Here is a 57,671-nt window from a genome sequence, read left to right as displayed (position 1 = left end):
GACCGTGTTAAGGTGCTCATAGGAAAATGGGGGTTTCCAACAAGGCAATATGAGCAGATTGGAGAATATTATACAGATTCTTCAGGAGTAGTAAAACTTAATCTCAGTAAAGATGAGAGATACAGTTTTATGACTTTCGGAGCCAATCATGCATTTGGTTCAGATGAGTATAAAAAAGGAGAATTAAAAAATAACCAGCAGGTTGTCATAGAAGTTGTCCCTCCGGACAAGAAACAATTTAAAATTGAAGAATAATTAAATTCTGAAAACATTCTTATGATCAGATAAATAGTGATCCGCCTCAAATTTTTGAGGCGGATTTTTTTGACTTATCCCATGAATAGCAATAGTAGTCAATAAATAGGGTGAGATTTTTTTGCTGATGATAAAATACGCTTCAGAATCATTTTATATTACAACATGCTATTGATGACAAGGTTTTAAGTGTTAATTTTATAGCTTGAAAATGCATATATGTATTCCATATAGTGATGGTTTTATTTCTTTACTAATGGAATAAGCTTGATACGCTTTATGACCGTATTTAAAAACAATGCGATTACTTGAAGTATTCCGAAGTACTAATTAAAATATTCTGAATATGTTATTGTGATTTATAAAAATAATATTTGGAGGATCAGGCTGGTGAGGTTGGAATATTCATGCCTATATCATTTAAATATAACGCAAAGGTTTCACTATTCTTTCTAATTATGTTAGGGAAGCAAAGGGTGGAACCAACTTCATTGATTCTTTCTAAGCGCATGCAGATCCATAAAGCTTCATCAGCGACTTTGTCGCTTTCTTAGCTCCCTCATCAATAAACACTCGCATCCTGCCTTTGCGTTTTGTAAAACTTTAGAATACAGCTTAGAGATTTAAAAGACAAAACGCTTTTTCTCTTCAGATTGACCAACTTTCTTTTTATCAAAATGTTAATAAAATAAGATTTCAGAATGAAAAAACATTCAATTAAAAAACAAAAAACCATCCTTGAAAAAGGATGGTTTTTGTAGACTCACAGGGATTCGAACCCCAGATGACTGAACCAAAATCAGTAGTGTTACCGCTACACCATGAGTCTCTGTTTGTTTTAGTGGTGCAAATTTACAGCTTTTTTCTTTACATACAAGAACTTTTTGATTTTTTTTTTAAATTTACTGTAGAATTTATTTACCGAAAACATGCTGATAGACTTCAATAATCTCAATATTAATACATTATATTTCAATACGGAATTTGAAAAAAAAGTTGAATCTTTTTTAAAAGAATGGCTTACTGATGGGGAAACGGTTAAAGTTCAGACTTCCGGTTCTACCGGTATCCCTAAAATCTTTGACATTGAGAAAAGCAAAATGCTCAATTCTGCAGTAATGACCTGCAATTTTTTAGGATTAAAAGAAGGAGATACAGCCTTGCTATGCCTGCCAGTAGAATATATCTCCGGAAAAATGATGGTAGTACGTTCAATAGAAAGAAAATTAAGATTAATAATCACAGCTCCCTCTTTGAATCCTGTTAAAAATCTGGAAGATGAGATCGATTTTTGTGCCATGACTCCACTCCAGGTCGAAAACTCATTAGATAAACTTCACCTCATTAAAAATCTTATTATTGGAGGAGCTGCTGTTTCGGAAAGCCTTAAAGACAAAATTATCCATAGGAACCTTGCCCCTTCAAACCGTATCTTTGAAACCTACGGCATGTCAGAAACACTTTCTCATATTGCCTTAAGACAGCTCATGCCGGAACCGGAAGATTATTTCACCGCTTTTCAAAATGTTTCGGTTTCATTAGATGAAAGGGAATGTCTTACTATATTTGCTCCCAAAGTTAATGACGAGGTTTTACAAACTAATGATTTAGTTGAAATTAAAAATAATAATCAATTCAGGTTTTTAGGGAGGATTGATAATGTGATCAACTCAGGTGGTGCGAAAATTTTTCCCGAAACACTGGAAGCCTTAGTTAAAAAAGAAATTCCAAATGAAGCCGTATTTATTGGGATAAAAGACGAAAGTTTGGGTCAGAAATTGATGTTGATCATAGAAGGAGAGGAATCAGAATATCTTATGAAGAAAATTTCAGAAATTCCTTTTGAAAAAAGTTTCCATAAACCCAAAGAAATTATTTTTACCAGTGAGATTCCAAGAACTCCCAACGGAAAAGTGAACAGAATAGAACTCCATAAAATGATAAATAGGAATTAATAGGTAAACACCGGCTATTTGATTTCTGTGATCACAATTTTATAGTATGAAAAATTTTTCAAAAGAACTCAGTTTTAAAACTTCCAGAAGCAGCGGAGCTGGTGGGCAGAATGTCAATAAAGTAGAAACTGCTGTTACTGTACTTTGGAATGTTCAGGCATCAGAATTTTTTAATGAAGATGAAAAGGTATTGATTCAAAATAAATTAAAAAACAGAATCAATGCTGACGGATTCCTGTTTCTGACGGTTTCTGAAAGCAGAACCCAGCTGATGAATAAAAATAAAGCCATTGAAAAAATAACAGAGATCGTACAAAAAGCATTGATTGTTCCTAAAAAGAGAACCGCAACAAAACCTTCCAGGGCACAAAAGCAAAAAAGACTAGATAGTAAAAAGAAACTTTCCGATAAAAAGGAAAACAGAAGATTTAAATTTTAATGGTCTGTTTTCATGAAAAGTCTTATCTTTTCGCAAAAATTCAAAATGATGAAAAAACTAATGCTATTGGGAGCTATTTCGACTTCCTTACTTTCTTTTGCCCAACGAAAATTTTCATTTATCCCATCGGTAGGATACGGATGGAGAGTCGCTGAAACACCTTCTGGTTTTTCAAAACAAGAAAAAGATTATATCAAAGGCTTAAAAAGCGGCCTTCACTTTGATCTTTCTGCTTACTATCACATCAACAATATCGGAATCGGATTAAAGTTTTCCAATTACAGTGCTTCAAGTAACGGAATATTATCAACCCGTGATTCTCAAGGAAATTATTTTTCTTTTCCCGTAAGTACACATGATAATATTACTTTCATTGGACCTTCCATCATGTATTCCAACTACAATGAGCCCACCAACCACAAATTGTTTCTTGATGCGGCAATAGGTGTTATTTCCTATACAACCAAAACAGGAAATGTCAAAGGTACCGGTTCCAATCTGGGGCTGGATGCTGGCTTCGGATATCAATATGCTTTGTCTGATAATATTTTTATCGGACCAAAACTGAGTATAACCGCAGGAACATTAAGTAAAATGAAGATTAACGGACAAACTTTAGACCTGCCGGATAACCAAAAAGAAGGTCTGACAAGAGTTTCGTTAAGCGGAGTCGTTACATTCCGTTTTTAAGTTCTATCTTTGTTACAATTAAAAAATAACACTATAATGACAGCAACAATCTTTTTATCAGCAGAGCGCCGACGATCATTGTTGCTGTCATTACTTTATCTGCATACAGATTCTTTTCTGAAAAGTTCAAAGGACTTTATCAATTAAGCCCTGTCAGGATCCAAGACAGGGGAATACTCCGGATTTTATTTATTGTTTTTGCGGTTTTCCATAGAAGAAGGCATAGCTGTGCCTGCGTTCTCATTGGATCTTCGGAAAATAACTGCACGTTAATCCTAAAAAATTGAAAAATGTCCGAACAAATTATCGTAACTACAGGAATTTACGATGCTATAAAAGATACACTCAGAAGAAAGAAAGTAAGTATACCTGAAGAAAAAAGGCTTGCTGAAGAATTAAGAAAAGCTAAACAGGTGTTGAGAAGAGATTTACCTAAAGATGTAGTAACAGTCGAGAGAAAGGTAACTTTAAAGGATCACACCCTTGATGTTGAACATGAATATATTTTTGTACCCTCTACCAGAGAAAAACTAAAAAAGAATAAGCACTCTATACTTTCTGAAATTGCTCTTGCTGTAGTCGGCTATAAAGTTGGTGATATCATCGACTGGCCTTTTAAAGACGGAAACAGAACCATTGAAATCATGAAAGTAGAAACCTGGGAAGGATAAAACTTTTTCGTATAGGGTCGATTTACAAAGAAAGCGTAGTCCATATTGGGCTGCGTTTTCTGTTTTTATCTGTCATACTTTTCATAGCGGCGAACAGTTGTTATCAATATAGTAATAAAAATTATATATTTCTATGTTCCTATGTCGTTCGAAATTTTAAAGCCACATAGGACCATGGAGCTTCGGGAAAACATTTTTTTTCTGGTACAATTACGTATTAATAAAAGAAATTCAGACATCCGTCCGAAACAGCTATCGTGTACATAATAAAGAAAAAAAACTTTGCGTCCTTCCGTTTATCCAACAAAAAGTAAATCAATTAAACATATTCAAACCTGTGTATTTAACAAATGATAAAAAAGCACCCCTTTACAATACTTTCTTCAAGTGCTTGGGTTGCATTCCGTTTTTAAGTTTTATCTTTGCAAAAATTTAAAAAATGAGCAAACCGATAACTGAATTCATAGAAAAGTACTACCTGCACTTCAACGCAGCTGCATTGGTGGATGCTTCTAAAGGATATGTTGCCCATCTTAAAGATGGCGGAAAAATGATGATTACTTTGGCTGGAGCAATGTCTACTGCTGAATTAGGGAAGATTCTTGCTGAAATGATCCGTCAGGGTAAAGTAGATTTTATCTCTTGTACAGGGGCTAACCTTGAAGAGGATTTGATGAACCTTGTAGCACACTCTCACTATGAAAGAGTTCCTCATTACAGAGATTTGACTGCTCAGGATGAGTGGGATCTTTTAGAAAGAGGTCTAAACAGAGTTACAGATACATGTATTCCTGAGGAAGAAGCTTTCAGAAGATTACAGAAGCATATTGTAGAAATCTGGAAAGATGCAGAAGCTAAAGGAGAAAGATATTTCCCACACGAATATATGTACAAAATGATCCTTTCTGGAGTATTGGAGCAGTATTATGAAATTCCTAGAGAGAACTCATGGATGATCGCTGCTGCTGAAGCAAACTTGCCAATCGTAGTTCCGGGATGGGAAGACTCTACAATGGGTAACATCTTTGCTTCTTACTGTATCAAAGGAGAGCTAAAAGCAACTACAATGAAATCAGGGATTGAATATATGACTTATCTTGCTGACTGGTATACTAAAAATTCAGGAGGAAAAGGAGTCGGATTCTTCCAGATTGGTGGAGGTATCGCAGGAGATTTCCCAATTTGTGTAGTACCTATGTTGTATCAGGATATGGAAATGCATGACATTCCTTTCTGGTCTTATTTCTGCCAGATTTCTGACTCTACAACATCTTATGGTTCATACTCCGGAGCAGTTCCCAATGAAAAAATCACCTGGGGTAAACTGGATATCACTACACCGAAGTTTATCGTTGAAAGTGATGCAACGATCTGTGCACCATTAATGTTCTCTTATATCTTAGAAAATTAAGAATACCATTCTCCACAGAGATTAAAATAACAGCGCTTCAAATTTTTGGAGCGTTTTTTTTGTAATACGCAGGGTCCACAGATAATAATTACTTGCTGGAAATCATAAAGACGATGACTTTTCAGTTCTCATCTGCATAAGCTGCTTCATCTGAGAGAATACAAAATCAATCCAATGAATTGACTAACACAAAATAGCGGTAAGCTAAAATACCTTTTTCAATTTTCGATAATTGATTAGGATCCTTATTACTCAACTTCGGAAGGATCTTTTTATTGATCACATTCAGCAATCTGAAAAACGATTTTTTCATATCTTTATCTTTTAATGCAGTATTAATTGTGATAGTTCAAAAATGATGCAAACATTAAAAATGATTTTCCAAAAAGGGAGGATGCAAAAACAATAATTATGGACGAAATTTTCAAACAACAGGTATACGAGGTGACCAGACTTATTCCAAAAGGAAGAGTTTCCACATATGGTGCCATAGCCAAGGCTGTAGGCTATCCTAATCATTCCCGTCATGTAGGAAAGGCTATGGGAGGTTGCCCTGAAGATGTTCCTGCCCATCGTGTCATTTCCAGTTCAGGGACATTATCTGTTCCGGAGTTCCAGAAGAGATTGGAAGCGGAAGGAATTACTGTGGAAAATCTGAGGATAAAAGGTTTCAAGAAATTGTTTTGGGACCCGATAGATGAGCTGTAATTAATTTTTCTTTCGGAGACAGAATCATTCTTATTATAAAATAAAATATTCGGATTTCATTGTTCTTCAAGAGAATCTCGGAATCAGACAAAAAAATATCACCCATACCATTGATATGAGCGATATAAATATTGTTACAGTCCGACACTCTATTTTTATTTTTTTACTCGTGTCGAAGGGCTTTGAGAACCTTTTGATTCCTCTTTCAGTCTTTCGTTTTCTTCTTTTAACAAGGCAATATATCCTTGTAAATTTTCAATGATAGCTCCTGGAATATTATCATAATTATTCTGATTAGTGATTGCACCTGCAGATCGGTCATTAAATACAGGATGATCATTATTAACAACTACTGCTGCGATCTCTTCTTCGTAAATATCTTCTAAGGGAACATCTAAAAAACGGGCTATTTTGTTCCACTCATCAGGAATAATTTTTACATCACCACTTTCTTTCCTGCTGTAATTAGATACATCTGTAGCGATAAAATCTGCTACCTGCTGTTGGGTATAGCCTTTTTGCTTTCTAATAAGTCGTAATTTTTCTTTTTGCATGACCTACATTTTATACAAAAATGGCAAAAAAGCTCAATGTATACAATAGAAAACCGGAAAAATGTAGGGTAAACTAATGAAGGCGAATAGAAATTATAGAAAAGCTTTATAATATGAATCTAAATTAGATCAATTGTTAATGATTTTTAGATTGTTTTGTTGGAGATAATGCAATGACACAAAGAATTTTTATGAGACTTGCGTCTTCCAACATTTTCAAAAAAAAGACTGTTTCAGATGGAAACAGTCTTTTGTATATTACTTTTCAAGTTGCTTATAGCTTCTCTGGATAAAATCTGTCAGGTCTTTTCCTTTTAGTAGATTTTGGGATAACTTAGCAAGATCCAAAGCGTATTTGATTACATTTTGCTTCTCTTCGGTATTCTCCGTTTTTAAGATCTGTTGAGAAAGTTCACTGTTAGAATTCACAACAAGATTATACATTTCCGGGAAACCTCCCATTCCGAACATACCGCCTCCACCGGTTGCCTGCATCTCCTTCATTCTTCTCATAAACTCAGGCTGGGTAATCGTAAACGGAGCATCGCTGCTGTCAAGATCTTCAAGCTGAACCGTAAATTTAGAATCCTGAATAGCTTCCTCTACATTTTTCTTTAAAGATTCTTTTTCTGTTTCATTTAACTTTGAAATTACAGGTTCATCCTTTTTGATCAGATTATTGATATGATCAGCATCAACTCTTGCAAATGAAGTATTTTCTTTCGAAGTTTCCAGTTTCTGGATCACATGTGGAGTGATAGGAGTATCCAGTAAAAGGACTTCATATCCTTTATCCTTTGCAGCCTGAATATAACTGTGTTGTTCATCAGCATTAGTTGCGTAAAGAATTACCAATTTATTGTCTTTATCAGTTTGCAGCGGTTTGATTTTTTCAGTCAGCTCATCCCAAAGGAAATATTTTCCGTCTGTTGTAGGGTATAAGGTGAATTTATCTGCTTTTTCTGCAAATTTATCTTCTGTAACGATTCCGTATTCAATGACTACTTTAATGTCATTCCATTTTTGCTCGTAATCTTCACGGTTTTCATTGATCAGAGAAGCCATTTTATCAGCTACTTTCTTCGTGATGTAAGAAGAAATTTTCTTTACAGCTCCGTCTGCCTGAAGATAAGAACGGGATACATTCAACGGAATATCCGGAGAATCAATCACTCCTCTCAGCAACATAAGGAAATCCGGAACAATACCTTTTACTTCGTCTGTTACGAATACCTGATTTTGATATAATTGAATTTTATCCTTTTCAATATTTAAGTTGTTGCTTAATTTCGGGAAGAAAAGGACTCCGGTAAGGTTGAAAGGATAGTCAACATTCAGGTGAATATGGAATAAAGGCTCTTCAAACTGCATAGGATACAACTCGTGGTAGAACTTCATATAATCTTCATTATTCAGTTCACTTGGAGCAATAGTCCATGCCGGTGCAGGATTATTGATGATGTTGTCTATTTCCTCAGTCTCAGCTACAGCATCCTCAGGAGCATCTTCCGGTAATGGTAAAGTATGTGTTTTCGTTCCGAATTTAATAGGAACAGGCATGAATTTGTTATACTTTAATAACAACTCACGAATTTTTGTTTCCTCCAAAAACTCTACAGAATCTTCAGCAATGTGAAGAATAATTTCTGTACCTCTGTCTGTTTTATCTGTTGTTTCTTCCAAAGTGAATTCAGGACTTCCGTCACAGATCCATCGTACAGCAGGCTCGCCCTTATAAGACTTGGTAAGGATTTCCACCTTTTCTGCCACCATAAATGCAGAATAGAATCCTAATCCGAAGTGGCCGATAATTCCTGAATCTTTTGCAGAATCTTTATATTTTTCCAGAAACTCCTCAGCTCCGGAAAATGCCACCTGGTTGATATATTTTTCAACTTCTTCACCTGTCATCCCGATACCCTGGTCGATGATACGTAAAGTCTTCTGTTCCTTATCAATTTTAATCTCAAGCTTCGGATTTCCGTATTCGACTTTTGCTTCACCAATGCCTGTTAAATGTTTCAACTTTAACGTAGCGTCAGTTGCATTCGAGATTAATTCTCTTAAGAATATTTCATGGTCACTGTAAAGAAATTTTTTAATAAGTGGAAAAATGTTTTCCACGGATACATTAATATTTCCTTTAGTCATAATATTTTAGATTTTAATTTTCAAATCTTTCTCAAAAAAAATACCATGACACAGAAAGTGACAGAATGGCATTTTTTCACTGATCAAAATCCTGGAATTATGTGAATTTGTCAAAGAAATATCATACTTTTAATCCTTAAAAATTATTAAAAATGAAGTTGAAATGTACCGTTTTTATTCTGCTCATCATGACCTGTTTTATGTATGGACAGAAAAAACCTTTAGATCATTCTGTCTATGATAGCTGGCAGAATATCGGTTCGAGAAAAATAACAAATGATGGAAAGTGGATTGCCTATTCCGTAGATGTTCAGGAAGGAAATTCTAATCTTTTTTTATACTCAGTTAAAAATAAAACTTCCAGAAAGTTTGAAAGGGCAACAAAAGTAAATTTAACAGGTGATTCAAGATTTGCCGTTTTTCAGATCCGTCCTTTGTATAAAGATATAAAAGCGGTAAAAGATAAAAAGCTTAAAAAAAACAAACTCACAAAAGACAGTCTCGCCATAGTAGATTTTTTAAATGGTCAGACGGAGAAGATTCCCAATGTGAAAACATTTAAAATTCCTGAAAAATCCGGCTCCTACGTTGCGTATCTTCTGGAAAATACAAAAGATAAATCTTCAGATGATACCTCAGATAAAGAAGATGGCGATGACAAACAAGATGATAAAAACGAGAAACCCCTTCAGCTGGTAGTACGAAATCTTTTGAATGGAAAAAATACAACGTATGATAATGTAATCCGCTACGAGTTCAGCAAAAATGGAAAGCAGCTTGCTTTTGTAACCAAGAAGCCGGACGAAAAAAAGGATAAAAAGCAAGGAAAGGAGTCAACAGAGGATAAATCTGCTGATAAAAAAGAGACTGACAAATCAAAGCCGAAAAAATATGCGCTTCAGACGGTGCAGGTAATTGATCTGCAGAGGGGAACAGTCATGAAGGCTTCTGAAATGGAAGGCGATTTTTCACAATTGTCTTTTGATGAAGAAGGAAATCAGCTGGCATTTGTAGGAACTTCTTCTGCACAGAATGATTTGGTGAAGCTGTATCAATTGTATTATTTTAATTTTAAAGGAAATAAAAAAGAAATTGTTACCAATGACAATACACAAATGAAAAAAAATTGGGTGATTTCTGAAAACCGTTTGCCTTTATTCAGCAAAAACGGAAAACAGCTGTATTTTGGTGTAGCTCCGAAACCCATAGCAAAAGATACTGCCATGATTGCCAATGATCATGCTGTTGTAGATATCTGGAATTATAAAGATGACTACCTGCAAACGATACAATTAAAAGAATTGAAAAACGATCTGAAAAAATCATACGCAGCTGTAATGCAGACGGAAAAACCGGATTCTTTTAAAAATATTGACGGTGAGGATCTGGATACTTTACGATGGGTGAATGAAGGGAACGCTGAATTTGCCCTTGGTATCACAAGTTTAAACAACCGTATTCCTTCGCAATGGGAAGGTGCAACGAAGAAAACCTATTTTCTGATTAACAATAAAACCGGAGAACGAATGGAAGTTGTTAAAAACCTGAACGGATCAGTGGAGGTCTCTCCGCTAGGAAATTATGTGGTGATTTTTGACAAAGAAAAAGGGAAGTGGCTGAGCTATAATGTTAAAACAAAACAAACACTCCCGCTCAATGATGGATTATCTGTTTCCTTTGTTGATGAAGAGTTTGATATGCCGGATTTCCCAAGCTCTTATGGCATTGCCTCCTGGACCAATAATGATGAATCTGTCATTATCAGGGACCGGTATGATCTTTGGGAGTTTTTCCTGAAAGGTTCAAAGAAACCAAGAAATATAACGAACGGATTCGGGCGAAAAAATAAAATAACATTTGATACCTATGACCTGGATGAAGATATCAAAAGCTTAAACCGAAAGTCTTCTATTTATTTATCAGCATTCGACAATACATCCAAGGCGAATGGAATTTTTAAAACGTCGATTCAATCAAATGTTGATCCTGTAAAAATTCAAATGGAAAATGTGTGGGGATATAGAAATCTTCAGAAGGCAAAGAATGCAGAAGAATACATTCTGGTAAAGGAATCGTATACAGATTCTCCGAATATTTTTGTAACCTCGGATTTTTCAGAACAACAAAAACTGAGTAAGACAAATCCTCAGCAAAATCTTTATAATTGGGGAACAGATGAATTGGTGCACTGGACGACGCCAAAAGGAAATACTTCTGCAGGAGTTTTGTATAAGCCTGAAGATTTCAATCCGAACAAAAAATATCCGATGATCGTTTATTTCTATGAAAAGCTTTCGGATAATCTGAACCGTTATGTAGCACCGGCTCCCACACCTTCAAGATTAAATATTTCTTATTTTGTGAGCAACGGATATTTGGTTTTTACTCCTGATATTTCTTATACTGACGGTTTTCCGGGAGAATCTGCGATGGAATATATTAATTCAGGAGTTGAAAAGCTAAAGCAAAATTCGTGGGTAGATGGTACTAAAATAGGAATTCAGGGACAAAGCTGGGGTGGTTACCAGGTAGCATATCTTATCGCCCATACCAATATGTACGCAGCAGCCTGGAGTGGTGCTCCTGTAGTCAACATGACTTCTGCGTACGGAGGAATTCGGTGGACTTCCGGAATGAACAGACAGTTTCAGTATGAAAAGTCTCAAAGCAGATTAGGTAAGAATTTGTGGGAAGCACCGGAACTTTATATTAAAAATTCACCGCTTTTTACCATTGATAAAGTGAAAACTCCCGTAGTTATTATGAGTAACGATCAGGATGGAGCTGTACCATGGTACCAGGGAATCGAGATGTTTACCGCATTGCGCCGTCTTGGAAAACCTGTATGGCTTCTGAATTACAACGGGGATGATCATAACCTTGTCAAACGTCAGAACAGGAAAGATATCCAAATCCGTGAGCAGCAGTTTTTTGACTATTATCTTAAAGGGGCTAAAGCTCCGGTCTGGATGACAAAAGGAGTTCCAGCTACCCAGAAAGGGAAAAACTGGGGATTTGAGTTAACAGATGAAAAACCTAATTGATAAAAGAATCGGCGGAGCCTTTGGCTCCGCCGATTCTTTTATCCCATTAAGTCTCAGATAAATGACTTTTCAAAAATAACATCCCATCAGAAAGTGACACAATGACATTTTGTAAATGATGCAGTAATTCGTCGCTTTTATTATATTTACCGCCAATTATAATAACAATATGGGAATCTTTGATTTTTTTAAGAAAAAGAATAGCGGACAGGAGAATAGCAGTATCCCGGTTCAACAGTTTGAAGCACCGAATGTAGAGGTAGCAGAACCAGAAACAGAGGTAGAGGAAATGACTGAAGAAATGGTAGAAACAATACCATCAATTTCTTTAGAACCTGTACAAGAGAAAAAAATAAATGAGGAGTTTGAAAAAATCAAAATTTATAATGAATACATTGTGCATGCTATCGCACTTCAGCTCAGAGGTGAATACACTCCGATTTCTGCCTTTGAGAAAGAAAATGGAGAGATAGAAGGCTTTGTATATGCAGTTACTGAAGATGCATATGCATTTTCTCCGGAACAGGCGATTGCAAAAATGGAGGAAAAATTTGAAAACGAACTTAATGAAGGGAAGATCAGGTCTTATATGATTTTATACCATTCTCAGTTTGAGGAAAATGGCCATCATACTCCGGCAATGAAACCGGGAGAATTTAAAGCCATTTCACTTTCATATCACTGTAAGGGTGAAGATAAGAAACAAGTTGGTCTGCCTTACGTTTTTGAAAATGAAAATATTACTTACAAAGGTTTTGCGGAGTTTTCCCATGAGGAAAATAATGAGATTATGAACACTCAGCTCGTTGATGGTAAAAATTATTTCCCGAATACAGAGGGAGTTCAGGCTCCTGAAACAACCAATGAAGCTGGAATTATCATTAGAAAATCCAATGTACACAATCTTTCGCATATGTGGGGCGGAATTTTTGGGCACGAAAATTTTCAGACCAAAGATTATTCAGGATATATGAGCCCTCTTACAATTCCTGATCCTTCAGGAGAACATAAGAACAAAGCGGAATTTAAGGATGTAAGGTTTAAAACAATTTTTGCTGATGAAGTGAGCACTATCATTCCTGAAGTAAAAACGGACTATACTTTAGATTTTGAAACAAGATCTATCAGAGAATGGGAGCATGCACAGGATCTGCATGCCATTGTAGCCGGTCCGGCCAGAGATTCTTTTGGAGTATGGTTTTTTGCAACGGATTATGCGGAGAACAAAAACACCTATTTAACGCAGCCTCATTTGAAAGTTAATATCAGTGGAATTGTTTTTGTCCTTGAAATTAATCAAAATACCGAATTACCGGATGGAACTAAAATGACCGAGGACTTTACGACCTATGCTCCAAGTCAGGACCTGCCTAATTATGCATGCTTTGATTTTATTGGTCAACTGATCGATTTCAGAGAAACCGAATTGCTTGAAGACGGAAGTGTAAAAGGATATATTCTGAAACTGAAATTACTCACAAACGGAGAGAATGAAGATTTCTTTACTATTGATGCTTTTGTAAATAAAGAGAATATGAGATTTGAGACTTTAACCAAAGGAATGAAACTTATCGGAGCTTTACAATTGCAGGGTAAAATTGCAGACTCATAACAGTATCATACTAAAAATAAAACGAGACGGTTCCAAAAGGATCGTCTCATTTTTATTCCTGAGTACATAATACAGCAACAAAAAAGACAATCCTGAGATTGCCTTTTTATTATTTTTTGAAAACCTATTTGTTTTTCAATTCTTCCTTAATTTTGTTTTCTAATTCCTCAGAAAGTTCAGGATTATCTTTTAAAACATCTTTTACGGCATCACGTCCCTGACCCAGTTTAGATTCTTCATAGCTGAACCATGAACCGCTTTTCTTTACAATTCCCATATCTACTGCGGTATCAAGAATTTCTCCTACTTTAGAAACCCCTTCTCCGTACATAATATCAAATTCAGCCATCTTGAATGGTGGAGCTACTTTGTTTTTCACAATTTTCACTTTTACACGACTTCCTATTGCTTCATCTCCATTTTTGATTGGAGCACTTGCTTTTCTGATATCAATTCTTACAGAAGCGTAGAATTTAAGAGCGTTACCTCCGGTAGTTGTCTCTGGGTTTCCGAACATTACACCGATTTTTTCTCTCAGCTGGTTGATAAAGATCACCGTACATTTCGTTCTTGAAATAGTTGCAGTAAGCTTTCTTAATGCCTGAGACATTAATCTTGCGTGAAGACCCATTTTAGAATCTCCCATTTCTCCTTCAATCTCTGCTTTTGGTGTAAGTGCTGCTACAGAGTCAATGACTACGATATCAATAGCTCCTGAACGGATCAGGTTATCGGCAATTTCCAAAGCCTGCTCTCCGTTATCCGGTTGAGAAATGATAAGGTTTTCCAAATCGATTCCTAATTTTGCAGCATATGTTCTGTCGAAAGCGTGCTCTGCATCAATGAATGCAGCAATACCACCTGCTTTCTGAGCTTCAGCAATCGCATGAAGTGTTAAAGTTGTTTTACCGGAAGATTCAGGACCATAGATTTCAATGATTCTCCCTTTCGGATATCCTCCTATACCTAATGCGATATCTAATCCTAAAGAACCCGAAGGAATTACTTCTACCGTATTGTCTATAGATTCATCACCTAAAGTCATTACCGTTCCCTTTCCGTATGTTTTATCTAACTTATCAAGCACCAATGCCAGTGCTTTTTTCTTATCATCAATGTTACTCATCTCTATTAATATAATTTCTCAAAAATACATAATTTAAAGATCAAATACTAATATTATTTGTCTTTGAAAGTTGTTTTTAGAGTTAAAAAATGATAAAATTTTACTAGTGATCTCATTCATAACGAAGCAGATGCGAGATGTGGTATTTAAAATTTATTGGAAATCGAAAAGGCACAAGTTTTTACTCTTATGATGTCCTTAAGGGCAAGGATTTTATCTGCGACACATACTGAAATAAATTTATCTATAAGATCTCTGTTCTTATATGTCTAAATTTAAACCTTCATATATAAACAGAATTTGGCCAAAGAAGCATGAAAAATTTTTCACCCTTAGATTTTTACAATCAGAAAATTAGTGGAAATTTGAATTTTTTGTAATGTTCAGATAGTCCTCCAATACTTTCATCTGATCTTTATTTCCTCGTTTTATTCTGGCTTCCCGACTGACAAGGCTGTCATAAGCTTTGTTGAAAAGTATTTTTGAATTGGGAAATAGTTTTCTATTGGGAACCTCGGGAATCTGTAGTCTTTTGCACACATCATCATCCAGTAGAAACCAGGTACAGCAAATATGAAGATATCTCAGGTTTTTCCTCTGAAATTTATATTTTAAAATCGGATTTTCTAGCGATTCATCTAATAGAGAATGAGCGAGGAGAACGGAATCTTTATCGGCAGGAGGCTGGACGGAAGTCCATAAATAAAAATATTCAGTAGCTTGTTTTTTATCATCAGGAAGCAGCAGCTCAGGAATTCCTAACAAATATCCCACATATTTCCATAGATGAAAAATTCCTTTTTCTTCATCCTTAGAGAACGTATTTCCCAATTTTTGTAAACTGTGAAGAAAAACCAGGCTAAATCCAATATACGTTGCCATCATATCCCAGGAATTGATAGGCTCTCCCCAATTTTCGGTATCCCATTCTTTATAATGTTTTTTGATAGAAAGTCTTGCATAGGAATGGATGAGACGGGTCTTAACAGCAAATTCATATCCTTTGGCATGAATTTCAAGTGCATTATAGCGGGTAACATTCACCCAGAAATCCAGTGTTTCCGAAAGTCGTTTTACAGCTCCTTTTTTTAATGCCTCTGTGACGATAAGGGGTTTATTCAGATAAGCATAATCGTAACCTCCTATCAGACAATAGTCTCTCAATGAAATAAGGGAATCAAGATTGCTTCGCATGCAGAGTTCAGCGCCGCTTTTTAATAATTTATAATCAAGCCATTCGGGTAGACTTTGGGTTTGGGTGAATAATTTTTTTACACTTTCAGGAACGTTATCTGTCTCAGAAACGCCGTTTCGTATATAACCTTCCATTTCCCTGGAGGCTTCGGAGAATTTTTTTGTGAAATAAATATCTTTTACCACCTGATCACCCATTTCATCAATGTGATAAAAGAAGGTAGCAAATTTTTCAAAGTCTTTAAAACTCACCTCTGCTCCGGAAAATAGGGTCAATTGTTTTCCGTTGCCTTTTTCCCAAAAGTCTTTGAAATGCACAGCATCTTTAAACCGCGGTTGTAATATTGTTCGTTCCATTGTATATAAAAATACAAGTTTTACACCGAAATGCACTGGTGAGATTTATCAGCATCACGAGGCATAAATAATTATAAATATCCGCACTCAAATGCTAATTTGATAAGCTCAGAACAATTTTTACAGTTTGATTTTTTTAAGATATTTTTTCTGTGGGTACGTACCGTTTCTTCAGAAATATTCAAAAGACTTGAAATTTCTCCTGCTACAAGACCTTTGGCGATATAGGTAATAATTTCCACTTCTCTTTTTGTAAACATTACCGGTTGGGGGTCTTGTTTTTTATTCTGTTTACTCCATTGCATCTGATGGAAATCTTCACGCCCGTTAATGCCGGAAACAATTACCGTGTAAGAATTTTGATGGGTAATATGTTCAATATTCGTATGAATATTAATTGCCTGCATTAGCTTGCCATTTTCATCCTTATATGTATGTAGTGCCTGATGATGAAAGAGCTCATAATTCCCTTTGGCAGTTCTCATCCTGAAACAATAACTGGTTTTAAGCTCCTGTTGGTAATCAAAGCCGTCAATTTCTTTCATTTTTTCTATGGACATTTTTTCTGCTTCCACCACAAACTCAAGATCCTCGGGATGTATGAGATCTATGATTTCTTTAAGATGGACAGGGTATTTCTTAAATCCATGCAATGTTAAAATACTATCATGAGGACAAAATAAAGTGCTGTCAGAAAAGTTAATGACATAATAGTAAAACCTGCCGGGGGAAAAAACTTCCCCAATGATTTCCTGGATAGAAGGAATTGGCAAAATCCTGTTGTCATTTTGTAATATTTCAGGATAGTTGTTCCATACCTTGATGAGGGGATGAGGCTTTTTAGCGTGAGTCAGATATTTTTTATTCATGGTTGATGTTTTCATAAAATTACTCAAAATATGTTAAAAATCACCCTATTGCGGTATTTTATCTGATAGAAAACTGTTGTAGATTTATTCGGAATTGGTAACCAGAAACATTTAATGTTACATCGCTCTATGAAGGATATGTGCTTATAAAAAACTTTAATCTTAAAAATAAATAATCATGAAAACAAGATTACTAGTATTGTTTTTGTTTTGCTCGATAGGAATTACAAAAGCTCAGATATATTGTCAGGAAGCCACAATGTGGTGCTGGGCAGCTTGCATTCAAAGCGCACTTGGACAAGCCGGAGTCAGTCAAACTCAGTCTCAAATTGTTTCCCGTCTTACAGGATGGCCGCAGAACAGGCCTGCACGAAGTGAAGAGGTAATTGCTATACTGTCTTCTTATAATTTTAATGCCTGGAATGTTACCTATCCGGCGACTCCCCAACAATTGTATAATACTCTATTATCCGGATGGAAATTGATTGCATTTGTAAACCCAAGCGGCAATCCTACAGTAGGGCATTTTATTATGTTGCAGGGTATTTCACCAACTTCAGGAAGGGTGGTTATAAGTGATCCTTCCAGTTGTGGTACTTATGAACAGGATTTACAACAATTATATTATGCATGGAGGTGGGGAAGTTCAATTGTGGTAGGAACCCCGTTCTCCAAATAAATGAATATTTATAAAAAAACCTTCCCATCGGGAAGGTTTTATATTACTTATTACTGATTATTTATTTACTCACTATAAAGAAGCAGCGTGTACAAGCATATCAACTAACTTGTTTGAATACCCCATTTCGTTATCATACCAAGAAACAAGTTTTACAAAGTTAGGAGAAAGCATGATACCAGCATCTTTATCGAAGATAGAAGTTCTCTTATCTCCAACGAAGTCCTGAGATACTACTGCATCTTCAGTGTATCCTAGGATACCTTTCAATTCACCTTCAGATGCTTCTTTGATTGCAGCACAGATCTCATCATAAGAAGTCGCTTTTTCCAATCTTACTGTAAGGTCAACTACAGAAACGTCAACAGTCGGTACTCTGAAAGACATACCTGTTAATTTTCCGTTTAGTGAAGGGATTACTTTTCCTACCGCTTTCGCAGCACCTGTAGAAGAAGGGATGATATTGTTTAGGGCAGCTCTACCTCCTCTCCAGTCTTTTACTGAAGGACCGTCAACCGTCTTTTGAGTTGCTGTTGTAGCGTGTACCGTTGTCATTAAACCTTCTACGATTCCGAATTTGTCATGGATTACTTTAGCTAAAGGAGCTAAACAGTTGGTAGTACAAGAAGCGTTTGATAAAATTTTGATATCATCGGTAAGTTCCTTGTGGTTTACCCCCATTACAAACATTGGAGTATCATCTTTAGAAGGGGCAGAAAGGATTACTTTCTTTGCTCCCGCATTGATGTGAGCCTGAGCAGTATCTTTAGATAAGAAAAGACCTGTAGATTCTACGATATAGTCAGCACCGATCTCGTTCCATTTTAGGTTGTTAGGATCTCTTTCTGCAGTTACTCTGATTCTTTTTCCGTTAACGACAAGATCATTTCCTTCTACAGAAACTTCACCTGGGAAAATACCATGTACAGAGTCATATTTTAACATGTAAGCCATGTATTCTGCATTGATTAGGTCATTGATTCCTACAACTTCAATGTTGTCTCTTTCAGTCATTGCTCTGAAAACAAGACGTCCAATTCTACCAAAACCGTTGATACCTACTTTAATTGTTGACATAATACTTTGTTTTTATTAGATTTAAAAAATAATTTAGAGTGCTAAAATTTCTGAAATCAGCAAAAGGTCTTTATTGATTTCATTATGTTTTTTAATGGCTTCTTCTATCGGTGTGTACGTCAAGTCATTGGAACGCATTCCTGCCATTACATTGGTTTGTCCTTCCATCAATCCCGTTACTGCACCGTAGCCCAGTCTGCTCGCCAGAACTCTGTCTGCACAGCTCGGAGAACCTCCTCTTTGCATATGCCCCAAAATGGCTACACGGATGTCATAATCAGGAAAGGTCTTTTTTGTTTTTTCCGCAAGTTCGTAAACGTTGGCTAATTTTTCACCTTCCGCTACCACTACAATACTTGAAGCTTTTCCTGTTTTTTCAGCATTTCTGAATTTGGCGAAAAGCTCATCAATGCTGTCTTTTTTCTCAGGAATCAGGATATCTAGAGCACCTGCAGCCAATCCGCTGTTCAGTGCAATAAAACCTGCATCACGGCCCATTACCTCTACAAAGAAAACTCTGTTGTGAGAAGTTGCGGTATCACGGATTTTATCAATTGCATCCATGGCAGTATTCAAAGCAGTGTCATACCCAATGGTATTATCTGTCCCAAAAATATCGTTGTCGATCGTTCCCGGAATTCCAATCACTCTGATTCCGAATTCTTCATTGAAAATTTTGGCACCGGTAAATGTACCGTCCCCACCAATACATACCAATCCGTCTATTCCAAGCTTTACACAGTTGTCGTAAGCTTTCTGACGTCCTTCTTTTGTTCTGAATTCAGCAGATCTGGCAGACTTTAGAATCGTTCCACCCTGGTTGATTATATTTTTTACGGAACGGGCTCCCATTTTAAGGAAATCGTTGTTGATAAGGCCATTGTAGCCTTCCCTTACTCCATAGCATTCGATATTATAGTAGTTGGCGGTTCTTACTACCGCTCTTAATGCAGCATTCATACCTGGGGAGTCTCCTCCTGAAGTAAGAACTGCAATCTTTTTTACAGCACTTTCTTTCATCTAGTAAAAAATTACGAACACAAATTTACAAAAACAAGTTCAGATTATAGCAGTAAGTTTCCAATTGTTTTGAATATAAACAATTAAAAGCTTCTGAAGTTTGTCGGTTTAAAAATATAGCGCGCAGTTTTGGTCTCCGGAGCGTTGATATTCAGATCGTACCAGGGCGATTTTTTTTTACTGAATGGGTTGGAAAGCAGATGAATAGACTGAGCCGGAGTGAAACCTTCTCCTAATAGAAATAATCTGTCGCCTTTTGGATTTTTACAAACGCCTGCAACAAATACCACATGGCCCGGGCTTCCAGGAGTAATCAGTATATCTCCGGTCTTTAAATCTTCTTTTTTATTGATCGGTTTGGTCTCCTTATTTAATGAAATAGTCCCCGCATAAGTAAAGATGAGATCAAGATAATTCCTGAAATTTTCATAAGAATCATCAAAGCTCATCGTTTTTCTGAAGCTTACGGAATGTCCGTTAACAAAAGCTCTGGTTCCGTTTTTATAATCGTTCCAGCTGAGCAAATCTCCACTGGTAAAATGAAATTTGATTTCATCAGATTTTTTGATAGTATATAAATACTCGGCTCTCAGACGAATAACTGCATCAGCACATTGTTGTAAATCTTTATTTCCTGTGTCAATATCAAAAACCGCTTCGTGCAGATGTTGCGCAGAGATAGGCGTTCCGTCATATCGCAGAATCTGGCTTCCATAAGGTTTTAGTTTAAAATTTTCAATAAAATACCCAAAAGAATCCGGTTTCTCATTAACCCAATTATAATCATTGGGAGGATCAAACCTTTCCCTGATCGTATTTTTATCCTTATTGATCTGTACATGATTTTCGGAAACTAAATCCCTGGCTTGTGGCCGGCTTGTATTTGATGATAAGGTATCCTTGGTACAACTCAGAATAGATATGCCTGACACTACACTCACAATAATTTTTTTCATGGATGTGGATTTTGATGACAAAAGATAAAGATTTAAAGCCATATATTGAGATAATTACAAGAGTTGTTTGTTTAAATTTTTTAATCGCTGATAGAATATATAATGAATATTGTAAATAGAACTCAATGTAAATTCATAATTTGCTGTATCATACCGAGATAATAGCTGTATGTATGAAATTATTCACTCCTTTTAATCTGTAAACTATGACAAAATTTTTTTACATTTTTTACTGATATTTTATATCAATTTTTTTTCTCAAAATAACACCGAACGGGTTATCCTGTCATCTATAAGTTATATAAAAAATAAGACGATCTGCTTTAACCGGGAGTTAATGATCCTTTTCCGGATGTTTTTCTTCACCAGGAATTAAAAGTTTTCCCCAATCATTCAACTGCCATAGAATCCCGACAAGTTGCTTTCCAAGTGGGGTAAGACTGTATTCAACCCGTGGAGGCAGTTCGTTAAATGACTGTTTTCCAAGAATACCGTCTTCTACCATTTCTGTAAGCTGTTGGTTGAGGACTCTGCGGTCCACCTTAGCGATCCCACGAAGAAATTCACTGGGACGCTTTTTTCCTTCGTTAATCTGCCAAACGATAGGAATTTTCCACTTTCCACTGATTGTATTCACCGCTATTTCTAACGGGCAAATTTTATTTTCCTCTGCTCTTCCCTTTGTTTCCATAAAATTGACTTTTTTATCCCTATGGGGTAAAAATATGCGGTATTGCCTGTTTCTAAAGGCTTTTAGAACTTTGTAAAAATAATAAATAAAAAAACATTGCACACCCTGGCCACCCAAATTGATCAGTTGAATCAAGACCTCTTTTCACAACTTCCACAGGAGGTTCTCGAAGCTTTTGAACAATCGATCGAAGAAATAAAGACAAAAAACATAGAAGAAATCAGTATCCGGACCGGAGACCTGATGCCAGAGTTTTCTCTGCCTAATGTCTTCGGCAGGACAATTCATTCAAAAGATATCCTTAAAAACGGGAAAATGATTATGGCTTTTTACAGAGGAAGCTGGTGTCCATATTGTCATCTGGAGCTGAAGTTTTTACAGGATCATCTTTCTGAAATCAAAGCTAAAAATGCTGTTCTGCTGGCCATTTCTCCTCAAGGTCCCGATCATTCTCTCAATATGATTGAAAAAAATAACTTAAAATTTGAAGTATTAACAGACCACAATAATGAATTTGCTAAAAAGTTGGGAATAGTCTTTCAATTACAGGATTTCGTGCTGTCTCACTACCAAAATTTAGGCATCAGACTTTCTGATTTTAATAATAATGAAGAAAACAGTTTACCTGTTCCTGCTGTTTTTGTGGTCGATGAAAATAAAATGGTTACCTATAAATTTTTAGATGTAAATTACATGAACCGATTGAATGTGGAAGAATTAATACAAGCATTATGACCGAAAAGAGAAAAGGAGCACGTTCTGTAAAAGACATACCTACAGAAATTTTGCACCAACTGAATAAAGGTGAGATTGAAACCGCCAATCTTACAGAATGGCTGGCTGTGGACCAGAAACTGCTGCTGGAAAATTTGCTTCTTGAGCATCATAGGGAAGAATATCTGAAACCTGTCTTAAAAAAAGTAGACGGATTGAAAAAACAGACTGTCAATACGGTTAATGAGGCAATAGGAACAGGGATTCTCGATTTGGTTATTAAAAATAAAGACGAAGGATTGGTATCAGAGCTTTCTGTTCACCAATCAGATCTGGTTCGTTGCTGGGCTGCATACATGATCGGAAGAAATAATACACTGAGTCTCAAAGAAAGGTTTCTAAGAATACAAAGCTTTGCCTCCGATCAACATTTCGGAGTGAGAGAAATAAGTTGGATGACACTGCGTCCCGATATCGCAAAAAATATTTCCGCGTCAATAGCGATTTTATCGGAATGGACTGCTCACAAAAATGAGTACGTACGGCGCTTTGCCAGCGAATGTACCAGGCCTCGCGGAGTATGGTGTGAACATATAGCTGAACTGAAACAAAATCCGGGACTGGGACTGGATATTTTAGAACCACTGCGTTCGGATGAATCGAGATATGTCCAGGATAGCGTTGGGAACTGGCTTAATGACGCGAGCAAGTCACAACCTGAATTTGTCATTGAGGTCTGTGATGAATGGCTTAAAGAAAGTCCAACGAGAGAAACAAAGTATATTGTTAAAAAAGCTTTACGGACAATCCGGAAATGAAAAGTTATCCACAATATTGTGTTTTCTAAAACCTTTTTCCTGGCAGCCTGTTGATAATAAGACGGTTATATAGAACCTTTAGACAGGGCATTTTTCCAACATAATATGATCATTTTGCAACGAAAAAGTTATCCACAATATCAGTATGTCGGATTATGTGGATTGTAAATACTTGAGACATAATTTTCTATGTAAAATAATTGTACAAGCTGCTTCAGCAAGATCAGATCATGAGTAATGAAAAAAAAGTTATCCACAATATGAGTTTTGATGACTTGTTAGTGATTTTAAAAATAAAATTTCGTGCAAACTCGTGACATTAGTAGGCAATGAAATTTTAGAAAAAAAATAATTGTTGAGAGTCACATCTTTCTTTTTTTAAAAAAATACCTGTGCAAATCTGTGTCATCTGTAGTAAAAAGTTATCCACAATATCATCTTTTAAATATTTTTTACTGTATCATTCTTGATATTAGTATCTTACAAAAAGCCCTTGTAATGCTGCTTTATGAATGATCGGAATACCTAATTCAATGAAAAAAGTTATCCACAATATCGAAATGTAGATTGTGGGTTATTACAAACAGATGATAATTAATATGTTATGTAATATTAATAACAGAAGCATTTTTAGAAGACATGTTTTTAATTAATAAGAAAAAAGTTATCCACAATATGACAATTTTCTCCGTATTTACTCAAAATGTTATCTCTAATAAGGTTATGGGTTCGAGACTTATTTTCGGAAGAAATAAAAAACTACCATTTCTCCGTCAGATATTTCCAATACCGTTTTGGAACGTGCTGAACATGAAGTTTTAAATTTTTTCTTTCAACAATATTTGTTTTGGTGAAGTACCGTTGCCACAATACCTGATAATTTTTTTCATCATCATGAAATTTTTGTTGATAATGATTCAGATCCAGTTGTCCATCGGGATAAAAGAAGTCGCAGTTTTCAAGGTCATAGAGAATTCCGTAATTTCTGCGCAGATCGTAGATCATCCATTTCTGGTCCTGATAACGGTCCTTAAAATGTTTTCTGATTAATGGTAAAACATTAAAGTCGGGGTCTATCTGTGAAAAAAATATACCATCCTGCATTTTCTCGAACCGAACAAAAGCTGTCATTCTATGCCTTTCACGATCGACGGACTTGCAGATTTTTGAAATTTTTAAAATATCAGGATCAGCAAAGTTTTCAAGAATGTTTATTCCTGGTTGATTTACCAATTTCCTTACAACGGATAAGGTTAATCTTTCCGATTCCGGATCTTCAGACAAAAAAACTTTTAAAAGTTGATGAATGCCACGTTTGCCGATGTCTTGTTCCAGCTTATGCAAAACTCTTTCTGATTTTTCGGGCTGGGTAATGACCTCATGAATTTCTGCGAAAATATTTTCCTGATGAAATTTTTGTCTGCTCACTATCTCCGCATCACGATAGCGATATTCGAAAACTTCAAATATTGCTGTAAAAAGGCCGTCAAAACTTCCGTCGTAGAGCAGGTTTGTCATATATTCAGTTTAAATCAAAATAAACTCAATTGTTGTGAGAATTGGTTGTGAAACTTTGAAGAACTTCCTCCTACCAAGAGTTTTCTGAAATTTTTATCTGTTAAATATCGTAAATAGGCATTTCCTGCGGTAAAATCAATAAAATATTTGGCCCGGTTTACTGCTGCGCCCAACTGTTTTAAATGATCGATGCTTAAAACCTGAAAACGTCTCGCACTGATAATTTTTTGTGCAGATTTTACACCAATTCCCGGAATTCTTAAGATCATCCGATAATCCGCCGTTTGAATATTTACCGGAAACTGATCCAGGTGTCGCAGTGCCCAGCTTAATTTCGGATCCACTTCCAGATCAAGAAAAGGAATATGAGGATCTAGAATTTCTTCTGCCTTAAAACCGTAAAATCTCATCAGCCAGTCCGACTGATACAATCTGTTTTCACGAAGCATCGGAACTTCGGTAGTAAGAGAAGGAAGCCTTTTATCTTCCAAAACAGGAACATATCCTGAATAATACACTCTTTTCAGATTAAAATTTTTATAAAAGTGATCAGCCACTTTGATAATCTGCAGGTCATTTTCATTCGTAGCCCCTACAATCATCTGCGTAGATTGTCCAGCCGGAGCAAATTTGGGAACTTTTTTCAAAATTTTCTTCTCATCTTCATATTGAATGATCCCTTTCTGAATATAACGCATCGGATTCAGCATATCTTCCCTGTTTTTCTCAGGAGCCAGTAATTTTAACCCGCTTTCGGTGGGGATTTCAAGGTTAACGGACAACCGGTCTGCATACAGGGCAGCTTCCTGCATCAGCTCATCACTCGCTCCCGGAATTGATTTCAGATGAATATACCCATTGAAATTTTCTTCAAGGCGAAGTTTTTTGGCCACCCGCACCAGTCGCTCCATGGTTGTATCTGCATTTTTGAAAATTCCTGAACTTAGAAATAATCCTTCGATATAATTTCTACGGTAAAAATTTATAGTAAGATCAACTACCTCTTCCACGGTGAATGCCGCTCTTTTAATATCATTTGAACTTCTCGATACACAATACGCACAATCGTAAATGCAATGATTGGTCAATAGAATTTTAAGCAAAGAAACACATCTTCCATCTTCTGTATAGGTGTGGCAGATTCCGCTTACAGAGCTATCACCCAAACCCCCTTTTTTGTTCTTCCTTGTCCCGCCGCTTGAAGAGCACGATACATCGTACTTTGCTGCGTCTGCAAGGATTTCGAGTTTTTCTTTAAGGCGTTCAAAGTTCATCAGATAAAATGTTTGATATTATTTGTATCGTACTGTATTTTATATTGTGTTCAAATTTAGTTCCAAAATTGATAAAAGTCAAGCTTTTTTCATGGAAGTTATCAACAAAAAAGAGTCTCAAAATCATTATATTTACGGCTCATTAAAGTTTATATCATGAATCATAAACCAATCGAAGGTTTTTCCAAGCTTCCAAAGCAGGGGAAAATCGACTGGCTCGTAAACGAATATCTTGAAGGAAATAAGGAATACCAAAATATATTGAAACAATATTGGAACGATGATGCAGATCTTCAGAAACTTCATGAGGAGTTTTCTGAAAATACCATCTCCAATTTTTATATGCCTTATGGAATTGCACCGAATTTTTTAATTGACGGAAAACTATTGGCTCTTCCAATGGCTGTCGAAGAAAGTTCCGTAGTGGCAGCAGCTTCCAAAGCTGCAAAATTCTGGATCGATAAAGGTGGTTTTAAAACTACCATTATCAATACCGAAAAATTAGGGCATACCCACTTTATTTTCAATGTGGAACCGCACAAATTATTGCATTTCTTTAATTTCAGTTTAAAGAAAAAATTACTGGAGACTACGGAAGACATCACCTCGAATATGAGAAAACGTGGTGGTGGTATTCTGAACATCAGCCTGGTCGATAAAACATCAGAAATGCCGAATTATTATCAGTTAAAGGCCAGCTTTGATACAGTAGACTCCATGGGAGCCAATTTTATCAACTCATGTCTTGAACAGTTTGGAAAAACCCTGAGACAGGAAGTAGCAACGAGTGAAGATTTTACTCAGGAAGAAAAAAACTCATTGCAGATCGTGATGAATATCCTTTCCAATTTTACTCCTGACTGTATCGTAAGAGCTGAGGTTTCCTGTAAAATGGAGGATTTAAAAGATGATAGCGGTATTTCCCCTGAAGAATTTGCAGCAAAATTCAAACAGGCCGTCACCATCGCAGAAATTGAACCTTACCGTGCAACAACACACAACAAAGGCGTTATGAATGGAGTAGACGCAGTAGTAATCGCTACCGGAAACGACTTCAGGGCAACGGAAGCCTGCGCCCATGCCTATGCAGCAAGAGACGGACAATACAGATCACTGACACATTGCACCACAGATAACGGAGTGTTCAGATTCTGGATCGATCTTCCTATCTCTGTAGGAGTAGTCGGTGGATTGACAAATCTTCACCCATTGGTAAAATTCTCTCTTGCGCTTCTCGGAAAACCTTCAGCACAGGAGTTGATGAGCATTTTAGCAGTGTCAGGACTTGCCCAGAATTTCGGAGCATTACGTTCTCTGGTCACCACCGGGATCCAGAAAGGGCATATGAAGATGCACCTTCTAAATATTCTCAATCAATTAGGAGCTACTGAAGAGGAAAAACAACATTTCGTGACCTACTTCAAAGATAAAACAGTGAGCCACCATGAGGTGATCAATGAATTTAACAGAATGAGAGGAAACTAATGCTACAGATCATTTTGCCAATTGTGTTCCTTCTTTTTGGATTCTTTTTAAAGAAAACCAATAATGAAGGGTTCAGAAGTTCCAAAAGATTTGCCAATATGTTTATCATACTGGGAATTTCCACATTGGTAGCTAAATTTATTTTAATATACCTAAAATCAAAATAGTGAAAAAAAGTATTGCAGTTTTTCTATTGATTTCCGGACTCAGTTTTTCGCAGCAGAAAAATGTGAAAATTAGTGATTTGCCGCCTAAAACAGAAGATTTTGTGTTTCCGGTAATCTCCTATCCGGATCATCCAGATGTAGAGAAAAAGATCAATACTTTTCTTCAGGTAAACGAACTTGAATATGTTCCGGGATCACCCGTAAGCCCTTCCAAGCTGGTTTCTACCGGAACGACTTCTTATTCCAACTATATTTATTTTAACAGTTGGAAAAAGATTGAATCCCCAAAAAATATTTTGACGATCGGAATGGATGGCGAAGCTACAGGTGCCTATCCTGAAAATTTTGCGGTCTGGAAAAACTTTGATCTGAGAACAGGAAATTTCATCAATGCCGAAGATTTATTTCAACCCAATTCAGTGAAAATTGTTGAAGGAATCATTCAGAAAGGAGTAAAGAAAAGAATTTCTGATTTTCTCGTCAAGCTGAGAGCCGAAAAAAATCCTACGGAAGAAGTGAAAGATCAGATTGCTATTTACGAAGACTGTTTTACAGGTCATACGTTGGAGTATATCAGATACTTTTTTGGAAAAGATAAATTAACTTTTGTGGCCGGAAGATGCTCTAATCATGCAAGCAGAGCCCTGGATGAGCTGGATAGTCATGAAATTGTAATTCCATATAAAGATCTTGATAAGCACTGGAGCCCTTATGCTAAAAAACTGATTTCCGGCTCTGAGCAAGTCAATACAACAAGTTTCAGAAATAAATTATATAAAGGAAAAATAGATGGAAAATATCCGGTGACTGTTTTTATCAGCCGCTTTTATCCTGCAGAAGATAAATCCGGAGTCAGTACGTTTCAGGCCGGGTATTGGTATGATAAGAGTAAAAAGCTGATCAAATGGGACGGGCAATTGAAAGGTCAGCATATTTCCATTGTTGAGAATGACCATTATGATGATGCCACAAGTCAATGGATTCGAAGAGCCTTGGTAGAAGCGGAAATGGACGGTAATAAAATTACCGGTACATGGCAGGATCTTAAAACAAAAAAGAAATTAACCCTAGAATTAGAAGAGTTATAAAATGAAAACAATTACTTTGATTTTTGGAGCAGTTTACGGAATGGTTTCTGTAATCCTTGGTGCTTTCGGGGCACACGCTTTAAAGAAAATATTAGCTGTAGAAAGACTGGAGAGTTTTGAAACAGGAGTAAGATACCAGATGTACGCGGCATTTTTTCTGCTGATCATCGGGTGTATCTTGAAATTTGAAACTTCTGCGGAGAGATGGACTTCCATTTTAATGATTGCAGGAACATTATTATTCTCAGTGAGCATCTATTTCCTGAGCATGCAGGATTATCTGGGAGTGAATCTGAAATTTCTGGGGCCTATCACGCCGCTGGGAGGATTGATGATGATCTTAAGCTGGGGAATGCTTATTCTTTATTTTGCTAAAAATAAGATCTAAATAATGAAAATTAATAGAAGAAGACGGTTAATACGAACATTTAATCTTTTAGATCAACCTATCAGATTTAATCCGTTTGTGTTTAGCCGTACTTTTTTTATGTGGGCTGTTACAGGTCTGGTAGGAGGTATTATTGCCGGTGGATATTGGATTGTTTTAGAACATTTTACAGAGTTTCTGGCTGAATTTCAAGGGTGGCAGGTAATTCCAACCATGGCCATCTGCGGCTTGCTGGCTGGTCTGGTAATTCATTTTATCGGCGATCCCGGAGAAATTCACCTGATTGTTAATAATATCAGATTCAATAAAGGAAAACTGGATCCGAAGAATAATCCTTCCATGATTTTATCCTCGCTGTTTTGTGTGGCATCAGGAGGAGGTTTAGGACCGGAAGCTCCTTTGGTACAGGTAACAGGTTCTACAGGAACTTACCTTGGAAAAATTTTCAGATTGAAAGGAGAAGAATTGCGTTCCTTGAGTATCGCCGGAATGGCTTCAGGCTTTACCGCATTATTCGGTGCACCGCTTGGCGGAAGTCTTTTCTCCCTCGAAATCCTGCATCACAAACATGCTGTGGAATATTATAAAGCGATTATTCCGGCTTTGGTGGCAAGCTGCTTCAGTTATCTGATGTTTGCATTGATTATTCATTTAGGAATCGGGGCAACCTGGGACCTGAAGGCTTATCATTATACAGGAGTATATGATTTTTTATATGCGACATTGTTCGGAGCTGTAGGAACTTTTTTTGGGTGGATTTTCATTTTTGTGGTGAAATTCTTCAAAAAAGTTTTTGAATACAGGAAGGTTCCCATTTACATCAAAACCTTGACAGGAGGACTTATCCTGGGCATTATTGCCTATAATTTTCCGATCACCAGATATTTTGGTCACAACGAGATCAATCAGCTGATCGGTGGAAATTTCGGATTGAAATTTTTGATTTTAGTCCTTGTTTTTAAAATTCTGGCGATCGCCATTACAGTAACTTCAGGATGGAGGGGTGGTTTTATCATTCCATTGTTCTTTGTAGGAACAACGCTGGGGTTGATTATCCACACTCTATTCCCCTCTGTAGATACCACTTTAGCTATTGTAAGCTGTATGGCAGCCATCAATGCCTGTGTGACAAGAACACCGATGAGTACAACAATTATTTTGGGAACCCTGACCGGATTTACTTATTTTGTCCCGATCTTGTTTGCCAGTTTAACCGGGTATTTCCTTGCCCCAAGAATTCCGTTTATCGGATCTCAATCTGAGAAATTAACGGAAGAATAAAGAAAAATGGAAGATATGTTAAAAATCAAGTCACTCAGACTTTAAATTTTAAGTCAATAAACTTGAACTTCCGTGTCTTTTTAGTAAATTTGTCAACCTTTAAATTTTTAAATAAAATAATAAAAATAATATGAATCTTCACGAGTATCAATCAAAAGAGATTTTATCAAAGTACGGAGTAGCTATCCAACGTGGTTTCGTTGCAAACAGCGTAGACGAAGCTGTAGCAGCTGCTGAAAAATTGACTGCTGAAACCGGAGCACAGGCTTGGGTTGTAAAAGCACAGATTCACGCAGGGGGTCGTGGTAAAGGTGGGGGTGTTAAGTTCTCTCCAAACATGGATAAACTTAAAGAAAACGCTCAGAATATCATCGGAATGCAGTTGGTAACTCCACAAACTTCTGCTGAAGGTAAAAAAGTAAACTCTGTTTTGATTGCAGAAGATGTTTATTATCCTGGAGAATCTGAAACTAAAGAATTTTATGTTTCTATTCTTTTAGATAGAGCTGAAGGGAAAAATACAATCGTATATTCTACTGAAGGTGGTATGGATATTGAGCACGTTGCTGAAGTAACACCTCATTTGATCCACAACGAATTGATTGATCCTGCGATCGGTCTTCAAGGTTTCCAGGCTAGAAAAATTGCTTTCAACCTAGGTCTTGAAGGGAATGCATTCAAAGAATTTGTGAAATTTATTTCATCTCTTTACAATGCGTACACAGGAATTGATGCTTCTCTTTTCGAAATCAACCCTGTATTAAAAACTTCTGATAACAAAATTATCGCTGTAGATGCTAAAGTAACTTTAGATGACAACTCATTGTTCCGTCACAAAGATTTAGCTGAGCTTAGAGATACAAGAGAAGAAGATCCGATGGATGTTGAAGCTGGTGAAGCCGGTCTTAACTTCGTAAAATTGGATGGTAACGTTGCTTGTATGGTAAACGGAGCCGGTCTTGCAATGGCAACTATGGATATCATCAAATTATCCGGTGGTAACCCTGCAAACTTCCTTGACGTAGGAGGTACTGCTGATGCTCAGAGAGTACAGACTGCTTTCGGAATCATCTTAAGAGATCCCAACGTAAAGGCGATCCTGATCAACATCTTCGGAGGTATCGTAAGATGTGACAGAGTTGCTCAGGGGGTTGTAGATGCTTACAAAGCTATGGGTAGCCTTCCGGTTCCATTGATCGTAAGATTACAGGGAACTAACGCGGTAGAAGCTAAAAAATTAATTGATGATTCTGGTCTTCCGGTTCACTCTGCAATTACTTTAGAAGAAGCTGCAAACAAAGTAAAAGAAGTTTTAGCATAATCTGAAACTTTCAAATAAATAGAAAACCGTTTCATGTTTGAAACGGTTTTTTTTGTTGGTCAAAGTAATCTAATGGTAACGTTTTAATCTAAGGGGAGAATTGGGTTATTGTAAACCTAACAGGTTTCTGAAATCTGCTAGGTTTTTTACCGTTCACCATAAAAAAACCACCTCAAACTGAGGTGGTTTTTATTGTCTGTGTGTTTTGTTACTTATCGAGATGATTTTCCGGTAAAGTGGTCTCACCACTGGTAATACTGATGCTTGTTGGCGTTACCAGCTGGATTTTATCCGCATCTAGCCTCTCTTTAATATTTAAATATGCCTTACTTCTTACCTGGGCAAGGTTTGCCCCTACTTTGATCCAGAATTTAACCTGTAGATTGAAAGAACCTTGCTTTAAATCAGTAAAGATAACTTCTGCAGTGTCCAGTTTATCCACATTATCCAGATTCTTTAGGACGTCCAGAATTCCTTTTTGAGCTTTGCTGATATCTTCATCGGCGGGAATTTCAAAATTTAAAATAATCCTGCGTTGAGGGGAAGCCGTAATATTATAGAACGGAGCGTTGAAAACAACCTGATTGGGAATATAAGCCTTCTTTCCGTCATCAGTAAGGAGCTTGGTAGTAAGGAAGCCAATTTCCTGTACCGTCCCGGAATGAGCTCCGATCGTGATATAATCTCCTACTTTAAATGCTTTGTCAATTCCGATGAGCATTCCAGAGAAAATACTGGAAACAAGATCTTTCAGCGCAACCCCTGCAATGACCCCTGCGACCCCTAAACTTCCGATAAATTTCCAGAGAAATCCGCTGAACCCCATAATTTCAAGGGAAATAAAGGTTCCCATCAGCATGATTAAAAATCTGAAAATTCCTACCAAAGTAACTAAAGAACTTTCTTTTTGGCTTTTCGGGAAGAATTTGTGAAATATTTTGACGGCGGCAATACTTAGATATTTACTGGTGATAAGAAAAAAAGTAAATACCAAAATTCCGACAATCAGTTTAGGCGTAATTTCGGCAAATGTCACATACCAGCTTTCCAATACCTTATACACAAGGTCTACATAGCTGAGTCCGGTTTTCTGCATGATTATTTTTTTTGAAATAAATATATAAATTTTTATCAAAAATTTTGCCAGTATCAAAAAGTCTACTAAATTTGTAGACTAACAAACACGAAGTATTATGTCAATTAAACTAGGAGATACGGCACCCAACTTTCACGCAGAGACCTCTTTAGGCGAAATCAACTTTCACGACTATCTCGGAGATTCATGGGGAATATTATTTTCACATCCTGCAGATTATACGCCGGTTTGCACTACAGAGCTGGGTTTTACTGCTAAGCTGCACGCTGACTTTGTTCAGAGAAATACAAAGGTCATTGCATTAAGTGTGGATGGAGTAGAGGATCACCAAAACTGGGTTAAAGACATCAATGAAACTCAGAATACAGAGGTTCAGTTTCCTATAATTGCTGATAAAGAAAGGAAAATTTCAGAATTGTATGATTTTATCCATCCTAATGCTTCAGTCACTGCCACCGTTCGTTCTTTGCTGATTATTGATCCGTCAAAAAAAGTAAGACTGATTATTACCTATCCGGCTTCTACAGGGAGGAATTTTAATGAAATACTGAGAGTCCTGGATTCTTTACAGCTGGTAGACGCTTATACTGTGGCTACTCCGGCGAATTGGGAGAATGGTGATGATGTCATTGTTCCTCCGAATATTTCTACCGACTATGCCAGAAAGATATTCCCTAAGGGAGTAACGGAAGTAAAACCGTATTTAAGATACACTCCTCAACCCAATACATGATTTATTTGATTTTTTATAGTTTAGTTTTAATTTGTACGAAAAGCGGCCCGAAATTTATTTCGGGCCGCTTTCAATTTTTTTTATAAGTATTCAGTGATTACTTAACGTCGTTGATGATTTGTTTTCCCTTAGATGTCGGAAGATAAATCTGGAAACCTAAACCAAAAGTAATTTTGTTAGTATATCCACCGCTTCCGAATCCTGCATTAGCATCATATTTAACTAAACCTTCTAATCCAATATTTGGAGTGATGAAGTAAGAGTAACCAGGTCCGAATCCAAAATTAAGTCCGTTAGAAGAAGATCCTCCTTTAGAAATAGATGTTCCTCCAACTCCTAAATTACCTTCTAAAAACCATCTTCCGTGGTGAAGCAAGTTGTTTACTCCCTGTTCTCCCGGGTTTAGATAGTAACGTCCTAATGCTCCTACATTATACGTGAAAGTAGTAGGCGCATCTTTAGCTCCTTTAAATCCTAAATCTACATAACCCCCAACTGCGATGTTATCTTCGATGAAATAAGCTCCTTTCGGCTGGATGTTAAAATCATAACCTCCTCCTTTGTTTAATCCGAAGTTTGCACCTGCCAGGTTACCACCTACCATCCAATTACCTTTCTGAATCTGAGCGTTTGCAGTTGCTGTTAAACCTGCCACAGCTAATATCCCTGTTAAAATAAGTCTTTTCATAATTTATTATTTTAATAATTAAATGTTTATTATTCACGAATTATAGAAAAAACAATAAATGTGCCAGACTCTTAATTTTAGACAATTTTTCAAAAAAAGTGTTAATAATTAAGTGTTGAGATAAACATATTTTTAACATTATCATTATCAATTTCATAATAATATATGAAAGTCTTAAAAGGTAAATAGCTAATAGAGCGAAGTTATTGAAAGCTAAATGAATAGAAGTTTATCTTTTGTTGAACGCATACAATCAACTTACTTCTGATTATTTAAAATATTAACAAATGATCCCGATTGTTCTCGGTTTTTTTAAATAAATAAAAGAATCAGTGAAATAATCAAACCGGCAATGGTAAACTTGATTCCACGTTTGAATGCTTTTGTTTTGGGATTAAACATCCAGAAACTTGAGATAACGAAGAAGAAAAGAGCTACCCCAAAAAATACGCTCAAAGGAGAGATGGCATCTTTAGACTGTGATTTATGAAGAGAAACCATCTTGTCCAGTACAAAAGGCAGTTCCATTTTAGAATACTGTGCCTTTCCGGTTGCTGCATCATAAGTACCTTTTTTAAAATGAAGAACAGTACCTTCTGTTTTTTCCACTTCAAGACCTTTCATTTTCAGTTCCTTTTTCAGCTGCTTTTCAGTAAGATCCTTCGCAAGTACTTTATCATACTTTTTTTCATTCTTCAGAAAATCTGTGTCTCTGTACACCAGAAGTATTCCGCTTAATGCATACACTGCCATAATACCTGCAAGGAAATATCCAAGATAACGGTGTGTGATTCTCATGAAAGTTCTCGTGTCCTTAATCTTATCCATATCGTTTTTGTTTTGTTTTTAAAATTTCAAAAGTGGAAACTGCAACAAATGCAATTTCCACTTTTAGTGTTGAAGTAGGTATATACTTGTTTTTTACAGTCTGTAAGTCAGCGTAAAATAATAGTTTCTCGGTGTAATCGGATTCACTGAATAGTTCTCGTGAACGTTATAATTCACTACATCAAAAAGATTACCCACTTTCCCCTGGATCGAGAATTTCTTCCAGTCGTATCCTAAAGATAATGTGACAGTCGTATAATCTTTTATAGGAATCATTCTGGTGATACCATTTCTGGAGATGTTGGTAGATTTGGAATCATTCCAACCGGCAATTCTATCACCGATATAGTAAATACCTGCACCAACTCTTAATCCTTTTACATAATTGGTAAACTTGTAGAAAACTGAAGCATTAGCTGTTGTTGCCGGGGTTCTTACCAATCTTTGATTTTCAACATATCCTTTTTCAGGTGTATCAATATACACAGAATTGTTATACGAGAATCCTGCAATGATGGAAAGGTTTTCCGTCGGATTACCTGTAATATCCAATTCTACACCACGGCTTCGCATTTTACCTGCTAATTCCTTTAAATTTGAATCGGGCGTAATTACTGAAGTAACTCCCTTATTGTCTACAGCAGTATAAAAATAATTTTGGTAATAATTGTTATAAATGATCTGATAGGCGGTTATATTAACAGCCAGAGCATTGTTCCAGAAATTCTTTTTTGCTCCTATTTCGTACTGATCTACAGTGGTAGGTTTTATACCCTGCTGAGGTAACTTACGAATTCTTGCCTGTACGTCTGCCAATTCACCTGAAGTATCCAAATTATTAATTTCATTAGACATATATCCTGAATTGGCCACAAAAGAATTGGTATACGTTGCAAATACCGAAAGATCGTTGTTGGGCATATACACCAAGCCTACTTTAGGTGATATAGCCTGATCCGATGTAGAAGTGTTATTCACCAAAGTCTTTTGATTAATTGTAAACTTCGTATTGATGGTCGGCATATTTTCAACATATGACCAACGAAGACCTGCTAATACTTTAAACTCCTTGGTAAGACTGATGAAATCCTGTGCATAGAAACCTATTCTTCTCGTATTGATTCTGTTCTTTTCATAAGTTCTGGAGTCCGGCATTGATCCGCTGGCCCAGGTTGACGGGTTATTCAGATTTAAAAGATCAGATCCTCCATTGGTTCCGTAGAAATATGAAGTTCCGTATACAGCCTTTTTCATATCAGAAATAGCAGGATTATAATACGTATATGAATCTGAAGAACCGTAATCTGCGTCTGCACCGATTAAGACTTTATGATTAATTCTTCCGGTATTGAATTCTCCATTTAAATTAACTTGGGCAGAAGTATAATTTTGTTCATTATAAGTTCTGTTTAAGGGCCTGTTCCAAACAAGATCGTTGGAGTTTTTTGCATATCCCCACTGCACTCTTTCTGTAGAAAAGTAATCTTTTGTGTAGTTCTGATAAGATGCCATAGCATTTAATGTCCATCTTTCATTAAACTGATGATTGAATGTAACATTTGTAGAAAGTTGTTCCACATTCTGATATTGCCAGTCTGTGCCTAAAAATGCATTTCTGGACAACAGCTCATTCATCTGGTAAGAACCGTCTCTGTTTGTGATGGTTCCGATTCCGAAGTCAGGAGTCACATCATTTTTAAGATAATCTGCCTCTACAATCAATTGAGATTTTGGACTAATATTGAATAAAAAGGATGGGTTGAAGTAATGTTTCTCAGATTTTACAACATCTCTGAAGCTCTCCGCATATTCATAGGCACCGTTCATTCTGAATGCAATATTTTCAGACAAAGGCCCATAAACGTCAATCGTAGGTTTATAAGAATTCCAGCTTCCACCATTTAATCCTATGCTTCCGCCAAAATTAAATTTCGGCTTCTTCGTGATCATATTGATAATTCCTCCCGCAGCTGCATTACCAAAAAGCATTGCGTTGGCTCCCTTTAAGACTTCCACTCTTTCTAAACCGCTTACTTCAGGAAAAACCCCACTATTAACTCTTGATCCGTTCTTGAAAATATTGTCATTTCCCAGAGCAAAACCGCGTCCCCCGAAACTGTCTTGTGAGTTTCCTCTTGAAGAGGTCACATACATCCCGTTGACATTCTGAAGAACATCGCTCAATTGCTTAGCCTGTTGTTGTTCAATGATCTCGTGAGTAACAATGGCAATCGGCTGAGGATTTTCCATTACCGTCAGGTTAGACTTCGTAGATAAGGTTCGGGCCTGATTTGGATTTCCGGTTTTGTGAAGATTGATATCTTCGATGGTTTGGGTTCTAATGGTATCTGCTTCAACGTTTTTTAGCTGTGCGCTCAATGAAACAGCGGTAAATAGAAGACCTAAAGAAAGTAGTTGTCTTTTCATTTTATTTTTATGTAGAACAGTTTTAAATAACGCGCAAATGTAAGTATTTGTTTAGAATAGATAAAAATAATTTTATGATTTTTGTCATTCTTTTGTAGCTCAATAAATGGATTATTTCTATGAGTGCTTCAGATCGGCTATCATCATCTTTTTTATGAATATATTTGTTGAAAATTTTAGAATATGCAATTGGTAAAAGCAGGGCTTTGTGCCTTTGGAATGAGCGGGAAGGTGTTTCATGCCCCCTTTTTAAAAGAACATCCGGGGTTTTTCATTTCTGCTATTGTAGAAAGAAGTAAGGAAGAATCTAAAGAAAAATATCCCGAAGCAACGATCTATCGTTCCGTCGAGGAAATGCTTGCGGAGGCTGATGTAGAACTGGTAATTATTAACACTCCGGTTCAGACCCATTATGATTATGCAAAGAAGGCATTGGATGCAGGTAAGAATATTATTGTTGAAAAACCATTTACAGTAAATGTCTCTGAAGCTGAAGAGCTGGTGAAACTCGCAGAAGAAAAAGGATTGTTTTTAAGTGTTTACCAAAACAGGAGATTTGACCGTGATTTTCTTCAGGTTCAAAAGATTCTCAAAGAAGGAAAACTGGGAAACATTAAAGAAGCAGAGATACGATTTGACAGATTCCGTACTACACCAAGTGGCAAGCAGCATAAAGAAAATCCTGATCAGATCGGTTCAGGTTCGTTGCATGACCTGGGCGCTCATCTGGTAGATCAGGCTGTACAGTACTTTGGATATCCTGATAAGCTTTTCGCCGATGTATTCTCGATGAAAGGACGCGAGTTTGCAAACGATTATTTTGAAATCCTCTTATTTTATAAAGATCACTTAAGAGTAAGGCTGAAATCTTCTGTTTTCACCAAAGAAGATCATTATGCCTATAAAATTCATGGCGATAGGGGAACCTTTCTGCAGGAAAGAACCGATAATCAGGAAAATGAACTGGTAGCAGGAGCGATTCCTGTATATGGTAAAGAGTGGACGAAACCTTTAAAAGAGAGTGACGGAATCTTACATATTATAAATGAAAATTCTGAAACAGAAAGAGTATCGACCTCCAGTGAGGCAGGAAATTATATGGATTATTACCAGCAAATCTATGAACATATCGTTTTCGGCTATGCTGTACCTTCGCCGGGAAAAGAAGTTATTCAGAATATGAAAATCATTGATGCTTCTGTAGAAAGTACAAAAGAAGAGAAGGTGATCAAACTATAAGTGACAGATGATGAATTATGAGTTGATTTAAACTTTAAGGTAAGTGACGGTGAGTGAAGCAGAAATATTTTTCATTCAAATCTTTCCTTCCTTCGACTTTTTACCGGTCAACTCATAATTCATACCTTATACATTAGAGATTAAATTTCTTCCTGGAGTTCCAGCCATCTCATCTCATGGTTTTCCAGTTTTTCAGAGACGGTTTCCAGTTCTGAAGATAATTTTGCAATCTTCTCGTAGTCTGTTTCATTATTGAGCATTTCCAGAATATCTGCCCGTTGCACTTCCAGTTCAGGCATTTCTTTTTCAATAGTTTCCAGTTCCTTTTGCTCTTTGAAAGTTAACTTTTTCTTTTTAGAAGGTAAAGATGAAATATTTTGCGGATTAGAGGCAGCTTCTTTTACAGGTTCAGGTTTTGTTGCTGAATTTTTCTCTAAAGCTTCTTCACGGCTTCTTGCTTCTCTGTATTCTGAGAAATTTCCTACAAAATCTCTTATTTTCCCCTCTCCTTCAAAAGCCAGTACGTGATCTACAATCCTGTCCATAAAATACCTGTCGTGAGAAACAATAATCAAAGAACCCTGAAATTGCTGCAGAAAATTTTCAAGAACAGTTAATGTCGGAAGGTCAAGGTCGTTCGTAGGCTCATCAAAAATCAGGAAATTAGGATTCTGATAAAGAATATACATCAGGTGAAGTCTTCTTTTTTCACCTCCTGATAACTTTGAAATCGGATTATACTGAGTTTGATCATCAAAAAGGAATAATCTCAGGAACTGAGAGGCAGAAAGACTTTTTCCGTTAGCTAAAGGATAAAATTCTGCAATTTCTTTGATAAAATCAATGACACGCTCGTCTTCTTTATAGGTAAGGCCTTTCTGGGAAAAATATCCGAAAGAAATCGTTTCTCCGGTTTCAATTTCTCCGCGGTCAGCTTTTTCAAACCCCTGAATGATATTGAGCAGGGTAGATTTACCTGCACCATTTTTACCTACAATTCCCACTTTTTCTCCCCTCTGAAACTGGTAATTGAAATCCTTCAATAAAACTTTACTGCCAAAACTCTTATCAATATGCTTTAATTCGAGTATTTTATTTCCCAGACGCTTCATTTCAAAATCCAGTTCCAGCCCGTCTTTTCTGGTGTCGGTTTTTGCTATTTTCTCTGTTTCGTAGAAAGAGTCAATTCTGCTTTTTGATTTGGTAGTTCTTGCTTTGGGCTGTCGTCGCATCCATTCAAGTTCCTTTCTGTAAAGGTTGTTGGCTTTGTCAATGGTGGCGTTAAGGTTATCTTCACGAATCATTTTATTTTCCAGATAGGTTGCGTAGGAACCATTGTGGGTGTAAAGATTGCCGTCTTCCATTTCCCAGATAATATCGCAGACACTATCAAGGAAATATCGGTCGTGGGTTACAAGTAATAAAGTGATTTTTGCTTTATTCAGATAATTTTCAAGCCATTCCACCATATTCACATCAAGGTGGTTGGTCGGCTCATCCATGATCAGCAGCGTGTGTCTGTGTTCAGCTCTGGTTTCCGTTAACAGCTTTGCCAATGCTACACGTTTGATTTGCCCTCCCGAAAGAGTGCCCATTTTAGCTTCCAGGTCTGTGATTTTAAGCTGCGAAAGAATCTGCTTCATCTCGTTTTCCAAATCCCATGCTTTGTGGGCTTCCATATCGGCTAATGCTTTTTCAATAAAATCATTGTCGGTTGAATGAAGGGATTTGTGATAGTTTTTAAGAGCAAGGATGGGGGCAGAATCCAAAGTCATCATGAATTCCTCAATGTTTAAATCAGGATCAAAATCAATTTCCTGGTCAAAAAGAACAACCTGGATATCCTTATTAATGATCGCAGTACCGCTGTCCGCAATTTCTTTACCCATTAATATTTTCAGAAGAGTAGATTTTCCACTTCCGTTTTTAGCAACAATCGCAATCTTGTCTCCTTCATTGATGTGAAAAGAAATGTTTTTGAACAAAACTTTGATACCATAAGATTTGGTAAGGTTTTCGGCAGAAACGTAATTCATTGGGAATTAATAGTTTGATTTTAAATTAAAACTGAGCCGCAAAAATACAAAAATGTAATCATAAAATTTTCCGGAACTTCCTATATACAAATGAATATTGATAATTTTTTAATAAACTGTGTCCGTCCTCTCAAAAAAGGATTCAGTAAATTTGATAGATATAACAGTCAATCACAAATAATATAAAACCTGATTTAAAATAATGAAAAAAGTAATTGTCGACATGGATGGGGTAATGGCGGATGTCTATCATCAGCTGATACAATTTGAAAAAAGAGACTCTGGAACAGAAATAGAGATCAGTACCTTGTCAGGAAAGCCTGAAATTGAATCCTTTCCCAACGGAAAGAAACACGTTAACGAACCTGGCTTTTTCCGTACCTTACCGGTAATGAAGGGAAGCCGTGAAGCAATAGAATACCTGAACAATAAATATGAATTGTATATCGTATCTGCAGGCATGGAATTTCCTAACAGTTTACGTGAAAAATACGACTGGCTGGAAGAGCATTTCCCATTTATAAGCTGGGAACAGATTGTTCTTTGCGGAAGCAAAAGAGTGGTTTCCGGAGATGTAATGATTGATGATTATCCTAAAAATTTAAACCATTTTGAAGGAGAAAGATTCATCTTTACACAGCCTCACAATGAACTGATTGAAAACGAAACTTACAAAAGAGTAGATTCCTGGGAGGAAATAATGAATATATTATAAAAACAGGCACAAAAAAGGAAGGTAGCTTTGCAGACTTCCTTTTTTAATCTAAAGTAAGTCTTTTCAGAGACCATGAATTCCCGTTATAGATATCAAGATCAACTTTGGCATTGATGCCGTGAACGATTCCGTTCTCTGTGAATTGCCAGAAGTCCCACTGATCATCGGGAGACGGAGTCGGAACATCATTATAATTGGCCAGCCACAAAGGATAATCTTTGAATTCACCTTTCAGGAAATCTTTGTAGTAGTGATAATAAGTATAAATAATAGGCTTCTCCCCATAGGTTTCTTCTACAATTTTACACCAGACCTTCAGATCTTCCACCAATTTTTTATTGGTTTTGCGTTTTGGAATCTTTTCAATATCCAGAATCGGAGGAAGGTCTCCGCTTTCCAGTTTTACATTGGCCAGAAAATTATTGGCCTGAATGATAGGATCTTCATCTGCTCTGTAAAAATGATAGGCTCCACGGATCAGGTTGTGCTTTTTTGCTTTTTCCCAGAATTCGTCAAAGTGTTTATCTGCACTTTTATTTCCCATAGTGGCACGCATTACCACAAACTCGAGCGGAATGGTCTTATTGCCGATGCTTAAACTATCCCATTTGATGTCTTCCCTGTTCTGATAATGGGAAACATCAAAACCATATGTTTTATCAAGATTGGCACTGAGTATTTTTTGAATCCTAAAGGTCTCCTTTTCACTGTTGTGAAGTTTTTTATGGGTAAATTTATTAAAGTACAAAGCATAATAATAGCTGATAGATTGTTTCAGGTAAAAACCGGTTCCGATTAAAGCCAGAATCAGGATTGCCAATATTACCCTGCGACGGAAAAAATAATTATTTCGTCTGTGTTTGTGGATTTGTTTGGCAGTTTTTTTGGTGTACTTTTTTTGTGTCATAAAGTTTTGCAAAACTAACTTTTTTCACTGCTAAATGCTAAATAAAATCAGTAAATTTGTGTATTATGGAAACACGCGAAAAAATCATCATTATAGGAGGAGGATTTGCGGGGCTGCAGCTTGCAAAAACATTGAATAACAAGAACAAAAAAGTAATTGTTCTGGATCGGATGAATCATCATATGTTTCAGCCGCTTTTTTATCAGGTAGCCTCCGGAAGGATAGAACCTTCCAATATTTCTTTCCCTTTCAGAAAAATTTTTCAGCAATCCAGAAATACACAGTTCCGGATGACAGACGTCAGAGAAATTGACACTGCCAATAACAGAATAATTACTGATGAAGCAGAATTTACATATGACAAATTAATCATTGCAACGGGCTGTAAAACTAATTTTTTCGGCAATAAAGAACTGGAAGGAAAAGCTTTCGGAATGAAAAATACCCAGGAGGCTATCAGCATCAGAAATCATGTGTTAATGACTTTTGAAAAACTGATTCTTGAAAAGAGCAGAAGCGATGATGGAAACTGGAATATTGTCATTGTAGGAAGCGGTCCCACAGGAGTAGAGCTGGCAGGAGCTTTTGCAGAAATGAAAAAAGATATTCTGCCCAGGGATTATCCTTATATGAATTTTGATCATCTGAAGATTATTTTGGTAAGCTCCACCGAGAAGCCCCTTGCTGTAATGAGCAAGGAAGCTCAGGACAAATCGGAAAAATACCTTAAAGATCTTGGAGTGACTTTCCTTAGTGGAGAGGTTGTTACCGATTATGACGGTGATAAGGTTCATTTGAAAAGCGGGAAAGAAATCCCGTCCAATAATGTAATCTGGGCAGCCGGTGTCACAGGGAATGTCGTTGGAGGATTCCCGGAAGAAAAATTAGTAAGAAACAGATATATTGTAGATCGATACAACAAAATAAAAGGCTACGAAAATATTTATGCAATTGGAGATATTGCCTACATGGAGACCCCTAAATATCCGCAAGGCCATCCTCAGGTAGCTAACGTAGCCATTAATCAAGCAAAAAATTTAGGTAAAAATCTTTTAAAGAAAATCCCGGATGAATGGAAAGAATATGAGTATGATGACAAAGGCTCGCTCGCAACAATAGGAAAGCACAGAGCTGTTGTAGACTTACCGTTTATTAAATTCCAGGGCTTTTTAGCATGGTATTTCTGGATGTTTCTTCATTTAATGCTAATTTTGAGCGTCCGAAATAAGCTTGCTATATTCTTTAACTGGATGTGGAGCTACATCAACAAAGATTCTTCTTTAAGATTAATTATTATACCTACTAAGAAAAACGAAACATTACAATGAGAATTGATATCATAAGCGTACTTCCTGAATTGATGGAAAGTCCATTTAAAACCTCTATTCTAAAAAGAGCAATGGATAAAGGATTGGCAGAAGTACATTTTCATCATCTGAGAGATTGGGCAACCAATAAACACAGGCAAATAGATGATGAACCCTATGGCGGAGGCGCAGGAATGGTCATGATGGTAGAGCCATTGGATAAATGCATATCTGAACTTAAAGCTCAGCGTGACTATGATGAGGTGATCTATCTGACACCGGACGGACTGACCTTGAATCAAAAAATTGCCAACAGCCTTTCAATAAAGAAAAATCTTATTTTTCTTTGTGGACACTATAAGGGAATTGATCAGAGAGTGAGAGATCTTCACATCACAAAAGAAATTTCCATAGGAGACTATGTTCTTACAGGAGGCGAGCTGGCGGCGTGTGTTCTTGCGGATTCAGTAATCAGGCTGCTTCCCGGTGTCTTAAATGATGAGCAGAGCGCCTTGACTGATAGCTTTCAGGATGATCTTTTATCACCACCGATCTACACGAGACCCGAAAGTTATAAAGGGTTGGATGTCCCAAAAGTTCTGTTAAGTGGTAATTTTAGTAAAATTGAAGAGTGGCGCCATGATGAAGCGGTAAGAATAACCCAGGAAAAACGTCCCGATTTGCTTTAAAAACACGTCTAATATTCCTTCAAACATAATCTTTTTAACTATTCCATTTATCAAAATGTTAAATGGAATAATATTTGTTATATCAATAAATTAAAGGTAAAATATTAGCAAAAATAGTTTTTGGTTGAAATTTTATTTTCATTATTTTGATTTTTAGTGTTGCTCAAATTTCGATTTGTGACATAAATATCACCAATAATTGAAAATTTAATTTGATATATCTTGTTTTGTTGATTTTTTTGTTATATTTGAAATGTTTCTTAATTAGAAGAATATTCAAGGAAATGATTAAAAAATCAGTAAAATTTGAAAAAAAATAAATTTACATTTAACAGAAAGAACAAAATAATAAAGTATAGAAATTAATGTCGATGGAATTGTTCTCTTTTTATAATGTTGAAAATTTATTCTTACCAGATCCTAAACCTGTACACAAATTAGATCCTACAAAGTCAGGCTTACGGAACTGGGATGAAAAGAGATATAAAAACAAGCTTTTTAAAATCTCACACGTATTTCAATTGATGAAGGAGGAAAATGGGATACTGCCATTTATGATAGGATTATCCGAGGTTTCCGGAAGGAAAGTTTTGGAAGATCTTATTCAAATGGAACCTTTCAACGCTGAATATGGAATTGTACATTACAATTCAATGGATGAAAGAAAGGTAGATGTAGCAATGTTATATGATAAAAATAAAGTAGAGGTTATAGATTCTGAAACCATTACTTTCTTTTTTGAAATTATAAATAAAAACACAGGAAATTACGACACAACCAGAGACGTGCTTTTTTCAAAAGTTAAGTATAAAGGGGAAATTATTAATGTCTTTATCGCGCATCTTCCCTCTAAGCGAGAGAAAGATATTAATAAACCTAAAAGATCCTTTATCCTGGCCGAAATCCGTGAACGGATTATGAAACTAGTAAACGCTGATAAAGAACATGTCATATTGTGTGGTGATTTTAACGAAAACCCGGATGATGAAAATTTAGTACAAATTCTCTATGACAACGATCATGAGAAGGTTTTGATGAACCCTTTTCAGGAGTTGTTTTCTGCAAGAAATTATTCTACTTTTCATTATAAATCTGGATTGCTGTATGATCAGATTATTATGTCGAGATCCCTTCTTGATAATAATACACTGGCTTTTCAGGGTGCACATATTTTTAATTCTGAAAAAATCAGCAGCAGGACCAGAAATTTTGAAGGAAGACCCTTCCGAACATACGCTGGTACCCGGTATTTAGGAGGATATAGTGATCATTTTCCGGTTTTTGTAACATTTAAAAGTTTACAGTAAAAAAACATAAATAATAAAAAAGTAGAAATGAAAAATTCGAGCAACACAAGCTATCATTTAGATTCAATCGACAAAGAAATTATCTACATGTTGATGGATAATGCTAAAACATCATTAGCACACATCTCAAAAAATGTAGGGATTTCCACTACAGCAGTACATCAAAGAATTAAAAAACTGGAACACGCGGGAGTTATTGAAAACTCAATTTCATTCCTTAATCCTAAAAAAATCGGATATAAGGTAATTTCCTACATCGGCGTGTTTTTGGATCAGCCAAGTCATTATCCTGAAGTGGTAAAATCTTTGCATGATATCAACGAAGTAGTGGAAGCCCACTATACAACCGGAAATTATACAATATTCCTTAAGGTTCTTTGTAAAGATAATGATCATTTGATGCAAATCCTTAGCAAACTGCAAAAGTTGAAAGGAGTAACAAGAACAGAAACTTTTATATCTTTGGAACAAGGTATTTACAGACAATTGAAAGTATAACGATATGAACATAGCCCAATATTTGGATTCAACTTACCTGAAAACTCCTGAACAATCGGGGATTTCACATGAAGCAACTCTTCAAAAAGATAAAGAACTGGCTCAGGAAGCCATTGATAATGGTATTTTTGCCGTGATGATTCGTCCGGATTATGTATCTGAAATCAAAAAATATATTCAGGAAAGAAATTCAAATGTTGCAGTGGGAACTGTGATCGGTTTTCATGAAGGAACGTATTCAGTTGATGAGAAGCTTGCAGAGGCATCAAAAGCAATTGGAGACGGTGCAGATGAACTTGATTTTGTCATTAATTATAATGCTTATCTTCAGGGAGACAAGGAATTGGTAAAAAACGAATTTATAAAATGCACAAGTTTGTCGCTTGAGCATCATAAAATTGTTAAATGGATTATCGAGATTGCCGCATTGACTGATGAGCAAATCGCTGATCTCACCAAAAGTATTTCTAACTGGGCAGAAGAAAATTTTTCTGAAAATGATTTAGCCAATATTTTCGTTAAATCCTCTACAGGATTCTATGAAACGACCGGCGGAAAACCGAACGGTGCCACATTCGAAGGAATAAAAATCATGTTGGATAATGCAGGTAAACTTCCTGTAAAAGCAGCAGGTGGAGTAAGAACGCCTGAAGATGCTGAGAAAATGATCAACATGGGTGTCAAAAGAATAGGAACCTCGTCAGCACTAGCTTTAATTCAAAATGAATCTTCATCAGGAGGATACTAAAATAAAATTTAATAAAAAAAACCATCAATTTAATTGATGGTTTTTTTGTTTTATACCTGAGCCTGATATTCTTCGTAGAATTGCTGAGTCTCTTTAATGAGGCTGTCCATTTCTTCCATTGTAAAGACTTCAAGAAACTTTTTTCTGAATTCTTTGAAATGGGGAATACCTCTGAAATAGTTGCTGTAGTGCTGTCTCATTTCAACCAGTCCCAATCTTTCTCCTTTCCATTCCGCGCTCCATTCTGCATGCTGACGTACTGCTAACAGACGGTCAGAAATCGTAGGAGCAGGCAAATGTTCACCTGTTGTAAAGAAATGTTTGATTTCATTAAATATCCATGGATAACCGATAGCCGCACGTCCGATCATAATCCCGTCACATGCATATTTTTGTTTATACTCTAATGCTTTTTCAGCAGAATCTATATCACCGTTTCCGAAGATTGGAATTTCAATATTCGGATTTTGTTTGATTCTTGAAATATGTTCCCAATCAGCTTCCCCTTTGTACATTTGTGCACGGGTTCTGGCATGAATCGTAAGGGCTTTGATCCCCGTTTCCTGCAAACGCTCTGCTACTTCATCAATATTAATGGAGGTACTGTCCCAGCCTAAACGGGTTTTAACAGTTACCGGCAAATGAGTAGAACTTACCACTGCCTTCGTAAGACGCACCATTAGATCAATATCTTTCAGAACACCTGCTCCCGCCCCTTTACAAACAACTTTTTTTACAGGGCACCCGAAGTTAATGTCTACCAAATCCGGGTTGACGGTTTCAACAATTCTTGCCGACATGGCCATTGCTTCTTCATCTCCCCCAAAGATTTGTATACCAACGGGTCTTTCATAATCGAAGATGTCCAGCTTTTTACGGCTTTTGATAGCATCACGAATCAGTCCTTCGGACGAAATAAATTCCGAATACATCAAGTCTGCACCGTGCATTTTACACAAACGTCTGAACGGAGGATCACTTACGTCTTCCATCGGAGCCAGCAAAAGTGGAAATTCCGGCAGTTCTATGTTGCCTATTTTTATCATGGTGCAAATTTACAAAATTCTAAACATTCATAAAATATGCTAATATCTATGAGTGTGATGGGAGAGTTTTGTATGCCTGAAAAGTTCCGAATACTAATAGATCTTGAATTTGAAAAAACTTATTTGCGAGTCAGAGTGCATGCATTTACTATTTTCAACTATCAAAAGCTTGCTTTCAACTGCATACTTCCAATATGAATCGTCCTGTCACCCGAATTTCTTCCTTCATAATTTAAATTTAACTGAATGAAAGAGTTGATAGCCTGCTGAATAAATACGCTCCAGACCTGATTTTTTCCAGGCTTCAGACCATCTAGCATCTGGTTTCCTACGATACTGAAGTTGTTTCCGTTGAAATTGTTGTTGATGAACGAGAAGTTTCCGCGGATAGACGTTTTTTTCCTTTCCCATTGAATCGTTCCGGTCACATCGAATGCTTTCAGTAATTCTTCTCCATCCAATCTTTTTTTCTGACGGTAAGCAGAGGAAAGTTCAGCTTGTATGGCATCTGTGAATTTATACGTGGCTTTTGGTTTGGTTTCAAAATTATTGAGGCGATAATCTCGCGTTGTAAATTGTTGGGAAGAGTTTTTAATATCATGAACGGAGTTTTCCCAATCCACCCTGAATTCTTTGTTGAACCAATATCCTATATTCACAAATTGAGAAGTCTGTTGACGCTCTTCGTTACTGAAATTGGCATTGATAAGGTTGTCATTGGTGATGAATCTGTAGTTCCCGTTCCATCCCGATTTATCAGTGGGATTAAACTGTACTGAGGCTAAGATGTTCTGATTTTTAAGAATCTGATCACTGTTTTTTTCAAATGGATTTAAAACTAAAACTTTATCTTTTTTATAGAATGAATTTTGAGAATTTAAAGAAACATTGAAGTTCCAGCGCTTTAAGAATTTATTTTCTGAATTAAAAACAATGGCCGGATTGACAAATAATGCCAGCTGTAATTTATTTTTATTGGAAGGAATATATCTGACCGAATTGGTGTAAACCCTGATATATTTTGCAAGATCAGAATATTCCGCAATCTCAAACTCATCGAGCTGCTGAATGCCGTCTCCGTTGTAATCTGTCCATTTATAAATGCCCTGGCCATCTGTTACTTTGATATACTGGAATTCCCTTTGAGCTTCCTGCCCGTTTCCAAGTTCATAAAAAGCCTGAAGACGCATTCCGTTTCTGAAAAGCTGCTGATTATACAGAATATTTCCAACCACAAAGTCATTATTTCTGGTGGTGACATTAGGATCTACATTCTGATAAAAGAATTTCCTATAGTGAATCAGAACATTTAAAGAGGTTCTTTCGTTTTTGATAATCTGACTTTCAGCCATAACCCCCAAAATATTATTCATGTTTTGAAGCCTGTTGTCGCGTACTGAGTCGTTATCTCTCATATAGACCTTGGCAAGTAATTTGGTGCGGGTGCTGTCGCCAATTTTCTTTTGCACGAAGAGTTCTTTCCAGCTGAAACTGGTGACATCCATGAGCTGAGAATCATTATATTTTTTCTCATTATGTTCCATGCTTCCTCCGATTGTCCAGCTTCCTTTTTTACCGGTGTATTCTGTTGAAACTCCTCCTCTGATAAATTTAGTGTCCTGAAGCGTAGCGTTGGTACTCAGGTAAGAAAGAGTACCTTTTGTGAAAAATTTTCCGCTGATCCAGCCAAAATCAAGATCGTTTTTGATTCCTTTATATGAATCCTGTTCGTTCAGATAATTGATGCGGTAATTTAAGGTTGATTTATTATTCCACTTATTTAAAAAGCTGAAAATAAATCTGTTCTGGGTTTTCTTGTTGAATTCCTGTGCGAGGTTAAAATCTCTGGAGAATTCAACATCATTGATACGGTCTAAGATGTGGAACTGCCTGTCGATGTACTGATATTCAAAGCTCGGAGTTCCTTTCCAGTTGTTTTTTGTAAAACTTTTATTACCGAAAATACGGTATGCGTATCCGATATTCTGATCCGAATCTTTCGAAGAAAATAAATTGACATCGTAATTACTCAATGAAATATCGGCACCAATCTTTCCTTCATTCAATAAGTATTCTGAGTTAAGGGAGAATACCTGGGATTTTTGTGGTGAAGGCAGTTTTCTTACGGCTCTGTAATCCCCTGCATTAGGACCTACATATTCAAAAACACGGCCGTTATTGGTAGTTTGTGCAGTTTTATAATCACCCTGATTTACTCCAAAGTAGGTGAAAGAAACCTGGTAAAGAGGCTCATTCTGATCAGTTGAAAACTCGTAATTCCCTGCAGCATTCTTACGATACAGGATTTTATTAACGTCGTATTCTGTAAGAACTCCGGATGGAGCGTACATCAGATTAGGATCATTTCCTGCGTCGGCCAGAATCTGTTCATCTTCTTTTGACAGGTTTAAAGAAAGCGGTGCGTTTTTGTTGTCGTTTTCCATAAACCAATTCAGGCCTACCTTGAACTTTTCTCTCTGATGTTCAAGTTTTCCGGTAAATAAATATCTGGAATAGTTTCTGTTGGCGTAGTTATATGAAATTGTAATAAAATTCTGTTGGAAAATAGGGCGGAAGCTGGTAAAGGTTACCTCGCCTGTATTGTAATTGATGATGTAATCCTGGTTTTCACCTCGTTTCATTAAGATCCCGTCAATAAAAACCTGTTCCGAACCGGAGATAAGGGTGATAAACTGTTCTCCGTTTTTACCGGTTAGACGGTAAGGTCCCTGGTTTCCTTCAACACCCTGAAAACGTACCCTGTGAAACTCACTTCTCGCTACTCCGGCGGAAACGTCTATAAAAGTTTTATTCTCTTTTCCAAGTTCTGTCTGGAACTGAATTCCCATACTTCTTCGCTGGTATTTGGCAAAATAATTTTTCGCTTCTACCAAATCTAAATGACCGGCCCTGAGGATAGATTTATCTTTAATATTAAGCTGTATATAAATCTTATCAAACTCTTCCAAAGTCTGGGTATAGCCATCAGCCTGAATTGGCAAATTATGATCCGAAATACTTGCCAGAATAGTGACATCCTTTGAAAGCCGGCCGGAAATCTGCAGGTCCATTGAACTTTGAACAGACTGCCCCTGATTATTACCAAAAGTGATTCCACGGATGATTGAACCTTTAGAATTAAGCTCGCCTAAAAATCTTTTTTTATCATTTTTGGCGAGTACAGCTTCGTCTATAACAATTTTATTATTGGTTCTTATAAAGTCCAGGGTGTCTTTTGCAAAGATATCCTGTTCCAGTCTTGCGGCGAGAATACTGTCTCTTTTAATGCTATCTTCAGGAACGTTAGGATTTTTCCACGAAAATACCTGAGCATTTCCTGAAAATATGCCTAAAGAAAAGAAAACAAATAGAAGAATAAAATTCCGCAAGCCCTTGAAAATAATTCGTAAAAATAATTAAAAAATGTTAATACCAAGAGGTCCAGGATTATTAACAGAAATTTAATCTGATTATTGTGAAGTCTTGAAAATTCGCTTGTATTTTAGCCGCAAAATTATTAATTATTAAATTCTTACAACATGAAAAAACTTTATTCATTATTGGCAACAGCAATGTTTGCCACTATTACTTTTGCTCAGACTACTATTTTCAATGCTAGTTTTGATGACTTGGCAGGAACGGGAGGAAACGATAATGTCTGGTCGGGAAATATCGGAACCAATTCATTAAATGCTTATACAGGTGCAGGATGGGTATTTGCAGGAGCAGGTGGTGCCGCACAATGTATAAAAGCGGGTTCGTCCAGTACAGCAGGAGCTGTAACCACCCCCGCGTTAAACGGGCTTGCAGGAGATGCTACTTTAACTTTTAGAGCAGGTGGATATGGTACCGATAACACTACATTAACGGTTACTATTAGTGGTGGTGGAAGTATTAACGGAGCAAGCAGTTTTACGTTAACTAATTCTGCATTTTCTAATTACACGGTAAATATAGTGGGAGGAACTTCCGCTACAAAACTGAAATTTGCAGCCGCTTCAACTTCAAAACGTTTTTTTATTGATGATATCAAAGTTGATATGAACGGATCTCTTTCAGTGGATAATGCTAAAGCATCTGCTAAAAAGTTCGTTAAAAATACTTCGGTAGATAATGACATTTATTTTGGTGTAAAATCAGAGGTGAAAATTTATAATGTAAACGGACAACTGGTGAAAACAGCATCAGTAGCTGAGAACGGAACAGTACATATCGCAGAGCTTCCAAAAGGCATTTATATTGTAACGGGAATTGTAAATGGAAAAAGTACTTCTGAGAAAGTAATTAAAAAATAGTTTTACTTTATATCAGTATAAAAGGGTTATCGGAAATCTGATAACCTCTTTTTGTTGTTTCTTACTTTTTATGACCAAAACTTGTAGACAATTTAATTAATGTTATTATAATGTACTAATCAATTATTTTGAGTTTTATTCATTGTTTTTACTTAATTCACGTGTTTTACAATATTTGTTGCTGCGCAGGGGTCTGAAACATTTGCCAATATGGCTGAAACAGCTATAGGCGGGCATTTCAACGGATTTGGAACAGGCGGTTATACTGGTGATAACGGAGTAAGCTGGAGCTTTGGAGGAGAAAAAGAATTAATGCAGCTTCTTTATATAGTATTTCAGGTACTTCAGTGGCCTTTAATAATACCGGTGAAAGATATGTTAGAGCAGATGCTGGCCTCAATGGACTGCTGTATCTATTCCTGAAGTATCAAATGTTCAAAAGATAAAGCATTATTTATTAAGAATATTTCGGTAGTGAACGACTTTTTTTTGGAGTAAAATCAGGGGTGAAAAGTTACGATATAAACGGTCAACTGATGAAAACGGCCTCAGTAGTTGAGAATAGAACAGTACATGTTGCAGCGCTTCCGAAAGGCATTTGTAGCAGGGATTGTAAATGGTAACAAGATTTCTGAGAAAATAATTAAAAAATAAATCTATTAATTAACTTATTGTTAAATATATGACGTCATTTAGATCAAATGACGTTTTTTTTGTAGTTTTACCTGTGTAATAAAAAAAATATTTATGAAAAAAATCTTTACTATTTTAGGAATTGTAGGAGTTGCAGCTTTTGCAAACGCACAAAACTTAGTAATCAATCCTGGTTTTGAAAACGGAACTACAGGTTGGTCTGCAACTAATCCGGGTACTGGTACCCCTTATTATCTGCCTACTGTAACAACAACTAATCCGTATGCGGGTATAAATTCAGTAGAATATACTGGAGCAACTGCCACTACAGGATTTGAACAAGATATTCCTGTGTCTCCTGGGGTAACTTATACAATATCTTTTTGGTATAAAGCAATTGGAGATAATACTGATGCAAGAATCTGGGCTAATTATCTAGATGCTTCAAACGCTGCTATTTACCAGGGAGCTACAGCAGCTACGGACCCTCTAAGAGGTCCGAATAATGGATATTTGCCGGCAAGTACTGCATGGACCCAGCATTCTGTTACCGTAACTGCTCCGGCAAATGTTGTTAAATTACATTTACAAGTTCGTGCCTATAATAATTCTACACAGGTTGCTTTTGATGATTTCTCAGTAACCTCAGGAACATTAGCAGTGGGAGAAGTTTTACCTTCAAAACATAGAATGATTAAAAACACTTTCGTAAAAAGCAGTGAAATTACTTTCGGAGCCGATGTGAAGGATGTGAAGATTTTCAACATGTACGGACAAGTCGTAAAACAAGCTTCTGTTAAAGAAAACGGAACTGTAAACGTTGCTGAATTAGCAAAAGGAAGCTATATCGTAACAGGAACTGTAAACAAAGAAGCAGTATCTCAAAAAATCTTAAAAGACTAATTTGTTTTTAGATAAAACTGAGTCGGGCCACTTCGGAGAAGTGGCCCGACTTTTTCACATAAAAACTCCGTTACTATATACCTATTAATGATGGCGTTTTTTTTGAGATTTCTCAATGTCATGGTATTGTTTTTGATATTTTTATCATAAATTTATCCTTAAATTATCTGTTGATGAAAAAAATCTTTACTAGTGTTGTATTGGTAATGGTAGCTGCATTTTCGAATGCCCAGATTGTTATCAATGAAATTTATGGCGGCAACGAAAACTCGGGTGCCCTCTTAAAGAATAATTATATTGTACTTAAAAATATTGGTACCTCACCGGTTTCTTTAACAGGTGCAAGTATACAATATGCTCCGGCAATCGGACCCTTTACTCAATATCATACCTTACCTGACCTCACTTTGGGGCCTGATCAGACTTACCTGATTCAGGAAGCACCTATAGCAGGTGGCACAGAAGATTTGCCTGCCCCGGATTTTATTGCAACCACGGTTATCAACTTTGACGGAACTCCCAATAAATCTACCGGGATGAAAATTTCGAATGTTTCCGGTAAAATTGCTTTGGCAGGAAGTATCGTACAGGTTTTGAGTCCTGATTCCTCCAATGTTCTTGATTTTGTAGGATATGGCTCCAATGCAGACCAGTTTAAAGGGGATGGTCCTGCGCCGTCGCCCACTACGACGACAGCAATAAAGAGAACTTTAAACGGAAGCAGTGATAATATGACGGATTTTTCCCTGGAAGGAAACGCTAAGTCAGGTTTCGTTCAGAATCCATTCATAAAAGATGGTAAAATTGTTTTTGGGATGGAAGTTAAAGATGCTAAAGTTTATGATACTTTTCGACAGGTTGTTAAAAAATCACCAACCAAATTTGCCTTAGCCCTGGATATCACAGAACTTCCGCGGGGTACTTATATTGTAACCGGAACGATTAACAATGTTCCTATCTCACAAAAAATTATTAAAGATTAGTCTTAAACATAAGTAACAGCCCATATAATGAGCTGTTATTTTAATATCTTATAAAGCAAAGGATAAAAAAGTGAGATTGTCAACTTTTAATTCACAACTTTACATGCTCCATTCTCAATTCATTAGTACCATCCTCTTCTGGCCGCATTAATGATAGAACTCAGGTTAAGGACCAGGGTATACCTGATGCGCTTCGCATAATCTTTGAAGGCAGGTTCAAATCCTAAAGAAGATTGTATCGGGAAATAAATTTCCAGAAAATCAGGAATAATTCTCACCTTAATACCACTATCCCAGATGAACTTAGAAGGAAGATCTTTATTTTTATATATTCCTGCATCAGCATATACATGAAATATTTTCCAGACACTTGAATCTACATTGAAAGAAGTGATCCATTGATTGACCGTACCCGGAATAAAAGATTTAAATCCTCCGTCCGCCAGAATAAACTGCTGAGAAAGAAGGCCACTATCTGCACTTTCTCCCAAAAGATTATAGGAAAAAGAATAGTTGGATACCCTGGAAATTCCGTAATCAAACAAATTGTTTCTGGTATCATTTCTTACGAAGTATCCGGCAAATAGACGAAGACTTAATTTTTGTTTCGGAGCAAATTCCCATCTGTAGAAGCCTTCAGCGGTAATTTTGTTAAAATCTTCCATTCCCTGCGTACTGAGACTAAAGCTTTTTTCATGGATCATTTTGTTGTCTGTATAACCATATCCCAGACTCCAGAGATTGTATTTTTTATAATCATTATTGGCAATCATTTTAGGGCTCAGATCTCTTTCAAAATAATTATAGGAAAATCCTAAGCTTCTGCTTACAGTACTCCTTGGGTTTTTCCTGAAATTAATATTTGAAAATAATCCTACTTTTTTATATGCTAAACCATAATCATAATGGAAGTAAGAGCCCGAAGCACCCAATGTAAGGCTTCGGATTATGCTTTCAGCAGGTAAGAAAGAATAGGAAGCAGCTCCTGATCCCGTCAGTTTTCCAGTCCCCGTACTGTAAGTCGGAGTAACGGAATACAGAAACTTTTCATCAAAAAAAGATTGGTTTTTAAGATTAATACCCAGAAGAAACTTATCATACGTATTGTTGAAACGTACTCTGGGGCTTATATAGATCTCATTATATTCCGGATCCGGAATATCTTTTATTAATTTTAGCTTGATTCTTTTGGTATTGGAAAATAAACCTTTAGCATAGAGAAAATTATCCCTGTATTTCGATTCAGGAAAAATGTAGCCACTGTTGAGGGTAACCTTATAAATATTGTCGGAAGCAGGAAGAGAAATAGTTGTTGCATCCTTGTTCTCCTCGGTTTCTATCCAATATGTTTTCTTCTGGCCTTCTTTGGTCTGAGTTTCCATTTTTACCGGGATCGATGCGGTTGTATTTTTTAAGATTTTGATTTGTAAAGAATCATTTTCTTTATCAATATGACCCAGCTTGAAATCGACTCTGTTTTTATGTTTCAAAAAGTCCGAAAGATAAGTTGTCGATTTGTCTTTTTCGGAAAGAGTTTTCAGAAATTCTTCAGGATTAATCCTTTTTCCGGAATTTTGAGTGATATAATTTTTTAGAATATCGTTAAAACGCTCACTTCCCATTTTGTCTGCAGAATAGCTCAACAGACTTCCCGTTTCAAAGCTGCTGATGGCCATCTCATTGAAATTGCTCAGGGAGGTAAAATCCTCTTCAATCTTTTGATCCAGGTTTTGCAGCATGATATACTGGTAGGTTAAACCATAACGATCAAGAAGTTTAAGCTTAGAGGCATGGAAAAATTTTAAAGGTTTTATTCCGAAAATTTTTGTTTCCGGCAGCATACCCAGGAGTTTTGTATCGTGGTAGAATTTGTCAAGGTATTGGATCTCAAGATATGACTTTACCCCATTCGTAAACCAGTGATCTTTTTGTTTATCGGCAATTACGCTTTCATTCAGGATCTTTTTGGTGATGATTCCCAAATAATCAAGATCAGTTTTTTCAGCATCGGTGAATAGCTGAAATCTGAATTTCCAGAATTTAATATCATTATTTCCAAAAAAATCTTCCTTTGCCTTGAACTTATCTGAAATAAAAATACTTTCAGGGAGGCTTCCGATTCTCTCTTTTAGAAATTTTAAATGAAGTGGCAGGTAAAACTCAAGATCCTGCTTTTCTTCCGGTTTTAAATTGTAACCAAATTTGATCTCAGTAGTATTTCCGTCAATATTAGTTTTAATAGACGGATAAGTAATTGGTGAAATTAAGAATTCCGGGTCGGAGTCCAGATATCCTTTAAAAGAATTCATCTGTGTCTGCGGGAGGTTCCCTTCCACAAAACTATTGACAGGAATATCAAAATTGACGGTCCAGAAGGTATTAAAATTGACCGGTTCTTCAATATCGTGATATTTTCTTTCAGAAATATTGTCCGGATCAAAATGATCCGGAACAATAAAGAAATATTTTAATGCAATATTCTGATCGGATGTTCCATATCCCGTAAATGTCTTGTCGGGAAGCTGCATCCTGTATTGTAATTGCAGTGTAATGCTTTTACCTGGTTGCAAAACTTCTTTCAGAGGAATAAAGAGATTTTCATCTGAAAGGGTATTGACAGGGATCACCTGATTTTCTGAACTTTTGACGGTCAGATCAAGTAATTTACCCAGTTGACTGTCTTTTGCAAAATGGAGGTCGTGATTCCTGTCTTCCAGTTTTCTGTAGACTAAAGAGGTTCCACGCCTGTTATATGCCGAAATCCAGTTCAGGAGTTTTACCGTATGAAGATCTTTTTCAGAATGATTGTGATAGACAATCTCCTGATTGATTTCAAGGGATTTTCTGTCTGAAGACAATCTGGCTTCAATATAGATGCTGTCTTTTTGCGCAGAAACCTGTGCAACTCCCCAAAACAAAATAAGGCAAATACTGATCTTTTTCAAATACTGGTGATAAAGCTCAAATATAGCTTATTTTGTATATACTTTCTAAGATTTTAATTCTGAATTGCTTTTTTTTCCAAAGAATTAATATACGCATTCCATCCTTCGGTTTTATATGTAACGGCAGATGCTTCA

General features: G+C 36.4%; 51 protein-coding genes and 1 tRNA gene (2 of these 52 cut by a window edge). 29 read left to right on the top strand and 23 right to left on the bottom strand.

The window, feature by feature from the left end:
- A protein-coding gene (locus M030_RS0112330; protein ID WP_027373780.1) for a hypothetical protein crosses the window boundary here: on the top strand, nt 1-255 show its 3' portion. 129 nt of this gene lie to the left of the window's left edge; the window shows 255 of its 384 coding nt (coding positions 130-384); its start codon lies off the left edge, out of view; the stop codon is at nt 253-255.
- Nucleotides 256-1,013: 758 nt separating this feature from the next.
- On the opposite strand, the gene M030_RS0112325 is transcribed toward M030_RS0112330, so the two are convergent.
- A tRNA-Gln gene (locus M030_RS0112325) sits at nt 1,014-1,084 on the bottom strand.
- 100 nt (nt 1,085-1,184) lie between these two features.
- On the opposite strand from M030_RS0112325, the gene M030_RS0112320 reads away from it, so the two are divergent.
- The 5 genes from M030_RS0112320 (at nt 1,185) to M030_RS0112300 (ending at nt 5,421) form a co-directional block, all read left to right on the top strand.
- A complete protein-coding gene (locus M030_RS0112320) occupies nt 1,185-2,210 on the top strand; it encodes an AMP-binding protein (RefSeq protein ID WP_027373779.1) in 1,026 nt (341 codons plus the stop codon).
- A 46-nt stretch (nt 2,211-2,256) separates the two neighbouring features.
- On the top strand, nt 2,257-2,649 hold the full coding sequence (gene arfB / locus M030_RS0112315; RefSeq protein WP_027373778.1) for an alternative ribosome rescue aminoacyl-tRNA hydrolase ArfB: 393 nt from the start codon (nt 2,257-2,259) through the stop codon (nt 2,647-2,649).
- A gap of 45 nt (nt 2,650-2,694) precedes the next feature.
- Nucleotides 2,695-3,339, top strand: a complete 645-nt coding sequence (locus M030_RS0112310) for an outer membrane beta-barrel protein (RefSeq protein WP_162149655.1) — start codon at nt 2,695-2,697, stop codon at nt 3,337-3,339.
- Nucleotides 3,340-3,629: 290 nt separating this feature from the next.
- Nucleotides 3,630-4,010 carry a GreA/GreB family elongation factor gene (locus M030_RS0112305; protein ID WP_027373776.1) on the top strand — a complete coding sequence of 127 codons (381 nt, stop codon included), beginning with the start codon at nt 3,630-3,632 and terminating at the stop codon, nt 4,008-4,010.
- Between the two features lie 439 nt (nt 4,011-4,449).
- Nucleotides 4,450-5,421 carry a deoxyhypusine synthase family protein gene (locus M030_RS0112300; protein WP_027373775.1) on the top strand — a complete coding sequence of 324 codons (972 nt, stop codon included), beginning with the start codon at nt 4,450-4,452 and terminating at the stop codon, nt 5,419-5,421.
- 166 nt (nt 5,422-5,587) lie between these two features.
- On the opposite strand, the gene M030_RS25765 is transcribed toward M030_RS0112300, so the two are convergent.
- Nucleotides 5,588-5,734, bottom strand: a complete 147-nt coding sequence (locus M030_RS25765; protein WP_164464865.1) for a hypothetical protein — start codon at nt 5,732-5,734, stop codon at nt 5,588-5,590.
- 98 nt (nt 5,735-5,832) lie between these two features.
- Between M030_RS25765 and M030_RS0112290 the strand changes: the two genes are divergently transcribed.
- On the top strand, nt 5,833-6,129 hold the full coding sequence (locus tag M030_RS0112290) for an MGMT family protein (RefSeq protein WP_027373774.1): 297 nt from the start codon (nt 5,833-5,835) through the stop codon (nt 6,127-6,129).
- Nucleotides 6,130-6,284: 155 nt separating this feature from the next.
- Here the strand turns inward: M030_RS0112290 and M030_RS0112285 are convergent, their stop codons facing one another.
- Both M030_RS0112285 and htpG read right to left on the bottom strand, forming a co-directional pair.
- Complete coding sequence (locus M030_RS0112285) at nt 6,285-6,683, bottom strand: helix-turn-helix transcriptional regulator (RefSeq protein ID WP_027373773.1); 399 nt, start codon at nt 6,681-6,683, stop codon at nt 6,285-6,287.
- Nucleotides 6,684-6,941: 258 nt separating this feature from the next.
- Nucleotides 6,942-8,834, bottom strand: a complete 1,893-nt coding sequence (htpG, locus tag M030_RS0112280) for a molecular chaperone HtpG (RefSeq protein ID WP_027373772.1) — start codon at nt 8,832-8,834, stop codon at nt 6,942-6,944.
- Nucleotides 8,835-8,986: 152 nt separating this feature from the next.
- Here htpG and M030_RS0112275 point away from each other — a divergent pair, with 152 nt between their 5' ends.
- Together M030_RS0112275 and M030_RS0112270 are read left to right on the top strand one after the other, a co-directional pair.
- A complete protein-coding gene (locus tag M030_RS0112275; RefSeq protein WP_027373771.1) occupies nt 8,987-11,878 on the top strand; it encodes an alpha/beta hydrolase family protein in 2,892 nt (963 codons plus the stop codon).
- A gap of 169 nt (nt 11,879-12,047) precedes the next feature.
- Nucleotides 12,048-13,490, top strand: coding sequence for a hypothetical protein (locus M030_RS0112270; RefSeq protein WP_027373770.1), 1,443 nt, complete (start codon nt 12,048-12,050; stop codon nt 13,488-13,490).
- Nucleotides 13,491-13,614: 124 nt separating this feature from the next.
- Here the strand turns inward: M030_RS0112270 and recA are convergent, their stop codons facing one another.
- The 3 genes from recA to M030_RS0112255 form a co-directional block, all read right to left on the bottom strand.
- Nucleotides 13,615-14,616 carry a recombinase RecA gene (recA, locus tag M030_RS0112265; protein ID WP_027373769.1) on the bottom strand — a complete coding sequence of 334 codons (1,002 nt, stop codon included), beginning with the start codon at nt 14,614-14,616 and terminating at the stop codon, nt 13,615-13,617.
- Between the two features lie 354 nt (nt 14,617-14,970).
- On the bottom strand, nt 14,971-16,167 hold the full coding sequence (locus M030_RS0112260; protein ID WP_027373768.1) for an oxygenase MpaB family protein: 1,197 nt from the start codon (nt 16,165-16,167) through the stop codon (nt 14,971-14,973).
- A 71-nt stretch (nt 16,168-16,238) separates the two neighbouring features.
- Complete coding sequence (locus tag M030_RS0112255; protein WP_027373767.1) at nt 16,239-17,036, bottom strand: LuxR C-terminal-related transcriptional regulator; 798 nt, start codon at nt 17,034-17,036, stop codon at nt 16,239-16,241.
- Between the two features lie 178 nt (nt 17,037-17,214).
- Here M030_RS0112255 and M030_RS0112250 point away from each other — a divergent pair, with 178 nt between their 5' ends.
- Nucleotides 17,215-17,715 carry a papain-like cysteine protease family protein gene (locus tag M030_RS0112250; RefSeq protein WP_081806336.1) on the top strand — a complete coding sequence of 167 codons (501 nt, stop codon included), beginning with the start codon at nt 17,215-17,217 and terminating at the stop codon, nt 17,713-17,715.
- Between the two features lie 72 nt (nt 17,716-17,787).
- On the opposite strand, the gene gap is transcribed toward M030_RS0112250, so the two are convergent.
- The 4 genes from gap to M030_RS0112230 all read right to left on the bottom strand — a co-directional run bounded on the left by gap (nt 17,788) and on the right by M030_RS0112230 (nt 21,459).
- A complete protein-coding gene (gap, locus tag M030_RS0112245) occupies nt 17,788-18,792 on the bottom strand; it encodes a type I glyceraldehyde-3-phosphate dehydrogenase (protein WP_027373765.1) in 1,005 nt (334 codons plus the stop codon).
- Between the two features lie 33 nt (nt 18,793-18,825).
- Nucleotides 18,826-19,812 carry a 6-phosphofructokinase gene (gene pfkA, locus M030_RS0112240; RefSeq protein WP_027373764.1) on the bottom strand — a complete coding sequence of 329 codons (987 nt, stop codon included), beginning with the start codon at nt 19,810-19,812 and terminating at the stop codon, nt 18,826-18,828.
- An 83-nt stretch (nt 19,813-19,895) separates the two neighbouring features.
- Nucleotides 19,896-20,768: a DUF4846 domain-containing protein gene (locus M030_RS0112235; RefSeq protein ID WP_027373763.1), complete on the bottom strand. Its 873-nt coding sequence runs from the start codon at nt 20,766-20,768 to the stop codon at nt 19,896-19,898.
- Nucleotides 20,769-21,102: 334 nt separating this feature from the next.
- The gene (locus M030_RS0112230; RefSeq protein WP_027373762.1) at nt 21,103-21,459 is read right to left on the bottom strand and encodes a winged helix-turn-helix transcriptional regulator; all 357 of its coding nucleotides are present in this window, start codon (nt 21,457-21,459) and stop codon (nt 21,103-21,105) included.
- 96 nt (nt 21,460-21,555) lie between these two features.
- Here M030_RS0112230 and M030_RS0112225 point away from each other — a divergent pair, with 96 nt between their 5' ends.
- Together M030_RS0112225 and M030_RS0112220 are read left to right on the top strand one after the other, a co-directional pair.
- Nucleotides 21,556-22,194 carry a peroxiredoxin-like family protein gene (locus tag M030_RS0112225; RefSeq protein WP_027373761.1) on the top strand — a complete coding sequence of 213 codons (639 nt, stop codon included), beginning with the start codon at nt 21,556-21,558 and terminating at the stop codon, nt 22,192-22,194.
- Entirely contained in the window at nt 22,191-22,991 is an 801-nt protein-coding gene (locus tag M030_RS0112220) for a DNA alkylation repair protein (RefSeq protein ID WP_027373760.1), read from the top strand. The genes M030_RS0112225 and M030_RS0112220 overlap by 4 nt, the downstream gene beginning before the upstream one ends.
- A gap of 759 nt (nt 22,992-23,750) precedes the next feature.
- Here the strand turns inward: M030_RS0112220 and M030_RS0112215 are convergent.
- Nucleotides 23,751-24,509: a TIGR03915 family putative DNA repair protein gene (locus tag M030_RS0112215; protein ID WP_027373759.1), complete on the bottom strand. Its 759-nt coding sequence runs from the start codon at nt 24,507-24,509 to the stop codon at nt 23,751-23,753.
- A 14-nt stretch (nt 24,510-24,523) separates the two neighbouring features.
- Nucleotides 24,524-25,783, bottom strand: a complete 1,260-nt coding sequence (locus M030_RS0112210) for a putative DNA modification/repair radical SAM protein (RefSeq protein ID WP_027373758.1) — start codon at nt 25,781-25,783, stop codon at nt 24,524-24,526.
- 156 nt (nt 25,784-25,939) lie between these two features.
- Between M030_RS0112210 and M030_RS0112205 the strand changes: the two genes are divergently transcribed.
- The 5 genes from M030_RS0112205 (at nt 25,940) to sucC (ending at nt 31,513) form a co-directional block, all read left to right on the top strand.
- Nucleotides 25,940-27,268, top strand: coding sequence for a hydroxymethylglutaryl-CoA reductase, degradative (locus M030_RS0112205; RefSeq protein ID WP_027373757.1), 1,329 nt, complete (start codon nt 25,940-25,942; stop codon nt 27,266-27,268).
- Nucleotides 27,269-27,434: 166 nt separating this feature from the next.
- Nucleotides 27,435-28,523, top strand: coding sequence for a hypothetical protein (locus M030_RS0112195; RefSeq protein WP_027373756.1), 1,089 nt, complete (start codon nt 27,435-27,437; stop codon nt 28,521-28,523).
- A 1-nt stretch (nt 28,524) separates the two neighbouring features.
- Complete coding sequence (locus M030_RS0112190) at nt 28,525-28,911, top strand: DUF423 domain-containing protein (protein WP_027373755.1); 387 nt, start codon at nt 28,525-28,527, stop codon at nt 28,909-28,911.
- A 3-nt stretch (nt 28,912-28,914) separates the two neighbouring features.
- On the top strand, nt 28,915-30,192 hold the full coding sequence (locus M030_RS0112185) for a chloride channel protein (protein WP_027373754.1): 1,278 nt from the start codon (nt 28,915-28,917) through the stop codon (nt 30,190-30,192).
- A gap of 130 nt (nt 30,193-30,322) precedes the next feature.
- Nucleotides 30,323-31,513, top strand: coding sequence for an ADP-forming succinate--CoA ligase subunit beta (sucC, locus tag M030_RS0112180; protein WP_027373753.1), 1,191 nt, complete (start codon nt 30,323-30,325; stop codon nt 31,511-31,513).
- A gap of 208 nt (nt 31,514-31,721) precedes the next feature.
- On the opposite strand, the gene M030_RS0112175 is transcribed toward sucC, so the two are convergent.
- Entirely contained in the window at nt 31,722-32,609 is an 888-nt protein-coding gene (locus M030_RS0112175) for a mechanosensitive ion channel family protein (RefSeq protein WP_027373752.1), read from the bottom strand.
- 97 nt (nt 32,610-32,706) lie between these two features.
- Between M030_RS0112175 and M030_RS0112170 the strand changes: the two genes are divergently transcribed.
- Entirely contained in the window at nt 32,707-33,342 is a 636-nt protein-coding gene (locus M030_RS0112170) for a peroxiredoxin (protein WP_027373751.1), read from the top strand.
- Nucleotides 33,343-33,439: 97 nt separating this feature from the next.
- Here M030_RS0112170 and M030_RS0112165 read toward each other — a convergent pair whose 3' ends face one another.
- The 3 genes from M030_RS0112165 to M030_RS0112155 form a co-directional block, all read right to left on the bottom strand.
- Nucleotides 33,440-34,030, bottom strand: a complete 591-nt coding sequence (locus tag M030_RS0112165; RefSeq protein WP_027373750.1) for an outer membrane beta-barrel protein — start codon at nt 34,028-34,030, stop codon at nt 33,440-33,442.
- A gap of 312 nt (nt 34,031-34,342) precedes the next feature.
- Complete coding sequence (locus M030_RS0112160; protein ID WP_027373749.1) at nt 34,343-34,858, bottom strand: membrane protein; 516 nt, start codon at nt 34,856-34,858, stop codon at nt 34,343-34,345.
- Nucleotides 34,859-34,951: 93 nt separating this feature from the next.
- Nucleotides 34,952-37,285: a TonB-dependent siderophore receptor gene (locus M030_RS0112155; protein ID WP_027373748.1), complete on the bottom strand. Its 2,334-nt coding sequence runs from the start codon at nt 37,283-37,285 to the stop codon at nt 34,952-34,954.
- Nucleotides 37,286-37,468: 183 nt separating this feature from the next.
- On the opposite strand from M030_RS0112155, the gene M030_RS0112150 reads away from it, so the two are divergent.
- Entirely contained in the window at nt 37,469-38,524 is a 1,056-nt protein-coding gene (locus M030_RS0112150) for a Gfo/Idh/MocA family oxidoreductase (protein ID WP_027373747.1), read from the top strand.
- A gap of 140 nt (nt 38,525-38,664) precedes the next feature.
- Here the strand turns inward: M030_RS0112150 and M030_RS0112145 are convergent, their stop codons facing one another.
- Nucleotides 38,665-40,560 carry an ABC-F family ATP-binding cassette domain-containing protein gene (locus tag M030_RS0112145; protein WP_027373746.1) on the bottom strand — a complete coding sequence of 632 codons (1,896 nt, stop codon included), beginning with the start codon at nt 40,558-40,560 and terminating at the stop codon, nt 38,665-38,667.
- 202 nt (nt 40,561-40,762) lie between these two features.
- Here M030_RS0112145 and M030_RS0112140 point away from each other — a divergent pair, with 202 nt between their 5' ends.
- The gene (locus tag M030_RS0112140) at nt 40,763-41,275 is read left to right on the top strand and encodes a 5' nucleotidase, NT5C type (protein ID WP_027373745.1); all 513 of its coding nucleotides are present in this window, start codon (nt 40,763-40,765) and stop codon (nt 41,273-41,275) included.
- A gap of 43 nt (nt 41,276-41,318) precedes the next feature.
- Here M030_RS0112140 and M030_RS0112135 read toward each other — a convergent pair whose 3' ends face one another.
- Nucleotides 41,319-42,182 carry a glycoside hydrolase family 25 protein gene (locus M030_RS0112135; protein WP_027373744.1) on the bottom strand — a complete coding sequence of 288 codons (864 nt, stop codon included), beginning with the start codon at nt 42,180-42,182 and terminating at the stop codon, nt 41,319-41,321.
- A 65-nt stretch (nt 42,183-42,247) separates the two neighbouring features.
- Between M030_RS0112135 and M030_RS0112130 the strand changes: the two genes are divergently transcribed.
- From M030_RS0112130 to deoC, 5 genes are all read left to right on the top strand, one after another.
- A complete protein-coding gene (locus M030_RS0112130) occupies nt 42,248-43,510 on the top strand; it encodes an NAD(P)/FAD-dependent oxidoreductase (RefSeq protein ID WP_027373743.1) in 1,263 nt (420 codons plus the stop codon).
- Nucleotides 43,507-44,178, top strand: a complete 672-nt coding sequence (trmD, locus tag M030_RS0112125; protein WP_027373742.1) for a tRNA (guanosine(37)-N1)-methyltransferase TrmD — start codon at nt 43,507-43,509, stop codon at nt 44,176-44,178. Before M030_RS0112130 ends, trmD begins: the two co-directional genes overlap by 4 nt.
- Nucleotides 44,179-44,549: 371 nt before the next feature.
- Nucleotides 44,550-45,485, top strand: coding sequence for an endonuclease (locus M030_RS0112120; protein WP_027373741.1), 936 nt, complete (start codon nt 44,550-44,552; stop codon nt 45,483-45,485).
- Between the two features lie 27 nt (nt 45,486-45,512).
- Nucleotides 45,513-45,983: an Lrp/AsnC ligand binding domain-containing protein gene (locus M030_RS0112115; RefSeq protein WP_002976659.1), complete on the top strand. Its 471-nt coding sequence runs from the start codon at nt 45,513-45,515 to the stop codon at nt 45,981-45,983.
- Nucleotides 45,984-45,987: 4 nt separating this feature from the next.
- On the top strand, nt 45,988-46,731 hold the full coding sequence (gene deoC / locus M030_RS0112110; protein WP_027373740.1) for a deoxyribose-phosphate aldolase: 744 nt from the start codon (nt 45,988-45,990) through the stop codon (nt 46,729-46,731).
- A gap of 50 nt (nt 46,732-46,781) precedes the next feature.
- On the opposite strand, the gene dusB is transcribed toward deoC, so the two are convergent.
- Nucleotides 46,782-47,777 (bottom strand): tRNA dihydrouridine synthase DusB, encoded by a 996-nt coding sequence (dusB, locus tag M030_RS0112105; RefSeq protein ID WP_027373739.1) that lies wholly within the window; start codon nt 47,775-47,777, stop codon nt 46,782-46,784.
- Nucleotides 47,778-47,938: 161 nt separating this feature from the next.
- Nucleotides 47,939-51,166, bottom strand: coding sequence for a hypothetical protein (locus M030_RS0112100; protein WP_081806335.1), 3,228 nt, complete (start codon nt 51,164-51,166; stop codon nt 47,939-47,941).
- A gap of 150 nt (nt 51,167-51,316) precedes the next feature.
- Here M030_RS0112100 and M030_RS0112095 point away from each other — a divergent pair, with 150 nt between their 5' ends.
- From M030_RS0112095 to M030_RS0112080, 4 genes are all read left to right on the top strand, one after another.
- Nucleotides 51,317-52,072 carry a T9SS type A sorting domain-containing protein gene (locus tag M030_RS0112095; RefSeq protein ID WP_027373737.1) on the top strand — a complete coding sequence of 252 codons (756 nt, stop codon included), beginning with the start codon at nt 51,317-51,319 and terminating at the stop codon, nt 52,070-52,072.
- A gap of 210 nt (nt 52,073-52,282) precedes the next feature.
- Entirely contained in the window at nt 52,283-52,495 is a 213-nt protein-coding gene (locus M030_RS0112090; protein ID WP_027373736.1) for a hypothetical protein, read from the top strand.
- Between the two features lie 324 nt (nt 52,496-52,819).
- Complete coding sequence (locus M030_RS0112085) at nt 52,820-53,608, top strand: carbohydrate binding domain-containing protein (protein ID WP_027373735.1); 789 nt, start codon at nt 52,820-52,822, stop codon at nt 53,606-53,608.
- 173 nt (nt 53,609-53,781) lie between these two features.
- Nucleotides 53,782-54,591, top strand: a complete 810-nt coding sequence (locus tag M030_RS0112080; RefSeq protein ID WP_027373734.1) for a lamin tail domain-containing protein — start codon at nt 53,782-53,784, stop codon at nt 54,589-54,591.
- A gap of 122 nt (nt 54,592-54,713) precedes the next feature.
- Here M030_RS0112080 and M030_RS0112075 read toward each other — a convergent pair whose 3' ends face one another.
- Both M030_RS0112075 and pyrF read right to left on the bottom strand, forming a co-directional pair.
- Complete coding sequence (locus M030_RS0112075; protein WP_027373733.1) at nt 54,714-57,536, bottom strand: aminopeptidase N; 2,823 nt, start codon at nt 57,534-57,536, stop codon at nt 54,714-54,716.
- 53 nt (nt 57,537-57,589) lie between these two features.
- Nucleotides 57,590-57,671, bottom strand: partial view of an orotidine-5'-phosphate decarboxylase gene (pyrF, locus tag M030_RS0112070; protein WP_027373732.1) — the final stretch only. 1,298 nt of this gene lie beyond the right edge of the window; 82 of the gene's 1,380 nt are visible here — the last part of the coding sequence; the start codon falls outside the window, past its right edge — the gene reads right to left on this strand; the stop codon is at nt 57,590-57,592.

Source organism: Chryseobacterium sp. UNC8MFCol (genome assembly GCF_000482305.1).
In the GTDB taxonomy this organism is placed as follows: domain Bacteria; phylum Bacteroidota; class Bacteroidia; order Flavobacteriales; family Weeksellaceae; genus Chryseobacterium; species Chryseobacterium indologenes.
The sequence above is the reverse complement of the archived record's forward strand: the minus strand, read 5'-3'. Positions and strand labels throughout refer to the sequence as shown.

Coding starts and splice junctions, on each gene's coding strand:
- M030_RS0112320 (WP_027373779.1), top strand. CDS start 1,185: ATGCTGATAGACTTCAATAATCTCAATATTAATACATTATATTTCAAT.
- arfB (WP_027373778.1), top strand. CDS start 2,257: ATGAAAAATTTTTCAAAAGAACTCAGTTTTAAAACTTCCAGAAGCAGC.
- M030_RS0112310 (WP_162149655.1), top strand. CDS start 2,695: ATGATGAAAAAACTAATGCTATTGGGAGCTATTTCGACTTCCTTACTT.
- M030_RS0112305 (WP_027373776.1), top strand. CDS start 3,630: ATGTCCGAACAAATTATCGTAACTACAGGAATTTACGATGCTATAAAA.
- M030_RS0112300 (WP_027373775.1), top strand. CDS start 4,450: ATGAGCAAACCGATAACTGAATTCATAGAAAAGTACTACCTGCACTTC.
- M030_RS25765 (WP_164464865.1), bottom strand. CDS start 5,734: ATGAAAAAATCGTTTTTCAGATTGCTGAATGTGATCAATAAAAAGATC.
- M030_RS0112290 (WP_027373774.1), top strand. CDS start 5,833: ATGGACGAAATTTTCAAACAACAGGTATACGAGGTGACCAGACTTATT.
- M030_RS0112285 (WP_027373773.1), bottom strand. CDS start 6,683: ATGCAAAAAGAAAAATTACGACTTATTAGAAAGCAAAAAGGCTATACC.
- htpG (WP_027373772.1), bottom strand. CDS start 8,834: ATGACTAAAGGAAATATTAATGTATCCGTGGAAAACATTTTTCCACTT.
- M030_RS0112275 (WP_027373771.1), top strand. CDS start 8,987: ATGAAGTTGAAATGTACCGTTTTTATTCTGCTCATCATGACCTGTTTT.
- M030_RS0112270 (WP_027373770.1), top strand. CDS start 12,048: ATGGGAATCTTTGATTTTTTTAAGAAAAAGAATAGCGGACAGGAGAAT.
- recA (WP_027373769.1), bottom strand. CDS start 14,616: ATGAGTAACATTGATGATAAGAAAAAAGCACTGGCATTGGTGCTTGAT.
- M030_RS0112260 (WP_027373768.1), bottom strand. CDS start 16,167: ATGGAACGAACAATATTACAACCGCGGTTTAAAGATGCTGTGCATTTC.
- M030_RS0112255 (WP_027373767.1), bottom strand. CDS start 17,036: ATGAATAAAAAATATCTGACTCACGCTAAAAAGCCTCATCCCCTCATC.
- M030_RS0112250 (WP_081806336.1), top strand. CDS start 17,215: ATGAAAACAAGATTACTAGTATTGTTTTTGTTTTGCTCGATAGGAATT.
- gap (WP_027373765.1), bottom strand. CDS start 18,792: ATGTCAACAATTAAAGTAGGTATCAACGGTTTTGGTAGAATTGGACGT.
- pfkA (WP_027373764.1), bottom strand. CDS start 19,812: ATGAAAGAAAGTGCTGTAAAAAAGATTGCAGTTCTTACTTCAGGAGGA.
- M030_RS0112235 (WP_027373763.1), bottom strand. CDS start 20,768: ATGAAAAAAATTATTGTGAGTGTAGTGTCAGGCATATCTATTCTGAGT.
- M030_RS0112230 (WP_027373762.1), bottom strand. CDS start 21,459: ATGGAAACAAAGGGAAGAGCAGAGGAAAATAAAATTTGCCCGTTAGAA.
- M030_RS0112220 (WP_027373760.1), top strand. CDS start 22,191: ATGACCGAAAAGAGAAAAGGAGCACGTTCTGTAAAAGACATACCTACA.
- M030_RS0112215 (WP_027373759.1), bottom strand. CDS start 24,509: ATGACAAACCTGCTCTACGACGGAAGTTTTGACGGCCTTTTTACAGCA.
- M030_RS0112210 (WP_027373758.1), bottom strand. CDS start 25,783: ATGAACTTTGAACGCCTTAAAGAAAAACTCGAAATCCTTGCAGACGCA.
- M030_RS0112205 (WP_027373757.1), top strand. CDS start 25,940: ATGAATCATAAACCAATCGAAGGTTTTTCCAAGCTTCCAAAGCAGGGG.
- M030_RS0112190 (WP_027373755.1), top strand. CDS start 28,525: ATGAAAACAATTACTTTGATTTTTGGAGCAGTTTACGGAATGGTTTCT.
- M030_RS0112185 (WP_027373754.1), top strand. CDS start 28,915: ATGAAAATTAATAGAAGAAGACGGTTAATACGAACATTTAATCTTTTA.
- sucC (WP_027373753.1), top strand. CDS start 30,323: ATGAATCTTCACGAGTATCAATCAAAAGAGATTTTATCAAAGTACGGA.
- M030_RS0112175 (WP_027373752.1), bottom strand. CDS start 32,609: ATGCAGAAAACCGGACTCAGCTATGTAGACCTTGTGTATAAGGTATTG.
- M030_RS0112170 (WP_027373751.1), top strand. CDS start 32,707: ATGTCAATTAAACTAGGAGATACGGCACCCAACTTTCACGCAGAGACC.
- M030_RS0112165 (WP_027373750.1), bottom strand. CDS start 34,030: ATGAAAAGACTTATTTTAACAGGGATATTAGCTGTGGCAGGTTTAACA.
- M030_RS0112160 (WP_027373749.1), bottom strand. CDS start 34,858: ATGGATAAGATTAAGGACACGAGAACTTTCATGAGAATCACACACCGT.
- M030_RS0112155 (WP_027373748.1), bottom strand. CDS start 37,285: ATGAAAAGACAACTACTTTCTTTAGGTCTTCTATTTACCGCTGTTTCA.
- M030_RS0112150 (WP_027373747.1), top strand. CDS start 37,469: ATGCAATTGGTAAAAGCAGGGCTTTGTGCCTTTGGAATGAGCGGGAAG.
- M030_RS0112145 (WP_027373746.1), bottom strand. CDS start 40,560: ATGAATTACGTTTCTGCCGAAAACCTTACCAAATCTTATGGTATCAAA.
- M030_RS0112140 (WP_027373745.1), top strand. CDS start 40,763: ATGAAAAAAGTAATTGTCGACATGGATGGGGTAATGGCGGATGTCTAT.
- M030_RS0112135 (WP_027373744.1), bottom strand. CDS start 42,182: ATGACACAAAAAAAGTACACCAAAAAAACTGCCAAACAAATCCACAAA.
- M030_RS0112130 (WP_027373743.1), top strand. CDS start 42,248: ATGGAAACACGCGAAAAAATCATCATTATAGGAGGAGGATTTGCGGGG.
- trmD (WP_027373742.1), top strand. CDS start 43,507: ATGAGAATTGATATCATAAGCGTACTTCCTGAATTGATGGAAAGTCCA.
- M030_RS0112120 (WP_027373741.1), top strand. CDS start 44,550: ATGGAATTGTTCTCTTTTTATAATGTTGAAAATTTATTCTTACCAGAT.
- M030_RS0112115 (WP_002976659.1), top strand. CDS start 45,513: ATGAAAAATTCGAGCAACACAAGCTATCATTTAGATTCAATCGACAAA.
- deoC (WP_027373740.1), top strand. CDS start 45,988: ATGAACATAGCCCAATATTTGGATTCAACTTACCTGAAAACTCCTGAA.
- dusB (WP_027373739.1), bottom strand. CDS start 47,777: ATGATAAAAATAGGCAACATAGAACTGCCGGAATTTCCACTTTTGCTG.
- M030_RS0112095 (WP_027373737.1), top strand. CDS start 51,317: ATGAAAAAACTTTATTCATTATTGGCAACAGCAATGTTTGCCACTATT.
- M030_RS0112090 (WP_027373736.1), top strand. CDS start 52,283: ATGGCTGAAACAGCTATAGGCGGGCATTTCAACGGATTTGGAACAGGC.
- M030_RS0112085 (WP_027373735.1), top strand. CDS start 52,820: ATGAAAAAAATCTTTACTATTTTAGGAATTGTAGGAGTTGCAGCTTTT.
- M030_RS0112080 (WP_027373734.1), top strand. CDS start 53,782: ATGAAAAAAATCTTTACTAGTGTTGTATTGGTAATGGTAGCTGCATTT.